The organism is Enterococcus sp. AZ179 (assembly GCF_050498885.1).
Lineage (GTDB): Bacteria > Bacillota > Bacilli > Lactobacillales > Enterococcaceae > Enterococcus_D > Enterococcus_D entomosocium.
Map to the genome: position 1 here is coordinate 115,344 of NZ_JBMHEO010000002.1, position 57,671 is coordinate 173,014.

At 42.0% G+C, this 57,671-nt stretch carries 53 protein-coding genes (2 of these 53 cut by a window edge); 40 read left to right on the plus strand and 13 right to left on the minus strand.

Annotated features, from left to right (window positions below; genetic code table 11):
- The 20 genes from IGI88_RS17260 to IGI88_RS17355 form a co-directional block, all read left to right on the plus strand.
- Positions 1-1,245, plus strand: the end of a protein-coding gene (locus IGI88_RS17260; protein ID WP_429960039.1) for a glycoside hydrolase family 3 C-terminal domain-containing protein. The gene continues 1,827 nt to the left of window position 1, outside the view; only the last 1,245 of its 3,072 coding nucleotides appear in the window; the start codon falls outside the window, past its left edge; its stop codon occupies positions 1,243-1,245.
- Positions 1,245-1,703, plus strand: coding sequence for a hypothetical protein (locus IGI88_RS17265; protein WP_429960038.1), 459 nt, complete (start codon positions 1,245-1,247; stop codon positions 1,701-1,703). Before IGI88_RS17260 ends, IGI88_RS17265 begins: the two co-directional genes overlap by 1 nt.
- Before the next feature lie 197 nt (positions 1,704-1,900).
- The gene (locus tag IGI88_RS17270; protein ID WP_087627605.1) at positions 1,901-2,602 is read left to right on the plus strand and encodes a LytR/AlgR family response regulator transcription factor; all 702 of its coding nucleotides are present in this window, start codon (positions 1,901-1,903) and stop codon (positions 2,600-2,602) included.
- Between the two features lie 27 nt (positions 2,603-2,629).
- Positions 2,630-3,967 carry a GHKL domain-containing protein gene (locus IGI88_RS17275; RefSeq protein ID WP_429960037.1) on the plus strand — a complete coding sequence of 446 codons (1,338 nt, stop codon included), beginning with the start codon at positions 2,630-2,632 and terminating at the stop codon, positions 3,965-3,967.
- A 127-nt stretch (positions 3,968-4,094) separates the two neighbouring features.
- Positions 4,095-5,924 (plus strand): translational GTPase TypA, encoded by a 1,830-nt coding sequence (typA, locus tag IGI88_RS17280; RefSeq protein ID WP_005236363.1) that lies wholly within the window; start codon positions 4,095-4,097, stop codon positions 5,922-5,924.
- 244 nt (positions 5,925-6,168) lie between these two features.
- A complete protein-coding gene (rlmD, locus tag IGI88_RS17285) occupies positions 6,169-7,536 on the plus strand; it encodes a 23S rRNA (uracil(1939)-C(5))-methyltransferase RlmD (protein ID WP_010749606.1) in 1,368 nt (455 codons plus the stop codon).
- Between the two features lie 424 nt (positions 7,537-7,960).
- Positions 7,961-9,622: a phosphoenolpyruvate carboxykinase (ATP) gene (locus tag IGI88_RS17290; protein ID WP_429960036.1), complete on the plus strand. Its 1,662-nt coding sequence runs from the start codon at positions 7,961-7,963 to the stop codon at positions 9,620-9,622.
- 74 nt (positions 9,623-9,696) lie between these two features.
- Complete coding sequence (locus tag IGI88_RS17295; RefSeq protein ID WP_008381416.1) at positions 9,697-10,125, plus strand: VOC family protein; 429 nt, start codon at positions 9,697-9,699, stop codon at positions 10,123-10,125.
- A gap of 331 nt (positions 10,126-10,456) precedes the next feature.
- Complete coding sequence (locus IGI88_RS17300) at positions 10,457-11,287, plus strand: prenyltransferase (protein ID WP_275626148.1); 831 nt, start codon at positions 10,457-10,459, stop codon at positions 11,285-11,287.
- A gap of 107 nt (positions 11,288-11,394) precedes the next feature.
- The gene (locus tag IGI88_RS17305) at positions 11,395-12,087 is read left to right on the plus strand and encodes a response regulator transcription factor (RefSeq protein WP_008381414.1); all 693 of its coding nucleotides are present in this window, start codon (positions 11,395-11,397) and stop codon (positions 12,085-12,087) included.
- The gene (locus tag IGI88_RS17310; protein ID WP_429960035.1) at positions 12,080-13,063 is read left to right on the plus strand and encodes a sensor histidine kinase; all 984 of its coding nucleotides are present in this window, start codon (positions 12,080-12,082) and stop codon (positions 13,061-13,063) included. The genes IGI88_RS17305 and IGI88_RS17310 overlap by 8 nt, the downstream gene beginning before the upstream one ends.
- Positions 13,064-13,156: 93 nt before the next feature.
- Entirely contained in the window at positions 13,157-13,915 is a 759-nt protein-coding gene (locus IGI88_RS17315) for an ABC transporter ATP-binding protein (RefSeq protein WP_086332323.1), read from the plus strand.
- A gap of 3 nt (positions 13,916-13,918) precedes the next feature.
- Positions 13,919-15,892, plus strand: a complete 1,974-nt coding sequence (locus IGI88_RS17320) for an FtsX-like permease family protein (protein ID WP_429960034.1) — start codon at positions 13,919-13,921, stop codon at positions 15,890-15,892.
- Positions 15,893-16,193: 301 nt separating this feature from the next.
- On the plus strand, positions 16,194-16,877 hold the full coding sequence (locus IGI88_RS17325; protein ID WP_275626146.1) for a M23 family metallopeptidase: 684 nt from the start codon (positions 16,194-16,196) through the stop codon (positions 16,875-16,877).
- A gap of 142 nt (positions 16,878-17,019) precedes the next feature.
- Positions 17,020-17,556: a CDP-alcohol phosphatidyltransferase family protein gene (locus IGI88_RS17330; protein ID WP_429960033.1), complete on the plus strand. Its 537-nt coding sequence runs from the start codon at positions 17,020-17,022 to the stop codon at positions 17,554-17,556.
- Between the two features lie 140 nt (positions 17,557-17,696).
- Entirely contained in the window at positions 17,697-18,680 is a 984-nt protein-coding gene (locus IGI88_RS17335) for a serine hydrolase domain-containing protein (protein WP_275626145.1), read from the plus strand.
- 268 nt (positions 18,681-18,948) lie between these two features.
- The gene (locus IGI88_RS17340; RefSeq protein ID WP_429960833.1) at positions 18,949-19,314 is read left to right on the plus strand and encodes a hypothetical protein; all 366 of its coding nucleotides are present in this window, start codon (positions 18,949-18,951) and stop codon (positions 19,312-19,314) included.
- Positions 19,315-19,485: 171 nt separating this feature from the next.
- Complete coding sequence (locus IGI88_RS17345; RefSeq protein WP_429960032.1) at positions 19,486-19,614, plus strand: hypothetical protein; 129 nt, start codon at positions 19,486-19,488, stop codon at positions 19,612-19,614.
- 234 nt (positions 19,615-19,848) lie between these two features.
- The gene (locus IGI88_RS17350; RefSeq protein WP_008381399.1) at positions 19,849-20,313 is read left to right on the plus strand and encodes a hypothetical protein; all 465 of its coding nucleotides are present in this window, start codon (positions 19,849-19,851) and stop codon (positions 20,311-20,313) included.
- 43 nt (positions 20,314-20,356) lie between these two features.
- The gene (locus IGI88_RS17355) at positions 20,357-20,818 is read left to right on the plus strand and encodes a DUF3788 domain-containing protein (protein WP_005236333.1); all 462 of its coding nucleotides are present in this window, start codon (positions 20,357-20,359) and stop codon (positions 20,816-20,818) included.
- A 309-nt stretch (positions 20,819-21,127) separates the two neighbouring features.
- Here the strand turns inward: IGI88_RS17355 and IGI88_RS17360 are convergent, their stop codons facing one another.
- Positions 21,128-22,006: a LysR family transcriptional regulator gene (locus IGI88_RS17360; protein ID WP_016613358.1), complete on the minus strand. Its 879-nt coding sequence runs from the start codon at positions 22,004-22,006 to the stop codon at positions 21,128-21,130.
- A gap of 215 nt (positions 22,007-22,221) precedes the next feature.
- On the opposite strand from IGI88_RS17360, the gene IGI88_RS17365 reads away from it, so the two are divergent.
- The 3 genes from IGI88_RS17365 (at position 22,222) to IGI88_RS17375 (ending at position 24,545) form a co-directional block, all read left to right on the plus strand.
- Complete coding sequence (locus IGI88_RS17365; RefSeq protein WP_008381394.1) at positions 22,222-23,319, plus strand: alpha/beta hydrolase; 1,098 nt, start codon at positions 22,222-22,224, stop codon at positions 23,317-23,319.
- A 124-nt stretch (positions 23,320-23,443) separates the two neighbouring features.
- On the plus strand, positions 23,444-23,953 hold the full coding sequence (locus tag IGI88_RS17370; RefSeq protein ID WP_429960031.1) for a cyclophilin-like fold protein: 510 nt from the start codon (positions 23,444-23,446) through the stop codon (positions 23,951-23,953).
- Positions 23,954-23,975: 22 nt separating this feature from the next.
- Entirely contained in the window at positions 23,976-24,545 is a 570-nt protein-coding gene (locus IGI88_RS17375; RefSeq protein WP_005236324.1) for a sugar O-acetyltransferase, read from the plus strand.
- A 78-nt stretch (positions 24,546-24,623) separates the two neighbouring features.
- On the opposite strand, the gene IGI88_RS17380 is transcribed toward IGI88_RS17375, so the two are convergent.
- Positions 24,624-26,078: a flotillin family protein gene (locus tag IGI88_RS17380; RefSeq protein WP_429960030.1), complete on the minus strand. Its 1,455-nt coding sequence runs from the start codon at positions 26,076-26,078 to the stop codon at positions 24,624-24,626.
- Between the two features lie 25 nt (positions 26,079-26,103).
- Complete coding sequence (locus IGI88_RS17385) at positions 26,104-26,649, minus strand: NfeD family protein (RefSeq protein ID WP_016613363.1); 546 nt, start codon at positions 26,647-26,649, stop codon at positions 26,104-26,106.
- Between the two features lie 411 nt (positions 26,650-27,060).
- On the opposite strand from IGI88_RS17385, the gene IGI88_RS17390 reads away from it, so the two are divergent.
- Positions 27,061-27,189: a hypothetical protein gene (locus IGI88_RS17390; RefSeq protein WP_005236316.1), complete on the plus strand. Its 129-nt coding sequence runs from the start codon at positions 27,061-27,063 to the stop codon at positions 27,187-27,189.
- A gap of 77 nt (positions 27,190-27,266) precedes the next feature.
- Here the strand turns inward: IGI88_RS17390 and spxB are convergent, their stop codons facing one another.
- The 3 genes from spxB to IGI88_RS17405 all read right to left on the minus strand — a co-directional run bounded on the left by spxB (position 27,267) and on the right by IGI88_RS17405 (position 30,481).
- Positions 27,267-29,000, minus strand: a complete 1,734-nt coding sequence (gene spxB, locus IGI88_RS17395) for a pyruvate oxidase (RefSeq protein ID WP_429960029.1) — start codon at positions 28,998-29,000, stop codon at positions 27,267-27,269.
- Positions 29,001-29,127: 127 nt separating this feature from the next.
- The gene (locus tag IGI88_RS17400; protein WP_008381380.1) at positions 29,128-29,820 is read right to left on the minus strand and encodes an N-acetylmannosamine-6-phosphate 2-epimerase; all 693 of its coding nucleotides are present in this window, start codon (positions 29,818-29,820) and stop codon (positions 29,128-29,130) included.
- A gap of 175 nt (positions 29,821-29,995) precedes the next feature.
- Positions 29,996-30,481 carry a MerR family transcriptional regulator gene (locus tag IGI88_RS17405; RefSeq protein ID WP_005236312.1) on the minus strand — a complete coding sequence of 162 codons (486 nt, stop codon included), beginning with the start codon at positions 30,479-30,481 and terminating at the stop codon, positions 29,996-29,998.
- A gap of 137 nt (positions 30,482-30,618) precedes the next feature.
- Here IGI88_RS17405 and IGI88_RS17410 point away from each other — a divergent pair, with 137 nt between their 5' ends.
- Together IGI88_RS17410 and IGI88_RS17415 are read left to right on the plus strand one after the other, a co-directional pair.
- Positions 30,619-32,097, plus strand: coding sequence for an MDR family MFS transporter (locus IGI88_RS17410; protein WP_005236311.1), 1,479 nt, complete (start codon positions 30,619-30,621; stop codon positions 32,095-32,097).
- Positions 32,094-32,801 (plus strand): DUF4811 domain-containing protein, encoded by a 708-nt coding sequence (locus IGI88_RS17415; RefSeq protein WP_400450254.1) that lies wholly within the window; start codon positions 32,094-32,096, stop codon positions 32,799-32,801. The genes IGI88_RS17410 and IGI88_RS17415 overlap by 4 nt, the downstream gene beginning before the upstream one ends.
- 154 nt (positions 32,802-32,955) lie before the next feature.
- Here the strand turns inward: IGI88_RS17415 and IGI88_RS17420 are convergent, their stop codons facing one another.
- Genes IGI88_RS17420 through IGI88_RS17430 form a run of 3 tightly spaced genes read right to left on the minus strand, consistent with a single transcriptional unit; the run spans position 32,956 to position 36,324 of the window.
- Entirely contained in the window at positions 32,956-34,110 is a 1,155-nt protein-coding gene (locus IGI88_RS17420; protein WP_008381374.1) for a pyridoxal phosphate-dependent aminotransferase, read from the minus strand.
- A gap of 17 nt (positions 34,111-34,127) precedes the next feature.
- The gene (locus IGI88_RS17425) at positions 34,128-34,850 is read right to left on the minus strand and encodes an amino acid ABC transporter ATP-binding protein (RefSeq protein WP_005230134.1); all 723 of its coding nucleotides are present in this window, start codon (positions 34,848-34,850) and stop codon (positions 34,128-34,130) included.
- Positions 34,843-36,324 carry an ABC transporter permease subunit gene (locus IGI88_RS17430; protein ID WP_005236308.1) on the minus strand — a complete coding sequence of 494 codons (1,482 nt, stop codon included), beginning with the start codon at positions 36,322-36,324 and terminating at the stop codon, positions 34,843-34,845. The genes IGI88_RS17425 and IGI88_RS17430 overlap by 8 nt, the downstream gene beginning before the upstream one ends.
- Before the next feature lie 393 nt (positions 36,325-36,717).
- On the opposite strand from IGI88_RS17430, the gene IGI88_RS17435 reads away from it, so the two are divergent.
- The 5 genes from IGI88_RS17435 to IGI88_RS17455 all read left to right on the plus strand — a co-directional run bounded on the left by IGI88_RS17435 (position 36,718) and on the right by IGI88_RS17455 (position 41,676).
- Positions 36,718-37,380, plus strand: coding sequence for a 2,3-bisphosphoglycerate-dependent phosphoglycerate mutase (locus IGI88_RS17435; protein ID WP_008381373.1), 663 nt, complete (start codon positions 36,718-36,720; stop codon positions 37,378-37,380).
- A gap of 103 nt (positions 37,381-37,483) precedes the next feature.
- Positions 37,484-37,750 carry an ACT domain-containing protein gene (locus IGI88_RS17440; protein ID WP_005236306.1) on the plus strand — a complete coding sequence of 89 codons (267 nt, stop codon included), beginning with the start codon at positions 37,484-37,486 and terminating at the stop codon, positions 37,748-37,750.
- Between the two features lie 8 nt (positions 37,751-37,758).
- Positions 37,759-39,108 (plus strand): PFL family protein, encoded by a 1,350-nt coding sequence (locus IGI88_RS17445; RefSeq protein ID WP_429960028.1) that lies wholly within the window; start codon positions 37,759-37,761, stop codon positions 39,106-39,108.
- Positions 39,109-39,248: 140 nt separating this feature from the next.
- The gene (locus IGI88_RS17450) at positions 39,249-40,841 is read left to right on the plus strand and encodes a TPM domain-containing protein (protein ID WP_429960027.1); all 1,593 of its coding nucleotides are present in this window, start codon (positions 39,249-39,251) and stop codon (positions 40,839-40,841) included.
- 217 nt (positions 40,842-41,058) lie between these two features.
- The gene (locus IGI88_RS17455) at positions 41,059-41,676 is read left to right on the plus strand and encodes an HAD-IA family hydrolase (protein WP_301389363.1); all 618 of its coding nucleotides are present in this window, start codon (positions 41,059-41,061) and stop codon (positions 41,674-41,676) included.
- A 72-nt stretch (positions 41,677-41,748) separates the two neighbouring features.
- On the opposite strand, the gene IGI88_RS17460 is transcribed toward IGI88_RS17455, so the two are convergent.
- Positions 41,749-43,191 (minus strand): sensor histidine kinase, encoded by a 1,443-nt coding sequence (locus tag IGI88_RS17460; RefSeq protein WP_086317345.1) that lies wholly within the window; start codon positions 43,189-43,191, stop codon positions 41,749-41,751.
- Complete coding sequence (locus IGI88_RS17465; RefSeq protein ID WP_005236299.1) at positions 43,181-43,849, minus strand: response regulator transcription factor; 669 nt, start codon at positions 43,847-43,849, stop codon at positions 43,181-43,183. The genes IGI88_RS17460 and IGI88_RS17465 overlap by 11 nt, the downstream gene beginning before the upstream one ends.
- A gap of 170 nt (positions 43,850-44,019) precedes the next feature.
- Between IGI88_RS17465 and IGI88_RS17470 the strand changes: the two genes are divergently transcribed.
- Both IGI88_RS17470 and IGI88_RS17475 read left to right on the plus strand, forming a co-directional pair.
- Entirely contained in the window at positions 44,020-45,819 is a 1,800-nt protein-coding gene (locus IGI88_RS17470; protein WP_301389364.1) for a penicillin-binding transpeptidase domain-containing protein, read from the plus strand.
- Between the two features lie 196 nt (positions 45,820-46,015).
- Entirely contained in the window at positions 46,016-47,056 is a 1,041-nt protein-coding gene (locus tag IGI88_RS17475; RefSeq protein WP_087664190.1) for a CAP domain-containing protein, read from the plus strand.
- A gap of 118 nt (positions 47,057-47,174) precedes the next feature.
- On the opposite strand, the gene IGI88_RS17480 is transcribed toward IGI88_RS17475, so the two are convergent.
- Positions 47,175-48,200 carry an AraC family transcriptional regulator gene (locus tag IGI88_RS17480; protein WP_301389365.1) on the minus strand — a complete coding sequence of 342 codons (1,026 nt, stop codon included), beginning with the start codon at positions 48,198-48,200 and terminating at the stop codon, positions 47,175-47,177.
- Positions 48,201-48,367: 167 nt separating this feature from the next.
- Between IGI88_RS17480 and IGI88_RS17485 the strand changes: the two genes are divergently transcribed.
- From IGI88_RS17485 to holA, 6 genes are all read left to right on the plus strand, one after another.
- Complete coding sequence (locus IGI88_RS17485) at positions 48,368-49,657, plus strand: PTS sugar transporter subunit IIC (protein WP_016613379.1); 1,290 nt, start codon at positions 48,368-48,370, stop codon at positions 49,655-49,657.
- Positions 49,658-49,676: 19 nt separating this feature from the next.
- A complete protein-coding gene (locus tag IGI88_RS17490; RefSeq protein WP_429960026.1) occupies positions 49,677-52,271 on the plus strand; it encodes a family 78 glycoside hydrolase catalytic domain in 2,595 nt (864 codons plus the stop codon).
- 87 nt (positions 52,272-52,358) lie between these two features.
- Positions 52,359-53,000, plus strand: coding sequence for a helix-hairpin-helix domain-containing protein (locus tag IGI88_RS17495; RefSeq protein WP_008381358.1), 642 nt, complete (start codon positions 52,359-52,361; stop codon positions 52,998-53,000).
- 93 nt (positions 53,001-53,093) lie between these two features.
- Complete coding sequence (locus tag IGI88_RS17500) at positions 53,094-53,591, plus strand: ComE operon protein 2 (protein ID WP_005236270.1); 498 nt, start codon at positions 53,094-53,096, stop codon at positions 53,589-53,591.
- A complete protein-coding gene (locus tag IGI88_RS17505) occupies positions 53,563-55,806 on the plus strand; it encodes a DNA internalization-related competence protein ComEC/Rec2 (protein WP_429960025.1) in 2,244 nt (747 codons plus the stop codon). Before IGI88_RS17500 ends, IGI88_RS17505 begins: the two co-directional genes overlap by 29 nt.
- A gap of 31 nt (positions 55,807-55,837) precedes the next feature.
- Positions 55,838-56,857, plus strand: coding sequence for a DNA polymerase III subunit delta (gene holA / locus IGI88_RS17510; protein WP_034878881.1), 1,020 nt, complete (start codon positions 55,838-55,840; stop codon positions 56,855-56,857).
- Positions 56,858-56,909: 52 nt separating this feature from the next.
- Here holA and rpsT read toward each other — a convergent pair whose 3' ends face one another.
- Positions 56,910-57,164 (minus strand): 30S ribosomal protein S20, encoded by a 255-nt coding sequence (gene rpsT / locus IGI88_RS17515; protein WP_005230162.1) that lies wholly within the window; start codon positions 57,162-57,164, stop codon positions 56,910-56,912.
- A 236-nt stretch (positions 57,165-57,400) separates the two neighbouring features.
- Here rpsT and IGI88_RS17520 point away from each other — a divergent pair, with 236 nt between their 5' ends.
- Positions 57,401-57,671, plus strand: partial view of an inorganic phosphate transporter gene (locus IGI88_RS17520; RefSeq protein ID WP_005236263.1) — the 5' end (the start) only. It continues 785 nt past the right edge of the window; the window shows 271 of its 1,056 coding nt (coding positions 1-271); it begins with the start codon at positions 57,401-57,403; its stop codon lies beyond the right edge, outside the window.

The window sequence follows — 57,671 nt, forward strand, 5'->3', positions numbered from 1 at the left end:
TATCTTACTCGACAAGATTGGGCAGGAACTTTTCCTCGAACCTATGACGATTTGACGATCGACGGTGACAAAGTGGAAGAATGGGTCCAAAACCTTGCGAATGAAAACTATCAATTTACGGAAAATGGGGAAGCCAATGTAGATGGAATCGAAGACCCATTGATGTTTTCTGATATGGCAGGGGTCACTGACATCGATGATATTCGTTGGGATCAGCTAGTCAATCAGATTCCTTTAGACATTTTGATACCGCGAATCGCTAAAGGTGGAAGTACGAGTGATGTCATTGAAGAAATCAATTCGCCACTCGTTTATCAAAATGACGGTCCGAATGGTTTCGGCACAACGCTAAGTGGTCGAGGGTTAAATGAAGAGGATGAAAATGCTGATTACCATCTAGGAACGATGGCAAATGCTACGATCATCGGCAGCACCTTTAGTCATGAGCTGGCAGAAGAATGGGGCAACTTACTTGGTAATGACGGTCTATGGAGTGGAAATTACTTGATTTGGGGGACAGCAGCTAATATTCATCGGACCCCTTACAACGGAAGAAACCATGAATACTATTCGGAAGACCCAATGTTGTCTAATTATATGTCGGCAAATACAGTCAAAGGTGCCTTGGACTACGGAATCATAATCGGTCCAAAACATCTGGCATTTAATGATCAAGAAACACAACGAAGTGGCATCGCGCCTTATATGACGGAGCAAAAAGCCCGTGAAGGCGATTTACGTGCCTTCCAAGGATCATTTGAGGATGCGGGCGCGTTAGGCGCAATGGTGACCTTCAGCCGAATCGGTGCAACGAATGGGAACAATTCTGTTTCAATGCTGATCAACATCTTACGAGAAGAGTGGGGCTTTAACGGACTATTGACGACTGATATGGTCAACAATAACGGCTATTTCCGTCCAGAGTCGATCATTATGGCTGGCGTTACGATGATGGCAGATTTTGCTTCAAATGAGACCATGGCGAATGTTTTAGAGGCCTGGCCTTACTTGACCGTCGATTTGGCGGCACAAGATGCCCAATTTGTTGAGCAAGCGAGAGAAAACATGAAGTATCAATTATACGCCTATGCCCAAAGTGCTGCCCAAAATGTTCAAACGATCCGCATCACCCCATGGTGGGAGACCGCTATGACAGTAGGAATCTATGGGGGTCTTGCATTAGCAGTCATTAGCTTAGGCGGTTATGTCTTTATTTCAGTGAAAAAGAAAGGGGCGGAAAAATAATGGCAATGATAAAAAAACAAAAAATCAGTATCTATATCTATCTACTGGTTTTTCTCCTTACGACGAGTTTGGTCTTCTTGTATATCTCCAACGTTAATAAAGCGTATTATCAAGACATGCAAGTCAATGTTTTGTATTTGTTAGCAGCAGCGCTAGTATTCCTGCTTTTGACGATTGGGCTATCCTTTTATGCAAAAACCAAATCTCTGCTAATGGCAGCTGATATCAGTCGTATCGCAGCTAGTTTATTGATTATCTTAGGTGGAGTGCGCTTCATCAGCATGCGACTTGAATCCTTTGGCTATATTTTCGGCTCTAACCTTGAAATGAACAATGAAGCGGCGTTCGATGCGGGCTCACAAGCCATCATGATCATCGTTATCTTCGTAGCCACTTGGTTGATCTCTGTCATCGCAGCCTTTTTCGATGTTGGACAGAAGAAAACAGTTACTGGTTAAAGCGATAAAAAATAAAGCATAGAGATGACGTGAAAGCGTTCGTTCTCTATGCTTTTCCTGCGTAAAAACAATCGATTCACAAATAACGAACTATGTTAAAATAAAAAAAGAAAAACGACAAAAAAAACGCTTTACTTTTTATGAGGAGGGAGATTGAATACTATGACTATAAAAAAACGCAGCGGGCTGGTGAGCGCATGATCCGTGTTGGAATCGTGGAAGATCAAGAAGAATATCGGCAACAGCTCTTGTCTTATTTACAAACTTTTCAAGAAAAAGAAGGAGTCGTTTTTCAAGTAGAAACCTTTCATGATGGGTATGATTTCGTAGAGCGTTATGACTCGGAATTTGATTTGCTGTTGATGGATATCCATCTACCATTGATCGATGGAATGTCAGCGATCGAGGAAATTCGCAAGCGGGATTCCGATGTCTTCGTCATTTTTATTACCAGTACGGCGCAATATGCAGTCAAAGGCTATGATGTCAATGCAATTGGCTATATCCTTAAACCCTTTAATTATTATTCGTTGTCGGAGTATTTAAAAAAAACAATCAAGCGACTGAAGATGAAAGAAGACAGTTTTCTGCGTATTAAAGCCGGACAGAATTATTATCGCGTCAATCAAGACGCGATTCAGTACGTGGAAAGCCAAGGACATAAATTGATTTTTAAATTAACGGATCAAGAATTAGAATCGATCGGTGTCATGCGGGAATTGGAACAGCAGTTACAACCAGATCGTTTTTTACGGATCCATCGTGGGTTTATTGTCAATCTGAGGCATATCACGGGTATTAATCATTCGACTGTGATCGTTGGAGAAGCAGAGTTGCCTATCAGCCGAGGAAAACGCAAATTGATCATGGATACACTGGCGAAACAATGGCATGTCTAAATGACTATTAGATGAGGTGAAGCAATTTTGTCCCCGTATCAACTATCAGAAACTCCAGGTATGTTTTATGCGATCGCTTATTGGATGAGTACCTTACTTTTCGTATTACTGACGAAAACAGAGAAGCTAACCAAGAAAAAAATTGGGCGGGTCTTTGTATTCCTTTTGATCTTGTATCTGCATATGGAAATCATCAATGCCGATGTCTCACAAGTCTATTTTATTCCGATCATTATCATTTCAGCACTTATAATGTTTCTATTTCTTTTTACCACTGCTGAGATTCCGTGGAAAAATGCCTTGTATTTCACTGCACGGGCATTTATCGTAGGTGAATTTGCTGCATCACTCACGTATCAAATCTACTATTTCCTTGTACTGGATTTCAAAGTTTCCTTCGATTATATCGGGACCTATGCGTTTATTTTTTTGGGATGCAGTATGCTGTTAGGCCTTTTGTACAAATTGGAAAAACGATTTGTGATCGAAAGTGCCGAACAAGTGATCACCTATCGAGAAATCACTTCGGTGATGATTATCGTGATCGTTGTTTTCACCATGAGCAATATCAGCTATGTGTATCAAAATACTCCTTTTAGTGGCAGCATGGCTAGAGATATTTTTAATATTCGAACGATGGTGGATTTTGGGGGAGTGGCGCTGCTGTTTGCCTACCACGTTCAATTGAATGAAATGAAACAAAAATTTGAGGTTCAGAAGTTAGAAAGCTTGCTAAAAAATCAAATAATCAATTATCAAACCTCGGAAAGAAGCATTGAGATCATTAATCAAAAGTATCACGACCTGAAACACTTGATCAATATTTTGAAAAATGATCCTCTCTCACAGGAGACACAGGATTATTTGGCTGTCATGGAAAAAGAAATCAACTCGTATGACTTAAGGATGGACACTGGCAATAGTGTGTTAGATATTGTTTTGACAGGAAAACAAATCTTTTGTCAGAAAGAAAAAATCACCTTCACCGTGATTGCAGATGGGGCAAGCCTTTCTTTTATGAATTCAGTGGATATCAGTACGCTTTTTGGTAATATTATCGACAATGCCATTGAAAGTGTCCGCAAAATCACCAAAGAAGATAATCGCTTGATTCAATTGAAAATCAGCCGTAAAGGGGAGATGCTTTTGATCTGCCTAGAAAATCGCTACGAAGAACCCTTAACGTTTGAAAACGGCTTGCCGATCACTACCAAGAAAGACAAACATTTTCATGGGTATGGATTAAAAAGTGTCCGCGAAACGGTGAATAAATACAAAGGAACGATGGTGATCCAAACAGAAGATGGCTGGTTTGAACTGAAATTGCTGTTTCCCGTAAGGCATTCTATGCCAAAACGAGGATAAATTGGAGCAGATATCGCTAAGATGTCTGCTTTTTCTGTAAAAATGAAAACTTTGCACTATATTTCAGAAAGAAATTCTGGTATAATGGCTTGTCGAGTGCAATGTCACCAAAAAAGGAGTTTATAAATTGAATATTAGAAATGATATCCGCAACGTCGCTATTATTGCCCACGTTGACCACGGAAAAACTACATTAGTTGATGAATTATTGAAACAATCCCAAACGTTAGATAGCCATACCCAATTACAAGAACGGGCGATGGATTCAAATGCGATCGAAAAAGAACGTGGCATCACGATCTTAGCGAAAAATACAGCGGTTGAATACAACGGTACAAAAATCAATATCATGGATACCCCAGGACACGCGGACTTTGGTGGTGAAGTAGAGCGGATCATGAAAATGGTCGATGGTGTTGTTTTGGTTGTTGATGCTTATGAAGGAACGATGCCTCAAACACGTTTCGTATTGAAAAAAGCGTTGGAACAACACTTAGTGCCAATCGTAGTTGTCAACAAAATCGACAAACCATCTGCTCGTCCTGAGCATGTTGTCGATGAAGTCTTAGAACTATTTATCGAATTAGGTGCCGACGATGACCAATTGGACTTCCCAGTGATCTACGCTTCTGCGATTAACGGAACTTCAAGTGAATCAGATGATCCTGCTGATCAACAAAAAACGATGGCACCATTGTTTGATACGATCATCGAACATATTCCAGCGCCAATCGACAACAGCGACGAACCATTGCAATTCCAAGTATCATTGCTTGATTACAATGACTACGTTGGACGTATCGGTATTGGCCGTGTCTTCCGCGGATCAATCAAAGTCGGCGACCAAGTTGCATTGATGAAATTAAACGGAGAAGTTAAAAAATTCCGTGTGACGAAACTTTTCGGTTTCTTCGGTTTGAAACGTTTGGAAATCCAAGAAGCCAAAGCCGGTGATTTGATTGCCGTTTCTGGGATGGAAGATATCTTCGTTGGTGAAACTGTTACACCAATCGATCATCAAGATTCATTACCTGTTTTACACATTGATGAACCAACTTTGCAAATGACCTTTATCGTGAACAATTCACCATTTGCGGGTCGCGAAGGAAAATTCGTAACCGCTCGTAAAATTGAAGAACGCTTAATGGCGCAATTGCAAACAGACGTTTCATTGCGTGTGGATCCAATCGGACCTGACTCATGGATCGTTTCTGGACGTGGCGAACTTCATTTGTCAATTTTGATCGAAAATATGCGTCGTGAAGGCTTTGAATTGCAAGTTTCTCGTCCAGAAGTTATCGAACGCGAAATCGATGGCGTGAAATGCGAACCATTTGAACGGGTGCAAATAGATACCCCAGAAGAATACATGGGATCAGTAATCGAATCATTGGGAATGCGTAAAGCAGAAATGCAAGATATGATCAATACAGGGAATGGACAAGTACGGATCATTTTCTTGGCACCAGCTCGTGGCTTGATCGGTTACACGACAGAATTCCTATCAATGACTCGCGGCTACGGCATCATGCACCACACCTTCGATCAATATTTGCCAATGATCCAAGGACAAATTGGTGGCCGTCATCAAGGCGCACTTGTATCGATCGATACAGGAAAAGCAACGACTTACTCGATCATGAGTATTGAAGAACGTGGAACGGTCTTCGTTGAACCAGGTACCGAAGTGTACGAAGGAATGATCATTGGTGAAAACTCTCGTGACAAAGACTTAACGGTCAATATCACGAAAGCAAAACAAATGACCAACGTCCGTTCTGCAAACAAAGACCAAACCTCAGTTATCAAGAAACCTCGTATTCTTTCTTTGGAAGAATCACTGGAATTCTTGAATGATGATGAATACTGTGAAGTAACACCAGAAAGCATTCGTTTAAGAAAACAAATCTTGAACAAGAGCGAACGGGAAAAATCACAGAAAAAGAAAAATAACTGATAACTAAAACAGTGATCAAAAGTTTTAAACACTTCTGATCTGTTCGATTTTCCGAAGGATGGAAAAGGGATTGCTCCTGTGTTGCAGCGGCTCTTCGCCGCAGGACCCAGAAAAAGCAATCAGCCGATTTCCCTCCTTCGGTTCTTTTTTGCTCGAAGTCAAGTTGAACCGTTAGAATAAACACCGCTTGCAATTTCGGCCATTCCTTTTTAAAATGAAGAAAGCAAGCACAAAGGAGAAATCTATGAAAAATTATCCTGTTAAAAAGAATCAGGAACTTGAAGTTGATATTTTGGATCTTTCCCATGAAGGAAATGGGATCGCCAAAGTCGATGGGTACTTATTATTTATTGAAAACACCCTGCCAAATGAACGTGCCTTAGTCAAAGTGTTGAAAGTCGGCAACAAATTTGGTTTTGCCAAAGTGATGAAATTGTTGCAAGCAAGTCCTGATCGGCAAGAATTGCCGAATGAAGCATTGTTGCGCACCGGGATCGCTCCATTGAGTCATTTGAGCTATGACAAACAATTAGCCTTCAAACAGCAGCAAGTAGAGAATGTTTTGGCTAAAATCGCCAAATTGCCTGAAATCACAGTCAATGCGCCAATCGGAATGGAAAAACCATTTGGTTACCGCAACAAAGCGCAAATCCCTGTGCAAAAAATCCATGGGGAATTAACGACTGGATTTTACCGAAAAAACAGCCATACTCTGGTACCGATCGAAGACTTTTATATTCAAGATCCAAACATCGATCAAGCAATCATCAAAGTCAGAGATATTTTGCAGCGGTTCAATGTCAAAGCCTACAATGAAGAAGCCCATGAAGGGTTCTTACGCCACATTGTCGTTCGTCGTGGGCATCACTCAGGTGAAATGATGGTCGTATTAGTGACACGTAAACCGAAATTCTTCAAAGGAGAAGAAATCGCGGAAGTGATCCACGAAGAGATTCCAGAAGTTGTTTCTGTCATTCAAAACATCAATGAAGAAAAAACCAATGTGATCATGGGGGAATTCGAGCGTGTGTTGTATGGCAAGTCATCGATCGATGATCAATTATTAGGTAAAACCTTCCAAATCTCAGCGAAATCTTTCTACCAAGTCAACACAGCGCAAACAGAAGTCTTGTATCAAACCGCCTTCGAGATGGCGCAACTGTCTGAAAATGATGTCGTTGTGGATGCTTATGCAGGAATCGGAACGATCGGGATTAGTTTGGCTGATCGCGTGAAAGAAGTGTTAGGGATGGAAGTCATTCCTGAAGCAGTGAACGATGCCAAAGCCAATGCCAAAAGAAATGGTGTCGAAAACGTGCATTACTTTATCGGTAAAGCCGAAAAAATCATGCCGCAATGGCTACGCGAAGGCATTCAACCGACAGTCGTCTTCGTTGATCCACCTCGCAAAGGTTTAGATGCTAGCTTTATCGAAACGACTGCTGCGGTTAAACCAGAGCGCATCGTTTACATTTCCTGCAATCCAGCAACCTTGGCTCGTGATCTCGCGTTGTTTGCGGAAGAAGGGTATGTGACAAAAGAAGTTCAACCTGTAGATTTGTTCCCACAAACGACCCATGTGGAGTGTGTCGTGTTGTTAGAACGTGGTTAAGAAACAACAAGTTTTTTTCAGCAATTTTGATTTTGAATTCTTTTTATGGTAAATGTCATAAAATCTTACGATAGCAAAGTTACTAGAGAAAGCAAGTCAATTGAGAAATAAGCAACTAAAACCCATCTGTCTATCTAGTTACGTCGATTGTGACGTTTAGAATGGATGAAATATAAAACCAGAAACTGGAACAGAAAGACATTCTTTTTTGTTCCAGTTTTTTTGTTCTTTCTCACTAATGATGAGCGGGGACAAAATCAATGCAAAAAGCAGTGAAGCTACAAATATGCAGACAGCCAAATCCTTTAACAAAATGGTTTGTCGGCAATTTATAGTTAATGTGTATAAAAATATGGCGTGTGGTGATTAGAAAGTATTATAATAAACGTAGTGAATAGAAAATTTTTGTTAGGAGGGATTACACATGGCAACGATTCGTGCATTTTCACACAAAGAGATTACACCGCAGAATACGCATTTGTCGAGTTTTAAAGTGTTGATAGAGTCAGCTTTTTATGGGAACAATGTCACTTGGATTCATGATCTAGCCACGGCCTATTGCTTAGCAAAAGAATCTTCTGGTGCTATTCTTACGGATATGCGGGTCACACACACCAAGGAGTTAGGACTACCAGAGGATGCTAAAGTCATCGTGTTTAATGACGGAAAAGTTGTTGGACGGACAGCGGCAGCTCGACGCATCATCGGACATCCCGGGATTGATCGAAAATTGTATGAAGGGATTTTAAGAGATGCTTTATTTCAAGGGACACGTAAAAAATTCTATGGCGGTGAAGTTGTTGTAGGGTTAGACGAAGCGTTTATGGTCAAAGCACACCTGTTGCTACCAGAGTACTATGAAACCAATTTTTATTCTTATTTGTTGAATTTTCAAATGCTGACGAAATCATGGCAGGAAAGGTATCAACACTCCAAGAACTATCCAGAGACAGATATATTCTTGTACGCTGATCCGGACTGGACACATCCTGATTTTCCCTATGGGCTATCTCTCTTTGATCCTGAACACAATGTTGCGGCAGTCTTAGGCTTAAACTATTTTGGTGAATTGAAAAAAGCGACATTAACTTTGGCTTGGGCTACCGCGCATCGCAATGGCTTTGTGGCGTGTCATGGAGGAATGAAGCAATATCAGCTACCGAATCGAACATTTACGATGGCTGCTTTTGGTCTTTCAGGATCAGGAAAATCGACCATTACATTGGCAGAACATGATGGCAAATATGATATCAAGGTTCTGCATGACGATGCATTTGTGATTAATCAAACAAATGTTGCGTCCACTGCTCTGGAGCCTTCTTATTTTGATAAAACGCAAGACTATCCATTAACCAACCCAAATGTCCGCTACTTTATCACCTGTCAAAATGTTGGGGTTACTTTAGACGAGGAAGGAAAAAAGGTCATCGTCACCCAAGATATTCGTAACGGGAATGGTCGAACCGTCAAATCACGGTATGTCACACCTAACCGGGTGGATCATTTAGATTCGCCGATCGATGCAGTATTTTGTATCATGAAAGATGACACGCTACCTCCTGTAGTAAAAATTGACGATCCGATTTTAGCCGCTGTTTTTGGTTTGACCTTAGCTACGAAGCGCACGACAGCTGAACATGTTGTCGAGACCACGGATATAGATAAACTGGTCATCGAGCCTTATGCCAATCCATTTAGAGTCTATCCTTTAAAAGAAGATTTTGCCCATTTCATGAACTTATTCAAAGAAAACCAAACGGCTTGTTATATTCTAAATACAGGCTTTTACAAAGACAAGAAGGTCACACCTGAAGTCACGCTGACATCGATTGAAAAAATTGTGGAAGGCGAGGCCAATTTTAAGAGGTTTGGTGAAATCACAGAAATGAGTTACCTGCCAGTAACAGGGTTCGAAGTCGATTTTCAAGATGCCTCCTATGTTGCTCATTTAAGAGAGCGGATGCAAGGACGGCTGGACTTTATTTTGGCTCAAGAAACAGAAAATGATGGCTATAATAAGTTGCCTAAAGAGGTAGCAAAGGCAATGGGAAATGTGATTTCTACATTAAATGAGCTTCCTGGCTAATCCCATTGAATCAAACTTCCGCAAGCGGCTTTTCTTCCTGAAACACTTATTTTGTTAGCCAGTAAGGAGCGATTATGAACATTCAGTTTCACCATATCCAAATCACAGTCAATGATGTAAAAAAAGCAGAAGGTTTTTATGATCAATTATTTGCACTATTAGGTTTCGACCTTCAGAAGAAATATTCTGGGTATTTAGAACATGCCGATATGGAAGTAGTAGAATATATAGGGGATTCATTTGATTTCGGTATTTGTTCCCCACGAAAAGAATGGAAGAAGGAGAAAATCGATTCAAGAAAACCTGGCTCGGTTCAGCACATGGCGTTTAAGGCGGAAAGCCGCGAAGTAGTAGATGCGATCTTTCCCAAAATAAAAGCCTTAGGGGTAAAGATCCTTCACGATCGACCAATGGAGTACAAAGAGCGCATCGCTCCTAACTACTATGCCTTATTCTTTGAAAGCCCAGAAGGCATTCGTTTTGAACTATTTCATTATGCCTGATTCCTTTAACTAGAAGAGTGTGGCATTAAATTATTGCGTGAGCGCGTTCTTATTAAGGTGATCTTTCATTAAGGGGCTAGCATAATCAGGCGAGTTTAGAGAGAAACTTTTTTAGAACCTGTCATCAGGAAAATCTGAACACTCTTGTTTTAAGTACGTCCATCCTGAAAAACTCGTTGGTTCCTAAAATTTATTTGGACAATTCGAATACAAAAATCTAACTCATGTGTTGAAAAACGTCGATTTTATCATTCTAGAAGCTGTTGCATTGTGGGTCAATAAGGGTTGTTGCGTTGATTGCAGGGCACTTAAGAAATGGAGGAGGAACAATATGGATCAGACGGTTCAGCAAGATATCGAAGCGATCATTTCCCGTCAATATGATCATGGCGCCGATTTATGGTCGACGCCAGACCATAAATTACTGAAAGGAGCACCCTTTACAACCTTAGAGTGTCCTCATTATTTGCTTGAACTTGGTATGTCGCCTGAGGAGAACTTATTAAAAGAGACCGCTGCATTGATCTTTCAAGGATGGAGAGAAGATGGCAGATTTAAAATTTCGCCAACAGGGGGGATTTATCCCTGTCATACAGCGCTGGCTTTGCGAACGCTGTGTGCTCTTGGTTACGCAAGGGACCCGCGGCTACAACAGACCTTTCACTATTTTCTTGCTACTCAGGAAACAGATGGCGGCTGGAAGTGCAATAAATACAGTTTTGGTCGCGGCCCGGAGACCCGCTATTCAACCCCGATGACGACGTTAACGGTCCTTGATGCCTTTCGATATACTCATGATCGTGAACAGATGGAAACACTTAATCAAGCAATCGAATGCTTGCTTGCTCATTGGGAGATTCGTCAGCCAATCAGTCCCTGTCATTACGGAATGGGCACATTGTTTATGCAGACAGAATACCCCTTTAGAGGGTACAATCTTTTTTATTATCTGTATGTCTTGTCTTTTTATCCTTCTGCCAGAAAAGACGCACGGTTTCTGGAGGCTTTGCAGCAGTTTGAATCGAAAGTTAAAAATGGCAATGTTATTGTAGAACGGGTTGTACCAAAACTGGGGAAACTGAATTTTTGTAAAAAAGGACAAATTAGTTCCTTCGCCACCCGACGGTACCAAGAAATCCTTGCTCACTTGGCAGAAGATTAAGGAAAAAACAGTCCTTTGGAATGTTCCTCCATCTAGACGATTCTTTTTCTTTTCTGGTACACTGTCTCTAAAGAACCGACCGAATAATCAACAGAGGGGAGAAAGACATGCAAAAAATCTATCTGGTTGAAGATGATGCGACGATCGTCTCTGTTTTAGCCGATTATTTGCAGCAGTGGGGATACGAATGCCATTCGGCCAAGAATTTTGCTGAACTCTTGCAAGAGTTTCACGACATCAAACCTGATCTCGTTCTTTTAGATATCTCCTTGCCTTATTACAATGGGTATCATTGGTGCCAAGAAATTCGCAAGGCGTCAGAAGTACCGATCATTTTTCTTTCGTCGATGGATCAGCAGATGAATCAAATCATGGCGATGAACATGGGGGCGGATGATTATTTAACAAAACCCTTTGATTTAGCCTTCGTTTTGGCAAAAATCCAAGCGTTGCTGCGGCGCAGCTATCAGTATAGCCACCAACAAGCGCTGACCTTTGACATAGGGCAAGTAACCTTTTATCCAACAGAAAATATATTAAAAAATCAGGGGGAACAGTTGCCGCTTTCTCCAAATGAAGCTCGGATTCTTTCCTTGCTTTTGCAGCATCGAGGGAAGATCGTAGCCAAAGAGACCATCATTGAAATGCTCTGGAATAGTGAAGAGTTCATCGATAACAATACATTAGCAGTCAATATGACTCGTTTGCGAAAAAAATTGAGCCAGATCGAACTATCCGATTTGATCCAAACGGTAAAGAATAAAGGCTATTTGATAGAAAAGGAACACGCCTATGACTAATGTGAAAGAATATTTCGTGTTGTATGGAAAGTTTTATCTCGTTTACCTGCTATTTAGTGCGGGTCTACTAGGGTTATTCTTTCTTCACAGCCTTCCATTAGAACCCTTCATTGACTATGCGGTTTTTTCAGGGGTGATTTTAGGAGGTCTTTCCCTTTTTCATTATTTTCGTTACGCACAAAAAAGAAAGCAGCTACAGCATTTATTAAGAAAAGAATGTATGACGGAAGCGGCGTTGGCGTTCTTGCCTGCCACTCGAAATCGTTTAGAAGACGAATACCAAGCCCTTCTAAGGCAGCTGGCAAAAGAAAAAACGCTGTCCGATTACAAAGCAACCATGAAAAATGAAGAAATTTATGAAGATTTCGGTTTGTGGCTTCATCAAATCAAAACACCTCTAGCGGCGCTAGATCTTTTGGTTCAAAGCGATACCCTGTCACCGACGGAGGTCAAAGCGGAATTATTTAAGGTGAACGATTACTTGCAAATGATGTTGAATTACTTGCGACAAAATTTAGCGAATGATGATTTTGTCTTTGAGTCGATTGCTTTAGCGCCCCTTGTTCGTCAAACAATCAAAAAGTATGCCTTGTTTTTCTCGAAAAAGAATCTGCAACTGGATATGGCAGTGGATTTGACGGTGACATCTGATCGAAAGTGGCTCATTTTTATTTTTGAACAGGTTCTTTTCAACAGCTTGAAGTATACCGAAACCGGTGGCATTAATGTTTTCACTAAAGACAATGCCTTGGTGATTCAAGATAGCGGCCTTGGTATTCGTAAGGAAGACTTGCCGCGGGTTTTTGAGAAAGGGTATACGGGACACAATGGTCGGTTTCAGCAACGAGCGAGCGGGCTAGGCTTATATATGAGTCAACAAGCGGCTGAAAAAATCGGCTGCCGTTTATCGATTGATTCTGAAGTTGGACAGGGAACTACCGTCACGCTTCATTTTCCCACCACAAATAGCGAGTAACCGCAAACTTTCAACACTGTAAGTTTGCGGTTTTTATTGTAAGTCGCTTTTTTCTGCTCGTCAGCTTATTCTAAATAGGAGGGAGGGAACAAGATGACACTTTTAAACATTCAACAAGTTAAAAAAATCTATCAAAGCCAACTGAATGGGCAACCCGTCGAAGCGTTGAAGAATATCACCTTTAAGGTAGAAGAAGGGGAATATGTAGCTATCATGGGGGAATCAGGTTCGGGGAAGAGTACGCTACTGAACTTGATGGCGACGTTAGACCAACCGACAGCGGGTGAGATGCAGCTGAATGGCATCGATTTGACCACCATCAAAGAAAAAGATGCAGCAAGTTTTCGACGGGATCACTTAGGCTTTGTCTTTCAAGACTTTAATTTATTGGACACTTTTACGGTAAAGGACAATATTTTATTGCCATTAGTTTTATCGAAAGTTTGCGTCAAACAAATGGAATTGCAGCTTCAGCCTATTGTACAAACTTTAGGGATCGCCGATTTATTGCAGCATTACCCGTATGAATTGTCTGGCGGACAAAAGCAACGTGTTGCCGTCGCACGAGCGATCATCACAAAACCAGAACTGCTATTAGCAGATGAGCCAACCGGAGCGCTGGATTCGAAAACCTCTGATCAACTACTGACATTATTTCAGCAGATCAATCAAAACGGACAGACGATCGTGATGGTCACCCACAGTTCGATCGCAGCCAGTCGCGCACAACGCGTCTTGTTTATCAAAGACGGGTATGTATTTCACCAGTTGTATCGAGGAGAACGGAGTGATACCGCTTTTCTAGAAGCAATCGCCGAAACAATGACTGCTGTTTTTGCGAAGGAGGAGTAACGAATGTTCTTTCAAAAAATCGCCTTCTCCAATTTACGTAAAAATGCCAAAGCCTACACACCCTTTTTAGTATCCATGAGTTTCTTGGTAGCTGTTTTGATGATGACGCAAATCATCGTGAACAATCCGGGGATGAAGGAACTTCCTAGTAGTCAAAGCGCCATTTTCATGTTTCATTTAGGAAATATCATCCTGATGATCTTTGCGGCGATCTTTTCCTTTTACACCAATAACTTTTTGATCAAGCAGCGAAAAAAAGAATTTGGGCTCTACAATGTTTTGGGACTAGGAAAACGCGAGATAGCCTTCGTGGTCTTTTGGGAACTCTTTTACAGTTTTCTTATTAGTCTTGCGGCCGGACTGATCAGTGGCTTATTGTTTGCACGATTAGGATTTTTGATCCTGAAGAAAATCTTAGCCGTAGGCGAATTCTTTGTTTTTAAACTTTCATTTGAGAGCATTGGATTTGTGATCCTCTATTTTATGTGCGTGTTTGGTTGTCTATTTTTAATTGACCTGTTGCAAGTACGCAAAACCAACCCACTTCAACTGCTACAGGGAAGCAAGCGTAATGAAAAAGAGCCTCGTGCGAAAGGCATTTTAGCACTATTAGGTGTCCTTTGTTTAGTAGCCGGCTATACGATCTCTGTGACGATCAAGTCTCCCATCAGTGCCTTAGGCCTGTTCTTTGTCGCAGTGATCCTCGTGATTTTAGCCACCTATCTGTTGTTTATTTCTGGCAGTATCAAAGCGTTGCAGTTTTTAAGAAAACGAACGACCTATTATTATCAAACGACCCATTTTATCAATGTCTCTACCATGCTGTATCGGATGAAACAAAATGCGGCTGGTTTAGCAAGTATTTGTATTTTATCAACGATGGTGTTAGTGACAGTTGCTACGACCGCCAGTCTTTATTTTGGACAAAAGAATGTGATCGAAACCCGTTTTCCTTACGATGTTCAAATTGAGTCAGCGGCTGATTCCCAGCAAATCAACACAGTGATTGATGGACTTGAAGAGAAGCTAACGATCAAAGAGCGCCAGCAAGTCACTACAACAAGACCGTTGCTTTTTACCTTTGAGGAACCAAATTTTGTTCCCTCAACCACTTTTGAAGAAAATAGCGGTAGTTTAGATAAAGCCGTGTATCTTATTTTTCTTACCAGTTCTGAATACCATGAAATCACCGGGAAAACAGGACCCGCTGACGATGAACTATTCGTTTTTCCCGCAACTTGGACCCAACAAGCATTACCAGAAAAGACGACGATCGATGATCGTCAATTTCGCTTGCGGGAATTGAAAGAACTGCCAACATTCACGAAAACAGAAAACCCGGTTCAGCATCTTGTTCTCGTGGTGGATGATCAATGGCTTGCCGAAAAGCTAAGCTCTTGGTATCAAAATAATGATTTTCAACTTTACCAGCAACCAGTGACAACAACAGTCTTTAATTTTCAAACAGCAGAAGCAAGCGATCGCGAAGCGATCGCAAAAGAGATTCGCAGCGAACTTCTGGCAGCAGATGCTCATGCGAGCGTTCAGTCAAAAGATCTTTTTGAAGGTGAGACCAAAACCTTTACCGGCGGCTTCTTCTTCTTAGGCTTGATTTTTGGTGTGGTCTTTATTTTAGCTGCCGCATTGATCATTTATTATAAACAAGTTTCCGAAGGGATGGAGGACAAAGAACGCTTCGAGATCTTGCAAAAAGTTGGGTTAAGCCATAAGGAAGTCAAACAAGTGATCCAGCAGCAAGTCTTGATGATTTTCTCATTTCCATTGGCGGCAGCGATCATCCATCTCGCATTTGCTTTGCCGATGATTCGGAAGTTGTTGCTTCTTTTTGGTCTGACAGATCGCAACTTATTGATTACGGTATCGATGATCTCTGTTCTGCTGTTTACAATGATCTATTTAATGGTGTATTTCATCACTGCAAGAGTCTACTACCGACTTGTGGAGCGAAAACAATAGCCGTTAAAAAAAGTTAGTCGAACGAGTCGTCACCGACAGGACCTACAGTAAAATAGAATGTGAGAACGCCTCATCCATGAAGCGACTTCTAGAAGTTAGAATTTTTGATCTAACTTTTTGGAATCACTATATGATTGAGGTGTTTTTTTTAGCTACTCCTATTAGCCCACTTTTTTAGAGTTGAAAAAAAGGCTTAGGTGACCTATAGTGAAAAGGAGTAAAGCACAGGTATAGATTGCCGCGAGGCTGATAGTCATTTCCAAATAAAAGAGATCATGTGATCCAAAAAGGAGAAAGTCCTATGAAAGAGCAGTCGATAACCATTGAATTTCCCTTAAGAGGTGAGTGGCTTGCGCCGACTACACCAGCCAAGAAGATTCCTAGTCATGGCACCGATCGAATGGGGTTACGTTATGCGTTTGATTTTTTACAAGTCGATTTTGAGGGGAAAACAAAAGCTTTTCACGACCGAAGCTTTCTGCGCTATTTCTTCTTAGGAGTTCCCCTTGAGAACTGTTATTGTTGGGGCAAAGAAATCTATGCGCCCTGTGATGGTGAAGTGATTGTTGTAAGAGAGGGCTATCAGGAACGCAAAGTCGTTCATTGGGTTGTCGATTTTTCGATCGCTTTAAAAAATGGCTTGTTTTTTAATGAACAAAAAGATGAGTATCAACAAATAGCTGGCAACTACATTGTGATAAAAGCTTCTGAGGGCGTATATATGGCATTCGTCCATTTGCAAAAAGGATCCATCAAAGTTTCCGTAGGACAAAAAATCACCAAAGGGATGGTGATTGGCAATGTCGGGCATTCCGGCAATTCGACTTCACCTCATTTGCATTTTCAAGTGATGGACAGTAACGATATCGCCTATGCAAAAGGGCTGCCTTGTCGCTTTGAAGAATACGAGGTTTACCGAGCAGGACGATGGATAAAAGTTCGGAATCAGATACCAGATAGTACAGAACGGATACGATTTTTATAGGAGCATTAGGGACTAGCTGTGAGACTTTGATAGGGGGCATCGCCGAAATGCTTAGAAGAAAGAACATTTTAACGTTTCTGAGCTTCTTTAAAAAACTTGCAACAATCTTAGGTATTCAGAAAATGTATTTCAGGGGGAACAAATGAAGCAATTACCCAATATCATTACTACTTCTCGACTGATTCTAGCACCACTTTTACTATTCCTTCAGCCAATGTCTGGCTGGTTTTGGCTGCTTTATTCCTATTGTTTTTTAAGTGACCTTGTCGATGGGCTACTAGCAAGAAGGATGAACCTCACGAGTGAGGTCGGTGCCTTACTAGATAGTTTCGCAGATGTAAGCTTTTTTCTCGCTGTCTTTCTTTCTTTTCTACCGCAGCTTTTGGAAACCCAAACGATCATGGTTTGGATCTTGGTGATCGCTATCATCCGCTTCGTCAGTTATCTGATTGGCTATGTAAAATTTCAGTCTTTTAGCAGTCTGCATACATGGCTCAACAAAGCAGTCGGATTTCTTTTATGTATTTTTCCATTGCTGCTCATAATATTCCATGAAAGAATTGTTGTCTTGATTTTGGGAGTCATCGGCACTATTTCAGCATTAGAAGAATTGCTGATAAAGATACTCGCAAAAAAACTGGATAGAAATCAAAAATCGATATTCGAAAGTTTTATGTAAGGTACCTCTATCATTGAGGGCCTTTTTTGTTTGTTCCTCTGAAGTAGTCTTTTAAAAGTCCTTTCAAAAACAATTTTAAAAATAACATTGAAAACAATTTTTAATGGTACTATGCTTATCTTTGAAGGGAGGCTTCACAAATGAACAGACAAGAACTGCATGCATGTATCAGTAAAAACCAGCCCAATATTTGCCAAATTTCTGCCTACCAAAATGGAAAGGAAGTTTACTCGGATGAATGGCATGAGTATAAGCCAGACGATACTTGCCACCTTATGTCCGCTACGAAAAGTATCGTTTCTCTACTAATCGGAATAGCGATAGATCAAGGCCTCATCAGGAGTGTCAATGACAAAGTACTCGATTATTTTCCAGACTATTCCGTAAAACGGGGCGAAAAAACGATTCACGATATTACCATCAAACACCTATTAACGATGCGAGCCCCGTATAAATGCAAAGGTGATCCATGGACAAAAGTTTGTTCGAGTGACGACTGGACCAGCGCCTCCCTTGATTTATTGGGAGGAAGAAAAGGAGTGACAAATGAATTCAATTATCAAACCGTTTGTCTGCAGATCCTCACTGGTTTGTTAGAGAAAGCTTCTGGAATGACGACCGTTGATTATGCGAACCATTATTTATTTCGCCCTCTTGGTGTAGCCGAAATAACCAATTATTATGCGAAAACGGCACAAGAACATAAGCACTTTACAATGAGCAAGGCACCAAAAAAACCAGTTTGGTTTTGCGATCCTTTAAATATTGGGGCGGCAGGTTACGGGCTATGCCTTTCAGCAAAAGATTTAGCCAAAATCGGTGAGCTATGCTTGAACCAAGGCATCCATCAAGGGAAACAAGTGATTTCCTCACAATGGCTCACTGAAATGGTCAATCCGCTAGAGACAAACATAGAGAAATTTCAAAACATGAGTTATGGATATTTGTGGTGGATTTTGGATACTGAGAAAAGCACCTATGCCGCCATCGGTAATAGCGGAAATGTCCTTTATATTGATCCCGAATCAGATTGCGTCATTGCTATTACGGCTTATTTTAAGCCAACTGTCTTTGATCGAATCGACTTTATCGAGACAGAGCTAAAACCGTTCTTTTTGCAATAATGAGCGTTAAGAAAAAGCAGTCTACTGTCAAAAGTTGATTGCTTTTTTTGTAGGCGAAAGCTTTATGATCCTTTTAATGACTATGGCGAGCAGGTGACTACGGATAAAGCTTGGCTGCTAGTCTTTTATGAATTTAAAATCTAGCAATTTGATCCCGCATATAGGAGGCCAAATCAATAATAAACGGAAGATAAATGAGAAATGAATAAAATGACCAAACTATCAACGGCGTAAACTTGGTATACTATAATTGAGAAGAAAATCACAAGTGAAAGGAGCGGTCGGAGTGTTTTCAGAAATCAGTATTTATCAAGTAAAACCAAGTGAAGTCGATACCTTTGAAGCAATCATGCAGGAAGCAACAGAGGCAATGAAGGCCATGGAGGGGGCTTTGTTCTTTCGATTAATGAAACGAACCCATTACATTAAAGAAATGAGCACCATCAAGGAAGGACGCCTGCCTGATCCATTGACAAGAGTCATAAAATGTGTGAAATATGCCCACAATTGGGAGTTTGATACCGAAGAAAACTATGGCAAAGCCCAAAAAAGGCTGTATGAAAGCTATTGGAAAGCAATCGAGAAATGTTTGATCGTTCCCCACGACAAGCTTTTAGGGGAAGTGATTGAGTGATCGTTTTAGTATCGGATGCTCTTCAGATGAACGGACTTTTTGTTGCAACTGTTTAGAAATTATAGGGAAAAATACAACGGGATGTTAAAAAGTCATTCGAATGTTGAATCGACGACTATTAGTTGTTTAAATGCTCTGTTTCTTGAGGGAATCGGAAAGGAGGAACACACGATGGGACAGGTTGCATTTCATAACTTATACAAATTAATAAAAGGTGCTTCAACAGCAGAATTTGTTCCAGTCGTTGAACAATTCAACCGTGAATACATTTTCAAACAAAGAGGATACCGTTCTTTTTAATGATTAGTAGATTGAGAAATTTGGGCTGACATCACCAAGTTCGAAACGAAAGAAGATGCGGAAACATTTGACCAATGCGGTATCCCAGATGCCTTTGCACAAATGTTTTTATTCATTCATCAATCGAAACAGTTGCAGCTCTCACCTATACACGATTGAAAAAATGTTCCAATAACCATTCAGTATGGAATGGACAACGCTAAAAAACAATTCATATGAAAAGAGGAACTTCTTATGACAAAAACAGCAGAATGGTATCAAGGAAAAGCTGGGCGGGCAGAACATTTGGTCTATTTAAATAAGGAAGCCAAAGAGCTTGAGAAACTGATTCATGGCGACAAAACAATGATCATTCGGGGGGCAGCTGGCAGAAAATCACCCTTAGGAGGAAGAGCCAAAATCAACGATCTTGTTTATTTTGTGGAGACCGGCGGCGATTTGACCATCACTCATCGGGGCATCATTGCCAATGTGACTGAATCTGAAAAGATGACGAAAGAAGAATCCATAGATTTTGTAGAACGCTATGAAAAAGAGTTGAATCTATCGAAAAAGCAAGTCGATCGTTGGGCAGGGAAAAAGTATCTAGCGGTCTATGAAATCGCTGAATTAGAAGAAATAACGCCATTTCAGTACAATCGTGAAAAAAATATGGACGATTGGGTCATCACTGATGATATCAACAAAATTAAATTGTAACGTAGCAAAAACCTAAAAAAAGCGCAAGGAGTTGAGCGAAAGGATGGAAGGCAAAGAGCAATTGTTTCGAGACAAAAACGTGAAACCAACAGAGCAACTGATTGCGGAATCACTGGGTGAGGGATATGCCATTTATCAACGTTTTGTCGAAACGCTTGAAAACGAGGGCATCTCTCTTATGGATTGGCGCTATTACCAAGATGGAAAAGCGTGGTTGTCCAAAGGTGAATACAAATGGACAACGACTCGTGGGACGAATAAAGTGAAACCAATTTTTTGGCTTTCGATGTGGGAGGGCTTCTTCAAAGTCTCCTTTCACTTTAGCGAGAAAGTCCGAACACAGTTATTGTCTCTACCAATCAGTGATGACACAAAAGAAAGGATTCATAAGGCGCCGACCAATGGCACGAAAATGAAGTTTTTTTCTGTGATTTTTGATGTAGCGAGTGACGTTCCTTTGAGTGATATTTACCAAATCGCTGAGTTTCGAAAGCATTCTATTTAAGCAATTTTCTTTCGAAAAAATAAAATTCTTATATTTGTCGTTCTTAAAAGCTAAGGAAATTTGTATATTTTTACCCATAGCTATCGGAATGCGCAATGGCTTTTTAGGAAGTCTCGTAATAAAGAGTCGTGATTTAAAGGAGATAGGCTATTTTTTCATCTATTTCAGTGGATGGAAAAAGACGTCCAAGTTAAAGAACGGGAATGCCTTAACTGATTTTAGCCAATAAATCATCTCATTTAATAAAGAAAAACGAGGTGTTTCATGTGAAAGATGAAACACTTCGTTTTTTGTTTTTCAATACCTATCCTACGAAAACTGTTCCTTCATCCGCTCCAAGAAAAGTCCAGAAGCTTTTGAAAAAACTTGAGTGTTTTTCCAAATGACGTCAAGGTTTGATTCCAGTGCTGGGCTCAATTTTCTAAAACACAATTGGCTATCTGGGGCGAAGTTGACTAATTTATCTAGAGTCAATCCGTAACCGACACCTTCTTCTACCAGCTTTGATGCATTGTAAACTAGGTTATATGTGGCGACGACCGTCAATTTTTTCAGGTCTTTTTTCAACCATTTAGAAAGTTCACTGCTGACCAAACTTTGTCGCGAAGTAATCAAGGGAACGTCCCAGAGATCTTTTGGGGTAATGACTTCGTTGACAGCTAGAGGACTGTCTTTTCGCATCAACACGCCCCAGGTATCTTTGGCAGGTAAGCGTAAGGAATGGTACTTTTTGACGTCTGCTGGACTGATTACGACACCGAAATCCAACAATCCTTTATCCAATCGTTCTTTGACCTCATCGGCGTTGCCGCTATAAAAGTGAAATTTGATGTTAGGGTATTCAGCTTGGATTTCTTTGATGATTGCTCCTAGCAACTGAATCACATAAGTTTCTCCAGCTCCGATCGATACATTGCCGGCGATCGTATCTCGAGGCGACAAAAATTCTGAGCGGGTCTTTTCTAATAATTCTACGATTTCTTCCGCCCGTTTACGAAACAACAGTCCGTCTTCTGTTAGTGTGATTTTGCGATTGCCTCGGGTGAACAACGTCACGCCTAATTCTTTTTCTAGCTCCATCAATTGTCGGGACAAGGAAGGTTGAGAAAGATGCAGATGTTTTGCGGCAGCCGAAATTGTCTCTTTTTCTGCAACTGCTAAAAAGGTGGTCAGATTTTTTAATTCCATTTAAAATGCTCCTCTTGTTATTCGTATAATGAATAGTTAGGTATTTGATATTGATATTTTACATGGAAAAGACCGCGAAGTACAATAGATTTAATCCGAGAATCACTCTTTTGATCTATGAGTTGCTGGTAACAAACAAAAGATCAAAAGAGAAAAGGAGTTGTATATGTCGCCCTAAGGTACAGGATGATTGACCATGAAAGAAGGCGAATGAAATGAAAAATTGGCAAAAAAAGGCACTTGTATCACTATTGATGCTAGCACCACTTATTTTAGGTGCTTGCAGCAGCAATAACGAGGCGGCAAACGAAGCAACACAAGCCAGTTCAGGAGGAGAAACGATGACAGAAAATGTTTCATTTACAGATGAATGGGACAAAGTTTTCCCAGAAAGTGACACGGTGAATCACCGAAAAGTAACTTTTGAAAATCGCTACGGCATCACTTTAGTTGCTGATCTTTATGAACCAATTGATGCGCAAGGACCACTTCCAGCAATCGCGGTTAGCGGACCCTTTGGGGCAGTCAAAGAACAGACATCTGGTCTATATGCCCAAACGATGGCTGAACGAGGTTTTGTTACGATCGCTTTTGATCCTTCATACACAGGCGAAAGCGGTGGGGAACCACGCTATGTGGCATCACCAGATATCAATACAGAAGACTTTCAGGCAGCAGTCGATTTTTTGTCAGTCCAAGAAAATGTAGATGAAGAAAGAATCGGCTTGATCGGAATTTGCGGTTGGGGCGGGATGGCATTGAATGCCGCAGCCATTGATACCCGTGTGAGAGCGACGGTTTCCGCCACGATGTATGACATGTCGAGAGTCAATGCTCAGGGGTATTTTGATGAGATGGGGGCTGAAGGACGTCATGAATTGCGCCAACAGCTGAACGCCCAGCGGACAGTCGATTTTGCTAACGGTAGCTACGAAAGAGCAGGTGGAGTGCCAGATACACTACCGGAGGATGCACCGGTCTTTATGCAAGATTATTTCGATTACTACAAAACGGAACGCGGCTATCATGAACGTTCGTTAAATTCTAATGACGGTTGGAACGTGACATCATCGCTGTCGTTCTTAAATATGCCGCTCTTGTCGTATATCGATGAGATCCAAAGCGCCGTTTTATTACTACATGGGGAAGAAGCCCACTCTCTTTACTTCAGTCAAGACGCCTTTGAACAATTACAAGGCGATAACAAAGAGTTGACGGTCATTCCTAATGCTTCGCACGTTGATCTATATGATCAAACAGACGTAATTCCTTTTGATCAAATGACCCAATTCTTCCAAGAACATTTGAACTAAATAGCCACAACGATCTTCACGACTGTTCGGTCACTCTGCCTCTGCTGAGCAGTCGTGTTTTTTTGAAAATACGCATTCAGTTGCCCGCTTCTACATAGAATCATCACCAGAAAGGAGCGAAGAGATGCTTATAAAATTGATATCCGCTATTTTGCTGTTCTTATTAAGTGCCTGTGGGACAAGCGAAACAGAGAGAACCAATATGCAATCCGCTAACGAAACTTCATCGGAAGCTAGCCAAGAGAATGTCCAGCAGTTTTCAGCAGCAACAGCTGTCGTCATTACGGTTGGTCAACAGGATTTTCTAGCGAAGTTTTATGAAAATGAGGTGTCTGAGCACCTAATGAATCAAATGCCCTTTACGGTGACAATGAGTGATTTGAACAACAACGAGAAATATCATCGTTTTTCTGAGAATTTGCCAGAAATGACTACAGAACGGCCGGAGATCATTCACGAAGGAGAAATCATGAGCTGGAATAGTCATACGTTGGTGCTGTTTTATCAGACCTTTACCAATTCTTATGGTGGTTATAATCGTATCGGTGTCATTGAAGATCCGACGGGGTTAAAAGAAGTACTTGGGGCGGAAGACGTAGAGGTTATTTTTTCGTTAAGAAATCCTCGTGAATAACAAATGAATAGGAGAAAAACACATGACGATCGATCAATTAAACAAACTCATGGCAAGTGGCGAACCCTTACTTGCCGGTTCGCAAGCTTCCAAACAAATGGTAGCTCTGAGTGCTAAGGCGAGAAAAATCACGATGAAAATCAATACAGTCTACCATGAGTCTGATGAGTTACAAGAACTTTTTGCCCAATTAACAGGAAAACCAGTTGAGCCGACTTTTTCGCTGTTTCCACCCTTTTATACAGATTATGGCAAGAATATCAGCATTGGCAAAGATGTCTTTATCAATGCGGGTTGTCATTTTCAAGACCAAGGAGGGATCACGATCGGTGATGATACCCTAATTGGGCATAACGTTGTTCTAGCTACCTTGAATCATGGCCTTCACCCTGAAGATCGTAGCACGCTTTATCCAGCCCCCATTACGATTGGGAAGAATGTCTGGATTGGCTCAAATGCAACGATCGTTGCCGGTGTGACCATCGGTGACCATGCGATCATTGCTGCTGGGTCGGTGGTGACCAAAGATGTCGCTGAGCGCACGATCGTGGCTGGTGTACCTGCAAAATATGTCAAAGAGGTTACTGAGTAAGCATAATAGCAATGAGTAAGAAAAAAACTGCTGTTCGCCTTGTCGCTTGTAAAGCGATGAAGACTAACAGCAGTTTTCTTATTCTTGAGGCGGCTCGCTCGTAGTGGAACCGGCGAAGTTTTCAATCAACGATTTCACATCAAGACCGAGGGTTTCTTTCAACGTTTCTTGTGTGGTCGATAAGAGATTGGTGGCGTAATTGGTGACACGATTGGCACCGCCACCTTCACCTGATCCTGTATCAACGACTGAAATTTTATCGATATTGCATAATGGTGCGGCTGCTTCTTTGACTAATTGTGGCAGGATCTCGACGATCATGCTCAGAATGGCTGCTTCATCGTATTTCTTGAAGGCTTCAGCGACTTTTTCTTTCGTTTCGGCTTCTGCCGTTCCTTTCGCCAAAGTGGTTTCGGCTTCTGCCAAACCGATCAAACGAATCTTATCGGCTTCGGCTTTTGCCAAGGACTCTGTTCGAAATTGCTCGGCTTCAGTGGTAGCTAAGGCAGATGCTTTTTTGGCTAGCGCTTCTTGTTCAAGCGCATAACGATCCGCATCGGCTTTTTTCTTGATCTCTGAATCAAATTGCTTCTCACGACGCAAGATTTCTTTTTCTTCCAATTCGATTTGTTTTTGTCGTTCAACGACTTCGACTTCAATCTCTTGTTCTCGGACTTTTTGTTTCATGATGGCACTTTGTAGATGATAGGCTTGATCGGCATCGGCTTTGGCGATGTCTTGTTCTTTCTTATAAAGCGCCAGCTTCAATTCTTTTTCCTTCAATGCTTCAGCGATTTCGGTCATGCGTTTTGATTCCGCTGTTTGCGATTCTTGTTCCGATTGGGCTTTTTTGATGCGGGTTTCTTTCAGTGCTTCAGCTTCCGCAATTTCAGCATCCCGTTTGACTTGGGCGATTCTAGGCTTTCCAAGAGAATCCAAATAGCCGTTTTTGTCTCGTACTTCTTTGATCGTAAAGGAGACAATGATCAAGCCCATTTTCGCTAGATCGACAGAGGCTACTTCTTGCACACTTTGGCTGAATTTGTCGCGATTTTGATAAATTTCTTCCACAGTCATCGAACCAAGGATCGAACGCAAATGGCCTTCTAGCACTTCCCGCGCTTCATTTTCTAATTCTTCACGGGTTTTTCCTAGAAATTGTTCCGCTGCCGTTGCAATTTCTTCCACGGATGAGCCGATCTTAATAATGGAAGTTCCGTCACACATCACGGGAACCCCTTGTTCAGTGTAGACTTCCGGCGTTGAGACATCCAGCTTGCTGGAGAGCAAACTGATTCGATTCGATCGTTGAAATACTGGCAAAACAAAGGCTCCGCCACCACGCACGATTTTGATTTTGTTGTTGCTTTCATCGGCGTGTACATTTTTGCTACCTAGATAGCTTCCGCTGATGATCAATGCTTCATCGGGCTTGGCTGTTTGATATTTCGTGACAAAGACGATCAAAAGCATTAATAAAATGAATGCCACGATGGCGATCGGGAAAACGATTGGTGATAATAGAATATCCATAGATACACCTCTTTAGTGATTTAGTTTAGTTATCCAAAAATTTTTTTGTGTAAGGAACGACGTAGCAAACTCGTTCTTTGACTTCAATAATCAAAACCTTCGATCCAGCTGCTAATGGTTCATCGATTGGTTGGAAAGCCGTAGCTGGTCGATTGCTTGAACCAGTGACACTTGTGAGTTGAATTTCGCCCATTCCTTCACAAGGAATCGGCGTCAGCACCGTTGCGATGCGACCTTCAAAATCTTTCTCAGAACTTGACAGTGTCGCTTCCGCATTTCGCATGGGAATCAGCACGTAAAAATTCAAGAGAAAAACGAGCCCTGTAGCAAGGCAGCCGCTAATGACGAAAAGTAGGAGCGAATAGCCAGACAGAAAAGTTTCTCCTAAGTAACCGAAGAGACTTGTAAAGGCAAACCATGGAATAATTAACATCGGATCGACTGGTCCGTCGAAATCGAAGATATCCCCAAACAGAAGCAGCAAAAAGGCTAAAATAGCACAGCCAATCAAAACATACAAATAAATTTGCTCAGGTGCATAAGTGTGCAGCACATATCCACCTCCTTTCAAATAGCGTGATTTGTGAGAACGACGAAAGTTAGGAGACAATCGGAAGAAGAACGAAGGAAGCAAAAGAAAGGAACAGAGATTCTGTTATAATTATACCAATAAATAATAAAAATATTCGATTTAATTAGATAAAATGATCAAATAATATAATAAATGGTGGTTTATTATTTGGGAGAAGGCAACAAAAGCACATGATTTTTTCAAGAGCCATTGACAAACAATCAAAATCAAAGTAGATTAAATCAGGGTAGTAAAAATGTCAAAAGGAACTGCTGACTCTAGACACGTAAATAGGCAGCGTTTGTTTTCTAACCCAATCGAAATAAAGTAGTTGTTCGCAAACATAAAAGAAGTCAGGAACACTTCTTTTCAACCGACAGATCGTATTGCTAAGAAATAGAGGTGGAATCGATGGATCAAAAAGAAAAAATGTTAGAACTAATCAAGAAAAAACAAGGCGGCGGCCGTTCAAAAAAGATGGAATCCCCAAAAAATGATCGGAAAAACATGCGTAAAGGCCCGAAAATTTATAATAAGTAAGGCGATGGATTATTAACACGAAATGAGCGATTAAAAAAAGAGAGAAGGACAGGGTTGCTGTCTTTCTCTCTTTTTTTTTATTCCTCAGAATTCACGTACAACTCACTCAAAGCTGGCAGATCATGGACTTGGTATTTTGCTTTAAACGCTGCGATTTCTTCAGCACTGAAGCGTTTAGGATCCAGTTTCAATTCTTCGACGGGAAGAGGTCGTTCGTTAGCGATCTTGACATCGATCACGACGGGGCCGTGGCTTTCCTTAGCTTGTGTAAAGACGGATGCTAATTCTTCTGCCTTCGTTACCGTGAAGCCTTTCGCACCTAATGCTTCCCCAACTTTACCAAAATCAGCACCGGCTAGTTGCACACCGAACTTGGTTTGCTCGGTATCTTCTTGCTCCGCTTCGATGAAGCCGAATGAGTCATTGGAAAAGACCACGTTGATGATTGGCAAATCATATTTCACTTGAGTAATGATGTCTTGCATTTGCATCGCAAAACCGCCATCCCCACTAAAGGTAAATACTTGGCGATTCGGATAGCTCAATTGAGCGGCGATCCCACCAGGTACACCATTGCCCATTGTCGCAAACCAGCCAGACGTTGTGAAACGCTGTTCACCCGTCATTTCTAAATGTCGGATACTGTGGATCGTCACATTACCAACATCTGTGACAAACAGGGCATCAGGAGCTGCGATACGGTTGATTTCTCGATAGACAGGTTCAGGACGCAAAGGAACTTGCGAATCATGGTCAAAACTATGGCGCCATGCATGCCAATTGCGACAGTTTTCTTGATTGGCTTTTAACCAAGCATCTGCAGGACGAGGGGCTGCCATCTCTGTCCATTTTCTAAGAGCGGTCGCACCATCTCCTAAAACGGAGACATCCGTCTGATGACGACGACCAAATTTCGAGGCGTCGATATCAACTTGGACAAAGTTGGCATCAGGATTGAAAAAGCGGCGGCCAAAAGGGAAGTCACTGCCGACAAAAACGATGAGATCAGCTTCTGCCAAAGCTTCATTGGCTGGTTTTGTCGCAACCCGTCCGGCAAATCCAAGAAAGTTTTCATAAAGATCAGGCACGATGCCTTTGGCTAAGACAGAAGCCGCTACAGGCATTGAGAAATGCTTCGAGAAAGCATCGATGGCATCAAAATGACCAAAGAGACCTTGTCCGATATAAAGGACAGGTTTTTTTGCTTGTTCAAAATAAGAAAGGGCAGCTCGTAAATTGTCTTCATCCGGCTGGAGAACACCCGTCTTATGATTTTTGGCGGTTGCATTCTCGTGTTCGTCGATTTCTGCAAACCCGTAATCGACCGGGATCGTTACTACAGCAACGCCTTTAAATTTATAGGCGGCTTTAATGGCTTCGTCCACCACGTGGGGCAAACTTTCAGGGGACATGACCGTGCGATTGTAAATACTGACATCTGCGAACATCGGATTTTCATTCATTTCTTGAAAATCATTGTAGTTCATCGAGCTCGAAGCTACTTGTCCTAACAAGGCAACGACGGGCACGTTATCCATTTGAGCATCATATAAGCCATTGATCAAATGGGTGGCACCCGGACCAGCAGAACCAAAAACCGCACCGACTTTTCCCGTTAGCTTGGCATCAGCCGCTGCTGCCAGCGCACCTGCTTCTTCATGACGTACTTGAATATACTTGACCGATTGCCGTTCATGGTACAAAGCATCCATCGTTGAGTTGAAAGATCCACCGGGGATTCCATAGATATGGTCGATGCCCCACACTTCAAAAATCTTGATCATTGCTGTGCCAGCATTGATTTTTGTCATTTTCTTCACTCGCTTTCTCTGTTGTCATTCGTTCTCTTTTAAGTATAAACGTTTCTCAAAAAGACAACAAAGAATGCGCCTTCTGTCACAAGGCGCATAGAAAGACTTATTTTAGGAAATGAACGACTCAGTTGCGAAGCTCTTGCACGAATCGACTGGCGATCTCTTTTGGTCGGGTGATGGCACCACCAACCACGATACCGGTCACACCCATATCCTGAATTTTTTTTGCTTGTTCCGGGGTGTGGATCTTGCCTTCGGCTATTACCGGAACCTTCGCCGCAACCAATTGCTGGATCAACTGATAGTCCGGTTCGTCATTGGTAGGACTGTTCGCCGTGTAGCCGGACAAAGTTGTACCAACAAAATCGACACCCGCTTCAAAGGCATTGATGCCTTCCTCATAGGTGGCGATATCTGCCATGAGTAGTTGATGGGGATAAAGAGTTTTGATTTGCTTGATAAAGGCATTGACTGTCAAGCCATCATGACGTTTGCGCAAGGTGCAGTCCAAGGCAATCACCGCAATATGTAAAGCTGCTAATTCGTGTACCTCTTTGATGGTTGCTGTGATAAATGGTTCTTCCGGTGGATAGTCTTTTTTGATGATTCCGATGATCGGCAAATCAACAGCTGCTTGGATCTCGCGAATATCGCGAACGGAATTGGCACGGATGCCAACAGCACCAGCTTCTTGAGCTGCTTTTGCCAATAGGGGCATGACACCGCCGTTTTCGGTATATAGGGGTTCTCCAGGCAATGCTTGACAAGAAACGATCACTCCGTCCTTGATTTGTTGGATAAAAACTTCTTTTTCCATGTATATGACACTTCCCATTCTTGTAAAGGTTCGTTTCTCCCTTCGACTATATCATGAGGCTTTTTCCTTGTAAATGAAACGACACCTTCTTTAAAAGGAAAGCGAACACCAAAAAAGAAGCAAGCACCGTCATCAAGGGTGCTTGCTTCATTAGGAGGTGAGGATAGGGAATCCTTTATTCCGCTTGTTTTGACGTGCATTGCTTGAACTTCTCAAAATCGATCGTTTGATTAGCAGACAGCACTTCGTATTGCAATCGTTCTGTTTCTTCATCGTGAATGATATGGAGGATTTTTCCGTCTTCGTCTACTGGTCCCAGACTGATGATCGTAAACCGTTCATTGATGACTTCTAAATTCTGTAAAACCCCAGAAAACACTTTGCGAATATGATGGGCGGTCTTGATTTTTTTGTCTGCTTTTTCAACAGCCTTGGCTAACGTAAAGCCTTCATCTAAAAACGTTTTGATCATTTCCACTTTGACGACCGTGGGCAGTCGGTATTTTCGTGGGGCATTTTCTTCTTGTGGGACCGATTGAATAAATCCTTTTTGTTCCCAATAACGCAATTGGCGAGGGGAGATATCACACATTTGGCTAAGTTCGCTGATGCCGACCAACAAGTTTTCATTATCAACGAGTTTTCGAAAAAGATGAGACATACGGACTCCATTCTTGTAAAGGTATTTGTTAACATTGTAACTTGTTTTACTTTTATGTCAAGTAGGTTGACAAATGTTAGGGAAAGATTTAAAGTAAAGAAGGTTTTATGAAAAATATACTGAAAAGAGTGTGAAATATGTCAACGAGTCGTCCTTTAGATATCTACGGCAAACCTTACAATCGTTCCTTACTGGTTATGGTTTTGCTGATCGGTACGTTTTGTACTGTTTTGAACCAAACATTGTTAACAACGGCTTTTCCAACCTTGATGGATGCCTTTGACATCTCTGCATCTGATGTCCAATGGCTAACCACCGGTTTCTTGCTGGTCAATGGGATCATGATCCCGATCACCGCATGGCTGATCAACAAGTTCAGCTCAAGAAATCTTTACTTAACGGCAATGAGCATCTTCCTGGCTGGAACGATCGCTTGTTTTGCAGCACCGAACTTTTCTACATTATTGATTGGCCGCTTAGTGCAAGCTGCTGGTGTAGGGATCTCCATGCCGCTTTTGCAAAATATCATGTTGTCGATCTTCCCACCAGAAAAACGCGGTTCAGCTATGGGCATGTCTGGAATCGTTATTGGGTTGGCACCAGCCTTAGGCCCAACGTTATCTGGTTGGATCATTGATCATTATGACTGGCGTTATTTGTTCGGAATGGTCATTCCTATCGTCGTTTTAGTCTTAGTCTTAGCGCTCTTTCTAATGAAGAGTGTGATTGAATTGTCGCATCCGAAAATCGATCTTTTCTCAGCGATTTTATCAACGCTTGGTTTTGGTACATTGCTCTATGGCTTTTCAAGTGTCGGTGACAAAGGGTGGGGCAGTATTGAAGTAATCGGTTTTCTAGCAGCCGGTGTCTTTTTCATTGCTTTCTTTGCATGGCGTCAATTGCACATCGAGCATCCTTTCTTAGAGTTGCGCGTGTTCAAATCAACAACCTTTACCTTGGCATCGATCCTTTCCGGGGTCACGAATATGGCGATGATCGGTGCTGAAATGGTTCTCCCATTGTATATCCAAAACATTCGTGGTGAATCAGCGTTCCATTCAGGATTGATGTTATTACCAGGTGCGTTGATTATGGGGATCATGATGCCGATCACTGGTGCGATCTTTGATAAGTATGGTGCAAAACGTTTAGCTATCACCGGGATGTTTATCTTGACCGCCGCAACCTTACCATTTGCTTTCTTAACAAAAGATACACCGATTTTGCATATCATCATTCTTTATGGGATTCGGATGTTCGGGATCTCAATGGTGATGATGCCAGTAACGACTTCAGGAATGAATGCATTGCCTGGTAATCTGATCAGTCATGGTACCGCAGTAAACAATACGTTCCGTCAAGTAGCCAGCTCAATTGGTACGGCTATCTTGATCAGTGTCTTGACAAACGTCACCAAAGGCAACTTGCCAAGTGATTCTTTGCTGGATGCAACGCCTTTGGCATACAAAGAACAAGCAATCGAAGCGACTTTATCTGGCTACCATGCCGCTTTTTATGTGGCAGCGGTCTTTAGCTTCTTAGGATTCTTGATCGCCTTCTCCTTAAAGAAAAAAGAACCACGATTGACGGTTCTTGAAGGAGGTGCGGACAAATGATCTTGCTTTTGATCGTTCTTAGCGTGTTAGGGTTTGCGGTACTGAATGTTTTTGCCAAAAACAAGCGGCAAACAGGTTTATCATTGGTCTTAGGTCTAGTCTTCGTAGCAAGTGTCGTCGCATTGATGGCCAATTTGACTTACCATTTTGGAATGGAAAAAGAAACGACTGCTAAAACAACAGCACTGGTTTCTAGTGCCGATAACGAGAATTTTGATTTACTATTGTATCAGCCATTAGGAGATGGTACGGAAAAAATCTACCTGTATAAAACGGATACTGATCAAGAGGAACCAAAACAAACCGGTACTGATAAAGTGACCAATGTCGTGGAAACAGGGGCTGATTCAGCTCAATTAGAAACAAAAACGACGCGCTGGGTTTATAAAAGTGACCTATCACGCTTCTTGTTCGGAATCGCTGATAACGATGGCCAATATGTCAGCCGTACCAATACGTTCTCATTACCAGATTCATGGGAAGTCTTGAGTGTGGATCAAGCAAAAAAACTGGCTTCTTTAGCGAAAGAACAAGCGGACACCATGAAAACACAAGGACAAGCGTATGTCCAAGAAAAAATGCAAGCTGCATTAATGGCTGATCCAACTATGGACGAGGCAGCCCAAAAAGCAAAAATCGCTGAATTGACAGAAGCTTATCAAAAAGAAGCGATGGCAAAACTGCTTGAAGAAGCAAAAAAGTAAAAACGAGTAGATAGTCATGGGATGGAAGAATCAAATCGGATTCTTCTGTCCCTTTTTCTACATGAAACTTGTGATTTAGCGAAACAGCTGCTAAATGTTGGTCGTGTCCATCAACAATAAAAATCCCACACACTAGTAGTGAGTGGGATTTTCTTTATTCAAATGAGCACGCGGCAATCCGGTCGAAAGCTTCTTTTAACAAGTCCAACGATTGGGTGGCAGCTAAGCGAACATAGCCATCGCCGGTCGTTTCTCCAAAGGCTTTCCCAGGGATCATCAGCACACTGGTTTCTTTTAATAATTTCTCTACAAAGCTGACAGAGTCCAACCCTGTTTGTTCAATGTTGATGAAGGCATACATGCTTCCTTTGACAGGGGATAAGGAAAGGAATGGGATCTCAGCAACCCGTTGTTCAATGTAAGTCAGTCGTTCCTTAAAGACAGCAACCACTTGCGGCACGAGGGTATCATAGTGATTCAATGCGTAAATACCTGCCCGTTGTGAAGGGGTTGGTGCCGAATAGGCGATCGCCTCATTGATCAGTTTTGCCGTAAGATTGATCGATTCAGGTGCGATCATGTAGCCGATCCGCCAGCCAGTCATGGCAAAGGCTTTTGAGAAACTGCTGAATGTGATGGTGTTCTCAGGTGCGAAGGCTGCCATCGGTACAAAGGTATCATCAAAGCAAAAGGCTTCATAGACTTCATCCGAGAGGACCAGCAAGTCATGGTCAATGGCAACTGCTGCGATTTTTTCAAAAGTTTCTGGAGAAAAAACAGCACCGGTAGGATTGTTTGGTGAATTGATGATGATCGCCCGAGTTTTCTCAGTGATGGCGGATTTTAAGACCTCGACATCGATTTGAAAGCCATCTTTTTCAAAGGTCGGGATAAAGACCGGCACACCACCGACTAGTTCGACTTGTTGTTTATAAGGTGAAAAGTATGGTTCATGAATAATCACTTCATCACCAGGATCAATGATGGCAGCCAAAGCTAAGTACATGCCATGCAATGCACCGACAGTTCCTCGTACTTGGCTAGGAGAAAAAGTAAGCTGGTATTGCTTTTGATAAAAATCAACGACAGTTTGGATAAAATCAGCACTACCGTCTGAAGCGGTGTATTTTGTATGACCCGCTTTGACGTCAGCAAAAGCTGCTTCAATGATCGTCGCATCTGTAATCAAATCAGGATCACCAATCGACAAATCAATCAAATTTGGGGTTTTCTTCGCAAGAGTGGCGATCTCCATTAAAAGATTTTCTTCTGGTTGTAAAAAACGTTCTGCAATCAACGGACGGTTCATTTTGTCATCTCCAATTTCTATAAAACTTTGCTTAAAAAATCCTGTGTCCGCGCATTTTGCGGATGCTCAAAGATTTGTTCGGGTGTTCCTTGTTCTTGAATGATACCGTCAGCCATAAAGATGACACGATCGGCAACTTCTTTAGCGAAGCCCATTTCGTGGGTAACGACCACCATCGTCATGCCTTTTTCTGCTAAAGCTTGCATGACCGTCAACACTTCTCCGACCATTTCTGGGTCCAAAGCCGATGTTGGTTCGTCAAAGAGCATTACATCAGGATCCATTGCCAACGCTCTAGCAATAGCGACCCGTTGCTGCTGCCCGCCAGAAAGGCTAGAGGGGTAACTATCCGCTTTTTCAGCTAAGCCAACTTGCTCCAGCAATCCTTTCGCTGTCTCTTCGGCAGCGGCTTGCTCTTGCTGTTTGACTTTGATCGGGCTGATAGTCAGATTTTCTAACACCGTTTTATGAGGGAATAGATTGAAGCTTTGAAAAACCATTCCCATTTTTTGACGAATCTGATCGATTTTCACACCTTTTGCCAATAAATCATTGCCTTCGAAGGTGATTTTCCCGCCGGTCGGCTGTTCAAGAAGGTTCAAGCAGCGTAAGAAAGTACTTTTTCCACTTCCTGATGGTCCGATGATCACAACGACTTCACCAGGTGTCACTTCAAGATCGATTTCTTTTAAGACGGTATTCTCGCCAAATGTTTTCACTAATTTTTCAACTTTAATCACTAGTTTTCATTCTCCTTTCAGCAACACCCAAGAGACGTGAGAGGGCGAAGGTCAATACAAAGTAGATCAATGATACGATAACGTATGGTAAAAACGGTTTGAAGCTGGCCCCTTGAACGACGCCTGTTTGGAAAATCAGTTCAGACACACCGATCACCGATACGACCGAAGACTCTTTAATGACCGTGACAAATTCATTTCCTAGAGCAGGCAAGATGTTTTTGATGGCTTGCGGGAAAATGATGAAGCGCATCGCTTGGATCTGATTCATTCCTAATGAACGAGCGGCTTCCAGCTGTCCTTTGTTGACGGCATTGATCCCGGCACGAATGATTTCTGCCACATAGGCGGCACTGTTTAGTGCTAAGGCAATACAGCCGGCAGCTAATTTCGAAAGCTCTAAGCCTAACACGCCTGTTCCAAAGTATACAATAAATATTTGTACTAACAAAGGTGTTCCTCGAACATATTCAATATAGACAGCGGCAATGACTTTCAGTGCTTTTGATTTAGAAAGCTTCATAAAGGCTAACAAACTGCCACCGATAGAGCCGAATAATACCCCAACCAAGGCTAGGAAGATGGTATAGCCAGTTCCGGTGATATAAAAAGGCAGATATTTTTCCCAAAAGCTTTGCTCTTCATCGATCGTGCCATCTTCGGTAAACATCAATCGATAGGCATCTTCTTTGTATTGGCTTAAAAGATCATTACTAATGATGGTTTCAATGGAGGAATTGAGTTTTTCCAGTAAAACTGGCGCTTCTTTCGAGATGGCGATGGCGGTCTCCTTCACACCGTTTTCAAACGTGACATTTTCGGCTAATGCCAATGTATCATTCGCCGTCACATATGCTTCGGCAACGGGACCTTCCATCACGATCGCATCGATCTTGCGTGATTTTAGATTGGTGATCAAATCAGGCACCCTTTGCAAAGAGGTGACAGTCGCGCCAGTCAATTCTGTATTTGCCAGCTCTTCTTGGGTGGTTTGTCGTTGTGCACCGACAGCCACACCATCAAAATCAGCCGTCGATTGGAAACGATCCGCGTCTTCCGCTCGAACCAGAACAGTTTGTTGGACTTCCATATAGGTGTCAGTGAAATTGACTTCTTTGCGGCGCTCATCCGTAGCAGCCATCCCAGAGATGACGACATCAATTTTGCCTGTTTTTAACGCCCCTAACAACGCATCAAATCCAAGTTCCTCGATTTTCAGATCGACCCCTAAGTCATCTGCAATCTTTTGGGCAATGGAAATATCGATTCCCACGATTTCATTTTTTCCGTCAACATTGGCACGGAATTCATAAGGTGCATAATCGGCAGATAAACCCACGACTAATACACCATTTTCTTTGACTTTTTCATAGATTGGATCAGTTTCTTCTGCATGTGCTTGTCCGACAAAGAAAAACGGCAGCAATGCTGTGATGATCCCTAATAAAACAGTACCCTTACTAAACCTTTTCATGTAAACGCCCCTTTAAGTTTTTCTGCGCATCTATTAAAAATGCAAATAATAACTAATAAATGTATAAAAATACATATAAGTGATAGAAACTATCATAGCATAACATCAGTTGAAGTCAATAAGTCAGAGAAAAAAAGTCAAAAAATGTTGTAGAGCGTAAAACCATTTATTCAATTTTTTTGCAATCCAACCAAGAGCAATGTGAAGAAGGCACAGCGTCTTTTTTCTAAACATATATATTCGATCTTTCACTTTGAAAAAAACCGATAATAAAGAAATGTGACCACACTGAATGAACAAATGGAAAATGGTCTCAGAAGAAGCCAAAAAAAACGAAACATAAGACATTTTTTTGATTTCTTGCGATAATAAAAGTGAAGAGGAGGCGGTAGGATGAAGGTCGTATTGATTCGACACGGAGAAAGTGAAGCAAATTTCGAAAATTATTGGACAGGATGGCTGGATGTTTCGCTGACCGAGAAAGGCCGGCAACAAGCATGGGTAGCAGGGGAACAGATCAAAGCAATGGGGATTACTTTTGATTTTGCCTTTGCATCTGTGCTTCAACGAACGATCATCACGTGTGATGCCGTTTTGGAAGCTAGCAATCAGCTTTGGGTCCCTGTACACAAAACATGGCGCTTAAACGAGCGTCATTATGGGCAACTGGTTGGGGTCAATAAAGATGTGATGGTGGCACAATATGGAAAAGAACAGGTGCAAAAATGGCGTCGAGGATATGATGAACCGCCTTTATATGTGGAGGAAAATGATTTCGATCGACGCTACGATTCTTTGGATCCTCGCTTGATTCCTAAGGGAGAAAATCTGGGAATGGTCGTGGCCCGAGTGGTTCCATTTTGGCAAGATCAGGTGGTTCCGTTACTTAAAGATCATAAGAATATTCTCATTACTGGTCATGGGAACAGTTTGCGGGCGTTAGTCAAATACTTGGAGGACGTGCCCAAAGATGACATGGATACGATCGATATTCCTAACGCACAGCCGATCATTTATGAGTTTGATAGCCAAGCAAACTTGATTGAACGGGCGTAATAACGAACATTTAAAGAATAAACCACATTTTCGTTTGATGTTACATCGAAAATGTGGTTTTGTTGTGCTATAATAAGAAAAATTTAATGAAAGGCGGGAGAATATGAAAGCCGTATTAACCGTTATTGGAAAAGACAAGGTTGGGATCATCGCCGGTGTCAGCCAGAAATTAGCAGAATTAGAAATCAATATTTTAGATGTGTCCCAAACGATCATGGAAGATTACTTCACGATGATGATGCTTTTAAACATGGATGCCAATCAGGATTTTGACGGTGTTCGTGAGGAGCTTCACCAAATAGGTCAGGCATTAGGTGTGAAAATCAGCATTCAAAATCAAGAGATTTTTGATACCATGCATAAATTATAGGAGGCACTATGGAGACAAATCAAATACTTGAAACCATTCGCATGGTGGAAGAAGAAAACTTAGATATTCGTACGATCACGATGGGGATTTCATTATTGGATTGTATCGACGCCGATATTGATCGTACCTGTGAGAAAATTTTTCAAAAAATCACGACAAGAGCCAAAGACCTCGTCAAAGTTGGTGAAGAAATCGAAAGTGAGTATGGTATTCCGATCATAAACAAGCGGATTTCGGTTACGCCTGTAGCGATCGTAGTAGCAGCTTGCCAGCCGACACCTCGAGACTGTATCAAAGTTGCGAAGACATTGGATCGAGCGGCGCAAGAAGTCGGGGTCAATTTCATCGGCGGCTATAGTGCGCTAGTAGAAAAAGGCTATCAAGGCGGTGACCTTGCATTGATCGAATCGATTCCAGAAGCCTTGGCACAAACCAATTTTGTCTGTTCGTCGGTCAATATTGGATCAACGAAAGCTGGGATCAACATGGATGCAGTGCGTCTGATGGGAAAAACAGTCAAGAAGACTGCCGAAGCATCAGATATGGGCTGTGCGAAGCTGGTCGTTTTTGCCAATGCTGTGGAAGACAATCCCTTTATGGCGGGGGCTTTTCATGGAGTCGGTGAAGCTGATGTGGAAATCAACGTCGGTGTCAGCGGACCTGGTGTCGTCAAACGTGCCTTGGAAAAAGTCAAAGGCGAGTCCTTTGATGTCGTGGCGGAAACAGTTAAAAAAACAGCTTTCAAGATCACGCGGATGGGGCAATTAGTCGGGCGCGTGGCTTCAGAGCGCTTGAGCGTTCCATTTGGGATCGTCGACCTTTCGCTGGCACCAACTCCTGCTGTTGGCGATAGTGTGGCATTGATTTTAGAAGAAATGGGCCTAGAATCTGTCGGTACCCACGGAACGACAGCTGCTTTGGCATTGTTAAATGATGCAGTCAAAAAAGGCGGCGTAATGGCCTGCAACCATGTTGGTGGTCTGTCGGGTGCTTTTATCCCCGTTTCTGAAGATGCAGGGATGATTAAAGCAGTAGAAGCTGGTTTATTGAATTTAGAAAAACTTGAAGCCATGACGGCGATCTGCTCTGTCGGCTTAGATATGATTGCGATTCCGGGAGATACTTCGGCTGAGACGATCGCCGCAATGATCGCGGATGAAGCAGCGATCGGTGTCATCAACCACAAGACGACAGCTGTCCGAATCATTCCAGCGAAAGGCAAAGAAATCGGCGATCGCATCGAGTTTGGTGGTTTATTAGGGACGGCGCCAGTGATGAAAACCAATCCTGCGAAGTCTACTGATTTCATTTTGCGTGGCGGCCGTATTCCCGCACCGATCCATTCATTTAAAAACTAGCTCGTGTTCATTTTGTAAGAAAATATGATAAAGTGACCTTTAAAAGACTAATCAGAATGCTGTCTTTTAAAGGTTTTTTGGTCCTGTTACTATTTTTTTCATTCCTAAGGCGGATGTTTTTTTGTTTGGAATCGAATACAATGAAAGATAACACGATAAAAAGGGGTGGTAAAATGAAGAAAATCTTCCAACTTGGGATGTTGGTTTTTGTTGGTTTGATGGGATTTTTTGTCCTTCAACCATCAATTGCCTTTGGACAGACATTTGTTCGCGATGATGCCGGGGTCCTTTCACAAGAGACGATCGAACAGATCGATGCCTTGAATAAAGAGGGGTTCCAATCATTGACTGGCGCGCCAGAATATGCTGTGATCACGATCCCTTCCTTAGATGGGCAATCGATTGAAGAGCGTAATTTGGAACTGTTCAATGAATATGGTTTAGGAAATCCAGAGGACAATAATGGACTATTGTTTCTCTTTGCCATTGATGATCGTGAGTTTCGTCTGGGTTATGGCGATGGACTATCCTATGTCTTCAGTGAGCTATCGGAAGATGATTTAGTGGATGAAGATGCCAAAGACGCATTACGAGATGAAGATTATGATACAGCGATATTGGCAGCTTCTAATGAAGTCTATCAGCGAATGAAAGAAGCGGATGAAACGATTGGATTAGGGACGATTTATCAAGATGGCAATCAAATGTTAGCAGAAAAACAGGCACAAGAAGCAGAAGCCACTAAGCAAATGTGGTTCACTATTGGAAAAATCGTCAGTGGTGTCGTAGCGGCAGCAGCTGCAGGCCTTGTCGGGTTCATCAGTTTTCGCCATCTTAAAACCAAACGGCGGTTTGAAGAGCACCTGCCGTTGCCGAAACATCTGTTAGAAGATAGTCACTTCCAACAGAAAGATTTCTTGAAATGGGCTAGCAATAGAAAGAACTATCAGCGTTACCATCAGTATCAGACAGCAAAAGATTGTCAACAAGCATTTACGCAGTATGTGACGAGTACTTACGTGCCAGCGAAATTGAGCTCGATCACCGGATTGTCGACTGCGGATAAACTAGTTATCCAACATGCCTTGACGAATCCAGCAATTGGCTCTTATTTTTCAAACTTGCTGATGAAGAAAAAAACCACGGTCAAACATTTCGGTCAGGTGATCCTTACACAACATGACACCTTAAAAACCTATGAAGCCCAATTAGACAGGGAAGTGTCTGAACGGATGGCAGACTATGATTTATCTGATGCGGTGTTACCTGAGAATTTGCCTTTAGCAGATGCGTATCGAGCAGAAATAGCTAAGCAAGCCAAAGAAGAGATCAGAAGACGCAATGAGCAGGGGCGTTATTTAGCTCAACTTGTGACGGAAAAAGCGACCTATCCTGAGATGGTACAAGCCATTCCGAAAGAAGTTTCTAATGTTATAGTGGAAGTGAAAACAGATGCCTTGTTCCAAGTTGACTTGAAACAGGTTTATCAAAATCACCCAGATTTAGCAAACAAATTATCCTCATTTGATGCTTCTGATCGAGCAGCAGTTTTAAATAATGCTCGCCAAGAGTATGACCCGCATGGGATGAATATGGCGTTGTTCTTTGTGATGATGAATAATCACGTGTCCCATCAAGAACAAGTCATTGCCGATACACAAAGTTCTTCGAATGATTTTGGCGGTTTTAGCGGAGGAAGCAGCAGCGGTGGCGGTGTTTCTGGGAGCTGGTAATTTTTTCGTAAGGAGGAACGTTCATTGTTCTGCAATACATTCGCTTGCATGTAGGTTTGTGCAAGCGGAAGGATTGTATGGTCAATGGCGTTTTTTCTTGTGGAGGAAATCCCTTGATAAATAAGACAAACCAAACAAAGTGTGGTAAACTTTTTAGAGTTACAGAAAATGAATGGAACTTTCATTCATTTGAAAAAGGGAGAAAACGAGGGATATCATGTACCAATCTTACATATGGGATTTTGACGGAACACTTTACGACAGCTACCCAATCATGTTAAAAGCTTTTATTAAGACATTGAAGGAGTATGGCTTCGATCCAGATCCAGCGGAGATTTATTATATATTGAAAGATTCATCTTCCAAAAAAGTTGCTGAAAAATACAACTTAGATTTTCAAGAGTTCACTAAAGCATTCAAAGCAAATGAAGCGCTGGATGATCGTTTGCCGCTTTCCTTTGTAGGAACCAAAGAAACATTAGAAGCCGTGGTTGCTGCTGGTGGCAAGAACTACATTTTGACCCACCGCGATGTCGTTTCAACAAAAGAGCTGTTAGAAAAAGAACAGATGGCAGACCTGATCGTTGAGATCGTAGGACCGGAAAACAACTTTCCCCGTAAACCTGATCCAACTTCATTGATTTATCTTGTCGAAAAATATCATTTAGACAAAGATCAGACCGTCATGATCGGCGATCGTACGATGGATGTTTTTGCAGGACAAGGAGCAGGTGTCAAGACGATATTTTATGATATAGAAGATCTCTTAAAAGATGTATCCGCCGACCATACCGTCCAATCCATGGCTGAAATACAAGAAATCATTAAGTCTTGAGAAATCAAGGCTTTTTTTGTGCAAAGAAAGTAAGACATTCATTACTTATGATGAACGGTATAAACGTGGTTCTCATTGGTCTTCTAGTCTCGGCACAACAAACCAAAAAGAAGTCACGCCATTTTTCGACTCAGCGCCATAATCGAAGGCGTGAGAAGTCAAAATGGTTTTCACGATCGCTAAGCCGATGCCGGTTCCTTCTTTATGTCCTGCTTGATGTTGGACGCGTTGGTATCTTTCCCAAATGAGTTCGAGTTGTTCTGGAGGGATATCTTTTCCGGGATTGATGACAGCAACTTTTGTTCTTGTAGATGTATTCGTTAATTTGATCAAAAGACGCTCGTTTTTAGGTGTATGGTTGATGCCATTGTTTATTAAATTACGCAAAACCTGTTCCATTTTGATGCGATCAAAAAGAGCAATTCCATTCTTACTATCTGCTTCAAAATCGACAGTGATGTCATATTGATTGGCGATCCCTCTTGCGTAGGCAACGACGGAGGAAACCACCTCGTATGTATTCCAGATTTCATTTTTAAGTTGTGTGTAGCCTGCTTGCATGATAGAGAAATCCATGATGTCATCAACCATGGCACTCATACGGTGGGCTTCGCTGATAATTAGTTCCATATGTTCTTTTCGAAGGCGTTCGTCACTTCCAGAAACATCACGTACCATCTCCCCATAACCCGTGATTAACGCGAGGGGGGATCGTAGTTCATGAGAAACATTGGCAATCACTTCTTTTCGCAACACGTCTACTCGCTGAAGTTCTGTGCTTAAGTCCGCAACAGATTCAGAAAGTGTACCTAATTCATCGCCACGGTTTAGTTTGGGTACGGAATAAAGCTCTCCGTTGGTTAAGCGGATGATGGCTTCTTTGATGGTTTTGATCGGGCGAATAAAATGCTGTGCTAAAAAAAAGGAGATCGTTGATGCAAAAATTGTTAATATGATGGTGAATAGAAAGAGTTGCTGTCGATTCATGCTTTGAAGCGCTTCGATTTGAGTGATCGTATTGGAGAGCAAAAGGGCAGCTGGGCGTTGGAAAAGAGTCGTAGGAACGCCAATAAGAATGGCAGAAGACTTTTCAAAGTCTTCTACAGCACTAAGGCTCTCACCGTTAAGGACAGTGGGTGCATGAGATAACAACCAGCTGTATTCGTTGCTCAACCCATCTATGTTTAATTGTTGTCCATTGTTAAATGCCGCCAGAATTTCGCCATACTCGTCGACTAAAAAAAGAGTCCCAACGATCGTTTTACTGAGGAAAAGCAATGGATCTTCTGGTAAATCATCTGGATCTACTGCCATTTCTTCAACAGCGGCAGCTGTTTCCTGAACTGTTTCTAAAAGTGATTCTTTTGTTACATTGATATAATTTGGTTCAAAGAGCAAAATTTGAACAGTCCATAAAAAAGCAATGCCAATGACGACCAGCAGCATATTGGCGGACCAAAGCCGCACGAGTAATTTACTTTTGATGTAAGTAAAACCTAACCGACTAGTCTTCATAATCAAATTTATACCCAACGCCCCAAACCGTTTGGATCAACTCTCGGTAATCCCCTAGACGCTCTCGCAAGGACTTGATGTGTGTATCCACTGTTCTGGTATCACCGAAATAATCGAAGCCCCAGACACCTTCTAAAATTGATTCTCGGCTCAAAGCAATATGATTATTTTTTGTCAAATAGACCAGCAGATCGAATTCTTTTGGCGTAAGCGGCAGAGGATTCCCTTTGATCGTTACAGTATGAGAAAAAACATTGACTTCGAGATCGCCATAAACGATCTTTTCGAACTGAAATTGACTACTTCGTTTCAACACAGCTTTGATGCGAGCCATCAGCTCTTTAGGGCTAAATGGCTTGGCGATGTAATCATCGGCACCAAGATTGAAGCCAAAGAGTTTGTCATACTCTTCCTTTCGAGCGGTAATCATGATGACTGGCGTGTTACAGCTACCTCTGATTTCCGAAAGCGTCTGAAAGCCATCTTTTCCCGGCATCATGACATCTAGGAGAATCAAATCGAATGAATGATTGGTTAATTTTTCCAAAGTTTCTTTTCCATCTGATGCTTCAAAACATAGATACCCTTCGATCTCCGCATAAGTTTTCACTAGGGCACGCATATGAGTGTCATCATCGACAATCAATATTTTTTGCAATTTTATTCACATCCTTAAAAATAATTTATATTTTTTAAAGTATATCACAGCATAATCGCTGAATTAATAAGAAAATGACTCTTTGAAAAATAATTGTTCTTTCCCTCACAAGATCATCACAAATACCCAATACTATAGAGGTATATTCGATCGAAAGGGGCGCTTTGGCGATGTATGACTATCATATAGTCAAAAAGAAAAAAGCGAAGAAAAATCGTAAGCTAGTCGGTCATTGGTTATACATAATCAGTCTTGCGCTTTTTATGGGGTTTTCTGCACGTTTGATTTACATTGTTCAAGTCGGCGTGATTGCTGGCGTCTCTTTGTCTGAAAGAATAGAAAATTTGTATTATAGTTCACGATCCATCGAAACAAGTCGAGGGGCAATTTTTGATCGGCAGGGGACAGTGATCGCACAGGATATTCTTTCCTATACTGTTCGAGCGGTTCTTTCTGAGGATTACATTGATAATGGACGACCCATGTATTTAGACAGAGCGCGCTTTGAGGAGACCGCAACGATTCTTTCGGAGTATTTACCTATTTCTAACGAGCAAGTTTTGTCTATCTTGACAGACGGTGCGAATCAAATAGACCCGCCTGTCTTTCAAGTGGAATTTGGTAATGTTGGCAGTGGTCTAAGTGTGACCACTCGAAATCAAATCGAAGCGGCGTTTGATGCAGCTGGAATCAATGGTATCTATTTCGATGCTCGTTCAAGTCGCAGCTATCCGAATGGCATCTTTTCTTCACATTTGATAGGGACAACGTCAGATGATGATGAAATTCGAGTCGGAGTTTCTGGATTAGAATATGTACTGAACGACTTTTTGAAGAATCAAAATGGGCGAGAGTCTTTTCAAGTCAATGCTTCAGGGAATCCTGTTCCTGCAACCAATCAAATGGTAGAAGAAGGCGTAGATGGGAACGATGTTTGGACGACATTAGATGCTCATCTGCAGTTATTCACTGAATCAGTGATGGATGAGGTTATGGAACAAACACGACCAGAGAATCTGACGGCTTTATTGATGGATGCGAAAACTGGGGAGATTTTAACGATGGCTCAAAGACCTAGTTTTCATCCAGAGACCCAAGAAGGAATTGCGGATGAGCACTTTATTTGGCGTAATCTTTTTACGGAAGAGATGTATGAACCAGGTTCGACCTTGAAGCTGGCAACCGTTGCGGCAGCGATTGATGAAGGTGTTTTTGATCCGACGGAACGCTACAATCCTGTGAGTATGCAGATTGAAGATCGAGTCATCAACGACCACGACTCAGGAGGAAATGGTGAGTTGACGATGCGGCAAGCGTTAGCTTGGTCAAGCAACACTGGGATGGTTCGACTTCAGCAACGGATCGGTTTTGATGCATGGGCGCAGTATTTAACTGATTTTGGACTAGGGAAAGTTACCGGAAGTGAGCTTCCCGGTGAGGTGCCTGGTATCTTACCTTCAAGAAATCGGGTGGATTATGCCATGAGTTCTTATGGCCATGCGATTGGGGTCAATCAGATGCAGATGATGCAGTTATTTAGCGCATTTGCCAATGGTGGCGAGATGATTCGTCCGCAATTGATTCGGCAAGTGGGAGAAGAGACCCAAGTTTTTCCAGAAGTCGTTTCTCAGCCTATTTCACAAACAGCGGCTGATGCTGTATTGGAATACATGACCGATGTAGTGACGGATGAACGCTATGGCACCGCTTATGATGTATACCAACTGACGAACCATGAGATTTCTGTCAAAACTGGGACTGCTCAGATCGCCAATGAGAATGGTCAAGGTTACATGACAGGAGAGTTTGATTATATTTATTCGGCGGTCTCGATCTATCCAACGGATGATCCACAGTTTATTCTTTACCTCACTATCAAGCGACCAGAAGAATACGATCGTCATACCTTAGCTAAAATTGCCAATCCATTGATGGAGCGTTCGATGGCGCTGCAAAGTTTTCGTGAGTAAAAAAGTTTCTTAACAGGAGCTTAAAAAGACATAGACCATCTAAGAAGTTTCATGCTGCAGCTGGTCAATTTTCCAAAGGAATGATAGTCTTTAGAAAAGGCAGGACGGGTTATCAGCGATCCAATCTAGGGATGAATGAGTGGATAAACGATCGCGCTACAGCTAACACATAATGATTCATTGACGGAGGTGTCATATGAAAAAAATAAAATTCTTAATCAAAAGCATTTTTCTCATCGGGCTTCTTTATTTTGTAAGCCAGATGATTACATGGCAAGACGGGCGCTTAGCATTTTGGGATGCTCGACTCAACGAGATCACTCAATCTCTCTCGTCCCAATTTTCTCCTTCACAAGACACTTCAGCCAGGCCATCGGCAGAAACACCTGCCCAGACATATTTATATAATGAATCACGACAAGTGATCGAAGAAACCTTTGGAGAAGCGATCAATGAATCAGCGAATCGATATGGACTGAACTGGACTTCCTATCACGATGATTTTCGTAACTTCATGATGGTGATGTACGATGAACATGATATTGCGCAAGGGATCTATACGAATCAAGACACGATTCTTATCGATGACACGCTAGGTATCGGGTCTTCAAAAGCAAGCGTTCGTAATCAGATGGGTACGCGCCAAGAAAGTCTACAACGAGGATCAAGACGGTATCGCATCGATTCCGATGCCGACTATGATCTGTTCTTACAAGACGATCAATTGATTACTTTTTTCTATGATGTTCATGCCGAAGATACAGTGACTGCGATTCAAATCATCAATCGCTCGCTAGAAACACGCCATGCGAATGATTTTCGCCAAAATCAAGCCGCCATTTTAAGCGGCTTACGAACACAGTTATTTGAATTAACGAATGCCACCCGAGTGAAATTTGGTTTGTCGCCCCTTGGATTCAGTGAAGCAACCAGTGAGACTGCCGTGAAGCATAGCCAAGACATGGCAGAACATCGATATTTTGACCATATTGGGTTAGATGGATCGACTCCATTTGATCGGATGCAAGAAGACGGGATCAGCTTCACTGCTGCAGGGGAGAATTTGGCATTTGGCCAAGCCAGCAGTATTTACGCCCATCAAGGTTTAATGAATTCAGAGGGACATCGGGCAACGATTCTAAACGATGAGTATCAATTTCTCGGGATCGGTATTGCGATCGATACCAGCGAACAGCCATATTATACAACGTTGTATCACCGAGGATCGGCGTCGTAAATTCCTGAATTGCTTGAAACTGATTAGTTAAAAAACACTGCTCATTTGAGATTGCTGCGTTAGCAGCATCAAGTGAGCAGTGTTTTTTTGTCGACAAAATGGTGTGCAGCAGTATTGTTTAGTTTTGACGGTAGGCATGAGGAGAGCACTGATACTTCTTTTGAAACAGCTTATAGAAGAATGAGACATTTTTATAGCCGACTTGGTGTGCGATTTGTTCCACAGGTAGGGAAGAGTTTCTCAACAATAAACTGGCTTGATTGAGTTTTAATTCTTGAAGGATCGTCACAAAGGATCGACCAAGCTGCTGACTGATACGGCGACTCAAATAGCTCGGGTTGTATCCAAATGCCTCCGCAACCGAAGCTAGTGTGCAAGTAGCGAAATGTTTCTCCAGATAGTCCAACACTTCTCCGAGGTACAATTGGTCGCTGTTTTGCGACTCGATCCGTTGCTTTTCCTGGAAGTTACGAACGAGTTCGGAAAAAATAATGATCATATAGGAATGGATGACCTCATGAGAACCGAAGGAGGGGATGAAGAACTGGGCCAAGACCCCGAAAATCGCATCAATCAAATAGTCGTTGTTACTCGTTTCAAACACTAGGTATTGATTGTGCTTTTGGCTTTCAGATAACGCATTGATGGCAAAATCGGCGATCATGCTATTGGATGCTAACCGACTGAGCATCTGCGTGGAAAAGTACTCTTTGCTGATCAAAAAGTTAATAACAATGTCGTCTTGATTTGTTTCGATAATTTGGTGGATCACCCCTGTATCTAGTAAGCAAAAGTCACCTGCCTTTAGGATCACTTTTCTCTCATTGATCATAATTGTGACTGTTCCAGAAAAAACATAATTCATTTCGATAAAATCATGCTGATGTAGTGGCGTAGAAGAAAAGCGTGCATGTTTTAAAATCAAGAGCTGGCTTGTCTTAAGAAATCCGCTATCTTGCGGCCGTTTTCGTATGAGACGAGAAAGGTGTTTTTCGAATGTATATTGGTAGATTGGCTCATTTTTTTCAGTGTAGACTTTCTTAAAATCCTCATAATTGTATGGAAGAGATTGCGTCTTTTTAAGGGCTATTTCTTCGGTAGTCGTCAATTGTTGTAACTGCTGCAGAATGTTCTGTTTATCCATCGCTTTCTCCTTAGGTAAAAAATAGTCAATGAAATAGTAGAGTATCGTCATTGAAGACAGGTAGAGATAGTATATAATACTTGTATGATAGCGTTATCAATTATCATAATCCGGATGATAATAATAGTCAATAGTACCAGCAAATTCGAAAGAAATGGGGAATCACCATGAACCACGACAAACCATCATTAGGGGATAAGATCCAAAGTACCCTTGGTCCATTTGCAAGTAAAGTTAATGGGAATATTTATATTACTTCAGTTAGGGATGCAATGTTAGCTTACATGCCATTCACCTTTATTGCGTCGATCTTTTTAATTATTGCTTTTTTTCCGATCCAACAAGTGACCGATTTTATTACTATGGTGTTGCGAACAGAAGATGCTAGTGTCTGGCAAGAGAAATTGCTCTATGTCAACAATGCCACACTCGCAATCGGTGGTTTGCTAGTTGTCATTTCCCTCGCAAAATCACTGGCAGAAAAACTTGAAACAAACGTTTTGCAATGTGTCTTAACTGCTTTTGTTTCCTTTTTACTATTAACACCGTTGGATGCAATGGAAGCAGGGACTTTTTTAGATATCACCCGCGTTAGCGCGCAATCGATGTTTTTAGCGATTATTGTCGGTATTTTTAGTACAGTTCTTTATAAAAAAATTGAGGGTAAAGGAATCAAAATCAAAATGCCAGCAGCGGTACCACCAGCTGTTTCTGGTCCATTCGAATCGGTGATTCCATCTTTTCTTGTCATCACGACGATTTGGGTCATCCGACTCATCATCGAAGCCTTATTTAACAGTGATGCCATGACGTTGATCAATGGGACCCTTGGGATTCCATTAACTATGTTAGGTGGCTCCCTAGTTGGAATGGTCGTTGTGAAAATTTTCGAGCAATTCCTATGGTTTTTTGGCCTTCATGGAACCTCGATCATTCAAGCAGTGATGGACCCAATCCATCAAGTCCTTGAAGACCAAAATCGTGTGGCATCAGTGGCGGGAGAGATTCCAACGAATATTATCAGTATGAGTTTTCGGAATCATTTTGCTTCGATTGGCGTCGTTGGTGCGATCATTGCTATTTTGATCGTAGCAAAAAGTAAACAGTACAAAGAGGTTGGAAAAATTGCTAGTGTTCCTTATATTTTCAATATCGGTGAACCAGCGTTGTTCGGGATACCGTTGATGTTGAATTTCAGTTTTATCATTCCTTTTGTTTTTGCAAATGCCGTCACAACGATCGTCGCTTACTTTGCTTTTTATTTCGGGCTAGTCCCGATCCCAACTGGGCTTGCGCAAATTCCGTGGACGACTCCGCCGATCATTAGCGGCTATTTTGTCACTGGTAGTATCATGGGCGCATTGTTACAAATCGTCTTGATCGTGATCGCAACGATGATTTGGTTGCCATTTATCAAAGTTGCTGATAAGCAGATCTGTGTTGAAGAAGCACAATAACCCACGAAAGGAGCAGCTTATGAAAGAAACGATAACCATCAACGGAATGACAAAGCCATTAACAGTGGATTTAAATGATCCGATCCTTATTGAATGGTCGATGACCAATCACCAAGGCTACCGATTGCAAATTTTCAATGAACAGCAGCAAGCAGTGTATGACGTTTCCAACATAGCCGCTTCTGAGAATAAAATGGCGGTCCACTTGCCACAGCATCTGCAGCGAAAAAAATATCAAGTCAAATTGACCGCCGGAGCAGGAAACGATGTCACCAGTTACAGTAGTGTGTTTTTCACGATAGCAAAGCGTGAGAAACCTAAAGAAACTATGGGCAAGTGGATCACTCGCTTAGATGATCCTATTAAAAAAGAACGTTTTTACTTTTCAGAAGAGAAAAATAGCTGCTTGTCTCGCTCTTTCACACTGGAAAAGTGTCCTTCCTATGCAGTGATTGATTGCTGCGGGCTTGGTTTTTATCGCTTGTCTGTTAATGGAAAAACGGTATCAGATGTTTATTTAAACAGTGATGTAACGAACTATGATCGAGTCGTCTACTATGATACTTATGAGTTAACTGATTTTTTACAGGAGGGAGACAATCGGATCGAAGTTGAACTTGCGAATGGCTGGTACAACCCTGCTCCGATTGAGATTTTAGGTCGGTATAACATCCGCAAACAACTAGCGATCGGCAAACCCTGTTTCTGGGGGGAGCTTCAGTTAAATGATGGAGGAGAGAATCGCTACATTTACTCAGACAATCAGTGGCAAAGTAGTTTTGGGCCTTATTTGCAAAACAATCTTTATATAGGAGAAATCGTTACCGATGTACCTGATCCTCGTCCAGAAGGAAAAACGGTACAAATTGCTGGACCCGCGGGACGTTTTAAGCCAAGCTTTATTCCAAAAATCAAGCGCACACAATCGATCGTTCCCCAAAAAATGACCGAAACTGCAGCGGGACTGCTCATTGACTTCGGTCAAATCATCAGCGGTCAATTTACTTGTACTCTTGAGGAAGATTTCATTGGTCGGATCAGAATCAGCTATGCAGAAACATTAGACGAGCAAGGCAGCCCTGATTATACGTCTACGATCAGTGGAACTTATGGCGTCTACGATCCCTATGAAGGGAAGCAGCCAGATGATCCTATCGTTCAACGAGACATCATTGAGAAAACGGCAGCGAAGACGTTCGTTTTTGAAAACCGTTACACGTATCATTCCTTTCGCTATGCGTTGATCGAGACGAAACCTGCTGACAACCTTCAAGCGATTGTAGGAGCAATCAAAGCCTATCGCTTGCATACGGATGTGAAATCGTTGGTGACACTTGAAACCTCCGATCCTTTCTTGGATCAGTTATGGGCGGTTGGACAAGCCACGCGGTTGAACAACATCCACTCGTATTTTGAGGACTGCACTCGTGAGCGCTTTGGTTATGGTGGGGACATCGTTGCGTTACTACCAACGCAGATGGCAGATCTGGCGATTGAGCCGTTGTTGGAAAAAGTGTTGTGGGATTTTGCCAACGACCAACGACCGGATGGTGCAATGACTGCAACTGCACCATTTGTAGGAATCATGACAAATGGTCCATCAAATGGTGGTGGTGCGTTAGGGTGGCAATTGGTAGTTCCAGAGCTTGCTTTGGCCTTGGTGAAGACCTATGGAAAACAAGCAGCGGTTGCCAAGCTGCGTCCACAGTTGGAACGGCATCTCAACTATTTACTCGCTTTTGATTTTGATTATATCGCCCAGTGCTGTCTCGGCGATTGGGGAGCAATTGATGAAACTCGGCAAAACGAGGTTATTACTTCGCCAGATCAGTCATTTTGCTCTGCCTGCATGTATCTGCTTTTACTACAGCGTTACCAAGAATTGATCGACTTGAGGATCATTGGTAACGAGGACTATTGTCAGCGAGTGACAGCAGCGATCCAGTACACGACACTGCAAATCAAACAGAAGTTTTCTAAAGGAAATGAGCAATACGGTGCGGGCACCTTGTCTAGCATGATCTTTGCAATGAAGACAGGACTCAGTGAGAAAAAACGAATATTGCCAAAACTAGTACAACGGATCAAGCAGCAAGAGGGTATTTTCTCTTTCGGCATCTTCGGGATGGCATGGAGTTATCAGTTGCTGGCTGAAGCTGGCTATAATGATATTATTTTTGATTGGTTAACGAGGAAATCTGCGCCTAGTTATGCAGCAATGCTGGCAAGCGGAAACGGCACTTTGATGGAACATTTTCCAACGCCGCAACATTCAGCCACTTACGAGGGTTCGTTGAATCATGCCATGTTTGCTTCTTATGGGTATTGGTTTGTCCGTCATTTATTAGGCATTCAGATGACAAGCGCTGGGATACTGATACAACCAGCCTTCGATGTACCTATAGCCCATGTCAAAGGCTCCTTACAAAGTACGTTTGGATTAGTAGCTTTAAGCTGGGAAAAGACTGATCGTACCGTTCGCTTAACGGTGGAGTTGCCACGAACATGTGGCTATGAAATCAGTCAGATGAAAGGTTTTAGAATAGTCAGTGAGAAAATAGAAGATGAGGGGGGGCGAAAAAAAGTTTCCTGCCTATATACGATTACTACTTAGCTAGTGAAAAAGTCGACACGTGGAAAGTGTTGACTTTTTTTCTGTCGTTTACTATCTTTTGCGTATTTCATCTATGAGGTGGTGAAAATGGATCGATGGAAGCTGTTCAAAGACTATTGGCGATTTGCAGTTGGTGGTGCTGTTTTGATGGTGTTGCTGATCATCTGGTTTGTACCGTTCTCGCAAAAAAAAGAAACAAACTGGCATTCAATGGCAGATGCAGCAGGTCAATCGTCTGAAATGGGGGAAGGTGGAGCCCTTCAAGAAGATAGTCTTCACGATGAAGAGTATGAGATCGTTATAGATGTCAAAGGGGAAGTGCACCAACCGGGAATTTATCGCTTGAAATCAGGTGCGCGGATGTATGAATTGATCGAACAAGCAGGTGGTCTGACAGAAGAGGCGTTAGAAACAGCCATAAACTTAGCACAAGTGCTGCAAGATCAACAGATGGTGATCGTCCCTCATAAAGAGGATCAAGCGTTTATGGAGATGAATGCTTCAGGAGTAGGTGGCAGCCAAACAGCAGTGACACAAATCAATCTGAATCAAGCCAATGCGCAGCAACTGCAAGAACTGCCGGGTGTGGGTGCCAAAAAAGCAGAAGCAATCATCGCTTACCGAGAAGAATATGGCTTTTTTAAACAGATTGATGACCTAAAAAAGATCACAGGCATCGGAGAGAAGACCTTTGAGTCCTTGAAAGAGATGATTACAGTGGCGGACTGAACCAAATAAATGTAAGAAATACTAAGAAATGACGGTTGAAAATTCAAGAAATTCGATTAGAATAGAACTAATCAATGACAAAGGAGCAAACGAATGAGCAATACGAGAATCCCATGGGACCAGTATTTTATGGCACAAGCTGTATTACTGTCTTTACGCAGTACGTGTTCCCGACTTGAAGTCGGCGCTACATTAGTCAAAGATCGCCGAATCATCGCTGGAGGCTACAACGGGTCCGTCAGTGGCGATGTACACTGCATTGACGATGGCTGTTATGTTGTCGATGACCATTGTATTCGGACGATTCATGCAGAAATGAATGCCTTATTGCAATGTGCAAAATTAGGGGTGTCAACAGACAATGCGGAAATCTATGTGACGCATTTTCCCTGTCTTCCCTGTACGAAAGCAATTTTGCAAGCAGGGGTCAAAAAGATCCATTATTTGAATGACTATCGCAACAATCAGTATGCAATGGAACTGATTCAACAAGTAGGTGCTTCCGTCCACCAAGTTGAACTCGATCCGGTGTATTTTGAAAAACTTTCGTTTGGTGTGCTGAATGATGCACAACCAACAAAAAAGAACTGATTCATTTTTATTTCTTAGTATTATTTTTGCTTGTTCGGTGACTGCTTACTACCGGCAGTCCATCTTACTGGGACTCATTGCACTTTATTATTTCGGGATGCTTGTCTTAAAACGACAAGCATTTTTGTGCATGATTTGTTTTGTCGGACTGTTGCTGTTAAGTGTCCGCGTTTCTCTTTCTCGGACTGGGAACATACAAGAAGGTGAGTATCAAGGGGTAGTCAATGTGCTGCCAGACACGATCAAAATCAATGGCGATCTACTTACATTTGAAGCAAAATCCTCTGCAGGTAAAGTGATTGGCCGTTACACAATTTCTTCAGAGACTGAAAAACAGCAATGGCAGGATCGATCCGATTGGGGGAGAAAGCTGCTGGTGAAAGGATTTTTTTCTCTTCCTGAAAAACCACGAAACCGCCATGGATTTGACTATTCTGCCTATCTGGCTAGTCGATCAATTATTGGCACAGTCCATATCGAGCAAATGGTAGGGATGGAAGAAGCAGATGCAGGCTTTTCACTTGCAAAAGTTCGAGCAGATGTTATTTCTTCTGTTCAACGAATCTTTCCTGAACGCTCAGCTGCCTATATCAATGCGTTGCTCTTTGGTTTTAAAGACCATGGCTTTCAAGAAGTACGTCAAATGTATCATGCTAGTGGCTTATTGCATTTCTTTACGATCTCAGGAATGCATGTCGTCTTATTTTTCAAATGGTTTCGCGGATGCTTCTGCCGATTGGGGTTTACGCAAAAAGAAATGCTGTTGCCAATGGGGGTCTTTTTCTTAGCCGTAATTGGTCTTTGTGGCGGCGGCATTAGTGTCTGGCGTGCTGTCTTGGCATTATCGGTTACTGAAGTAACAACTCTTTATCAACAACGGCTATCGGCAAGTGATCATTATGGGATCGTCTTAACGACTCTTTTATTCATTGATCCCAAAGTATTGCTTCAAACATCGGGGCAACTAAGTCTTTTGATGACCTTCCTGATAGTAATGCAGCGACCGATCAAACTGACGTGGTTTTGGCGTAGTCAGTTCCTCACGGTGCTGGCTGCGCCTGTCATTGCCTCGCTCTTTTATGAATTCCCATTATTTGGGGGCTTTTTGACGTTTGTCTTTTTACCATTTTTTCAATTGGTTTTGCTGCCAGCCTGTTTCTTAATGTTCGTTACTGGGACTCTTTTTCCAACCATCAGTGGGCTGATTGCCCTTTTTGAAGGGCTTTTGCTGCTTATGGAAGTTGTCGTGGGCGCTGTAGGAGGCGTGTCGATAACGGTGGGTGCCGTTCCTGCAGGATTGGCTGCTAGTTGTTGTTTGCTCAGCTTGCTCTGTTACCAAAAGAAACGGTGGCTGCTGGTGATCTGTTTTTCGCTTGTTGTACCAATCGTCTTTCAGAAGAATCGCGTTTTACCCACCATTAGTTATGTCGACGTTGGTCAAGGCGATAGTATCGTTTTACAGGCAGAAAAAAATCGCGAAGTTTATGTGATCGATACTGGAGGTTCTCTGTCTTTTCCGAAAGAAAACTGGCAAGAGCGCAAACGACAAGCTGCTGCGGAATCTACATTGATTCCTTTTTTGAAAGGGGAGGGAGTCAGGAAGATCACCGGTTTGTTTCTAACTCATGGCGACACGGACCATATGGGAGATGCGCTAGCATTGATGAAGGCGATCCCCGTTGAAACGTTATATCTCGTACCAGGAAGTGAACAAGATCACCGCATCGCCAAGCTATTAAACGAACTGCCTAAGCAGACAAACGTTGTTTGGACGACGGTTGGCCAAGTAGTGGGTGATTTCCTTCAGTTGCAAGTATTGGCACCAGAATCAGGTGCAGGACAAAACGAAGATTCGCTGGTGATTAAAACCAAGGTAGGGGATAAAACATTTTTATTTACTGGCGATCTCGAACAAGCAGGGGAAAAAAAGTTGATTCATGATTATCCGAATCTTAAAGTTGATGTATTGAAACTAGGGCATCATGGCAGTCGAACCTCGACGGCACCTGAGTTTGTTGCGGCAATCGATCCCCAATTCGGGATCGTTTCAAGTGGACGGAACAATCGGTACGGGCATCCTCATGAAGAGGTGCTTGAAACGTTGGTAAATCAGACCGTTTTGCGAACCGATCAGCAAGGCATGATCCAATTTATTTGGTCTGAAAAACAACAATCATTTTTGATAAAAACGCTGCTAGACTATCCGATTGACTAATGGTAGGATAAGAATGAAAGCGGGGGGAACGATGGAATTACAAAAAGCGTTGCAAGCAATTCGAACCAAGGAGTTGCAATCGATTTATCTAGTCATCGGCAGTGAAATGTTTTTACAAGAGCAAGTTCGCACGGCCTTTTTGGAGCGTTTTTCCGTTGGGAAAGATGATCTGAATTTTGCTTCCTTTGACATGGAGAAAGATCCCCTTGATATGGTGATCCAAGAAGCTCAATCGTTGCCTTTTTTTGGCGATCAGCGATTACTGTTTGTTGAGCGGCCATTTTTCTTAACGGCTGAAAAAAAGAGCAATGCACCTGAGCATGACCTAGATGATTTTTTGAATTACATCAAAGACCCATTGGAATCATCGGTAATTGTGATTTTTGCAGATGTCGATAAATTAGATGAACGGAAAAAAATTACTAAGCAATTGAAGAAAGCCGCAGTTGTGATTGATGTCGCACCTATGAAAGAAGCCGACGTGCGTCAGTATCTCCAACAGTCGTTGGCCAATGATGGCATCGAAATGAGCCGAGAGGCGTTTGATTTGTTTTTACGGTTAACGGATCTGCAACTATCAAAAGCGATGCAGGAGTTACAGAAACTACGGCTGTATGCAGGAAATGGCAATAAAATTACGAAAGAGATCGTCTTGCAGTTGATCCCTAAGACGTTGGAACACAATGTCTTTGAATTAACCAGCGATGTCTTAAAGGGGAACGTATCGGATGCGTTGCGCTTGTATGACGATCTATTATTGCAAGGGGAAGAGACGATCAAGATCAATGCTATTTTGATCAGCCAAGTCCGTCTACTGTTACAGGCAGCGATTTTGATGAAAATTGGCTACCAGCAAGCCAATATCGCAGAAACGTTGGGGATTCATCCGTACCGAGTGAAGTTAGCGATGCAGCAAGCTCGGGGGTTTGGAGAAAAGCAATTAGCGGCACTATATAGTGAATTGATCGAAAATGATTACTTAGTGAAAAGTGGTCAGATGGACAAAGAGTATTTGTTCCAGCTATTTGTTTTAAAACATGGCAAACAGTAAGTCAAAAAGAAAGGCGCAGCAATCATCGATTGCTGCGCCTTTCTTAATTTGCTTATTTTGCAATTTTTTTACTTAAACGAGATTTGTCGCGACTAGCTTTGTTCTTGTGGATCAATCCTTTAGTCTCAGCCATATCGATTGCTTTAACAGCATCTTTATATAACGCATCTACGTTATCAGCACCAGCTTCAACAGCTTGATCAAATTTTTTGATTGCTGTACGCATTGTGCTTACTTGAGATGAATTCTTAGCATTAGCCGCTTCGCTTGTGCGAACACGTTTGATTGCAGATTCAATGTTTGGCATGTATTTCACCTCCGAAAAAAAAGTTCAATTACGTTTAGAAAACGTATAAATCAACACTAGTCATTATACCTAATGCCAAGAGTGATTGCAATAAAAGTTGTAAAGAAATTTTACTTAACACAAAAATTTGTTTTTCGGCCGTGCTATTTTTTGCTTTATGGTTTTGAAAAATGCTTCTTTACACATTTTTTACTGAATAGTTATAAAAAGTTTACACAGAAAGAGCTTTCTATGCTATGATTACTTCGGAATTTTTAAATGGGGGAATCTATGTGAATATCGCTTTGTTTCTAACGATTGTCTTGTCATTAGGGGTGATTTTCGTCAACGGGTGGACGGATGCGCCGAATGCTATTGCAACCGCTGTCTCCACGAGAGTCTTACGCCCGAATATCGCCATTGGCATGGCAGTCGTCATGAATTTCTTAGGTGTGCTGGTGATGACGTATTTTAATGCGCAAGTTGCAGAAACCATCAGTAATATTGTGACTTTTGACTCAGGCGGGA

Excerpts from the sequence above, each read along its gene's own strand:
- IGI88_RS17315 (WP_086332323.1), top strand. The coding sequence starts at position 13,157 with ATGACACTTTTAAACATTCAACAAGTTAAAAAAATCTATCAAAGCCAA.
- IGI88_RS17355 (WP_005236333.1), top strand. The coding sequence starts at position 20,357 with ATGGAAGGCAAAGAGCAATTGTTTCGAGACAAAAACGTGAAACCAACA.
- IGI88_RS17420 (WP_008381374.1), bottom strand. The coding sequence starts at position 34,110 with ATGAACCGTCCGTTGATTGCAGAACGTTTTTTACAACCAGAAGAAAAT.
- IGI88_RS17335 (WP_275626145.1), top strand. The coding sequence starts at position 17,697 with ATGAACAGACAAGAACTGCATGCATGTATCAGTAAAAACCAGCCCAAT.
- IGI88_RS17475 (WP_087664190.1), top strand. The coding sequence starts at position 46,016 with ATGAAAAAAATAAAATTCTTAATCAAAAGCATTTTTCTCATCGGGCTT.
- IGI88_RS17435 (WP_008381373.1), top strand. The coding sequence starts at position 36,718 with ATGAAGGTCGTATTGATTCGACACGGAGAAAGTGAAGCAAATTTCGAA.
- IGI88_RS17410 (WP_005236311.1), top strand. The coding sequence starts at position 30,619 with ATGTCAACGAGTCGTCCTTTAGATATCTACGGCAAACCTTACAATCGT.
- IGI88_RS17505 (WP_429960025.1), top strand. The coding sequence starts at position 53,563 with ATGATGCACAACCAACAAAAAAGAACTGATTCATTTTTATTTCTTAGT.
- IGI88_RS17405 (WP_005236312.1), bottom strand. The coding sequence starts at position 30,481 with ATGTCTCATCTTTTTCGAAAACTCGTTGATAATGAAAACTTGTTGGTC.
- IGI88_RS17400 (WP_008381380.1), bottom strand. The coding sequence starts at position 29,820 with ATGGAAAAAGAAGTTTTTATCCAACAAATCAAGGACGGAGTGATCGTT.
- IGI88_RS17320 (WP_429960034.1), top strand. The coding sequence starts at position 13,919 with ATGTTCTTTCAAAAAATCGCCTTCTCCAATTTACGTAAAAATGCCAAA.
- IGI88_RS17495 (WP_008381358.1), top strand. The coding sequence starts at position 52,359 with ATGGATCGATGGAAGCTGTTCAAAGACTATTGGCGATTTGCAGTTGGT.
- IGI88_RS17455 (WP_301389363.1), top strand. The coding sequence starts at position 41,059 with ATGTACCAATCTTACATATGGGATTTTGACGGAACACTTTACGACAGC.
- IGI88_RS17310 (WP_429960035.1), top strand. The coding sequence starts at position 12,080 with ATGACTAATGTGAAAGAATATTTCGTGTTGTATGGAAAGTTTTATCTC.
- IGI88_RS17490 (WP_429960026.1), top strand. The coding sequence starts at position 49,677 with ATGAAAGAAACGATAACCATCAACGGAATGACAAAGCCATTAACAGTG.
- IGI88_RS17460 (WP_086317345.1), bottom strand. The coding sequence starts at position 43,191 with ATGAAGACTAGTCGGTTAGGTTTTACTTACATCAAAAGTAAATTACTC.
- IGI88_RS17370 (WP_429960031.1), top strand. The coding sequence starts at position 23,444 with ATGCTTATAAAATTGATATCCGCTATTTTGCTGTTCTTATTAAGTGCC.
- IGI88_RS17500 (WP_005236270.1), top strand. The coding sequence starts at position 53,094 with ATGAGCAATACGAGAATCCCATGGGACCAGTATTTTATGGCACAAGCT.
- rpsT (WP_005230162.1), bottom strand. The coding sequence starts at position 57,164 with ATGCCAAACATTGAATCTGCAATCAAACGTGTTCGCACAAGCGAAGCG.
- IGI88_RS17330 (WP_429960033.1), top strand. The coding sequence starts at position 17,020 with ATGAAGCAATTACCCAATATCATTACTACTTCTCGACTGATTCTAGCA.
- IGI88_RS17265 (WP_429960038.1), top strand. The coding sequence starts at position 1,245 with ATGGCAATGATAAAAAAACAAAAAATCAGTATCTATATCTATCTACTG.
- IGI88_RS17415 (WP_400450254.1), top strand. The coding sequence starts at position 32,094 with ATGATCTTGCTTTTGATCGTTCTTAGCGTGTTAGGGTTTGCGGTACTG.
- IGI88_RS17360 (WP_016613358.1), bottom strand. The coding sequence starts at position 22,006 with ATGGAATTAAAAAATCTGACCACCTTTTTAGCAGTTGCAGAAAAAGAG.
- IGI88_RS17305 (WP_008381414.1), top strand. The coding sequence starts at position 11,395 with ATGCAAAAAATCTATCTGGTTGAAGATGATGCGACGATCGTCTCTGTT.
- IGI88_RS17295 (WP_008381416.1), top strand. The coding sequence starts at position 9,697 with ATGAACATTCAGTTTCACCATATCCAAATCACAGTCAATGATGTAAAA.
- IGI88_RS17380 (WP_429960030.1), bottom strand. The coding sequence starts at position 26,078 with ATGGATATTCTATTATCACCAATCGTTTTCCCGATCGCCATCGTGGCA.
- IGI88_RS17325 (WP_275626146.1), top strand. The coding sequence starts at position 16,194 with ATGAAAGAGCAGTCGATAACCATTGAATTTCCCTTAAGAGGTGAGTGG.
- IGI88_RS17470 (WP_301389364.1), top strand. The coding sequence starts at position 44,020 with ATGTATGACTATCATATAGTCAAAAAGAAAAAAGCGAAGAAAAATCGT.
- spxB (WP_429960029.1), bottom strand. The coding sequence starts at position 29,000 with ATGACAAAAATCAATGCTGGCACAGCAATGATCAAGATTTTTGAAGTG.
- IGI88_RS17430 (WP_005236308.1), bottom strand. The coding sequence starts at position 36,324 with ATGAAAAGGTTTAGTAAGGGTACTGTTTTATTAGGGATCATCACAGCA.
- IGI88_RS17390 (WP_005236316.1), top strand. The coding sequence starts at position 27,061 with ATGGATCAAAAAGAAAAAATGTTAGAACTAATCAAGAAAAAACAAGGC.
- IGI88_RS17350 (WP_008381399.1), top strand. The coding sequence starts at position 19,849 with ATGACAAAAACAGCAGAATGGTATCAAGGAAAAGCTGGGCGGGCAGAA.
- IGI88_RS17345 (WP_429960032.1), top strand. The coding sequence starts at position 19,486 with ATGGGACAGGTTGCATTTCATAACTTATACAAATTAATAAAAGGTGCT.
- IGI88_RS17440 (WP_005236306.1), top strand. The coding sequence starts at position 37,484 with ATGAAAGCCGTATTAACCGTTATTGGAAAAGACAAGGTTGGGATCATC.
- IGI88_RS17375 (WP_005236324.1), top strand. The coding sequence starts at position 23,976 with ATGACGATCGATCAATTAAACAAACTCATGGCAAGTGGCGAACCCTTA.
- rlmD (WP_010749606.1), top strand. The coding sequence starts at position 6,169 with ATGAAAAATTATCCTGTTAAAAAGAATCAGGAACTTGAAGTTGATATT.
- IGI88_RS17480 (WP_301389365.1), bottom strand. The coding sequence starts at position 48,200 with ATGGATAAACAGAACATTCTGCAGCAGTTACAACAATTGACGACTACC.
- IGI88_RS17485 (WP_016613379.1), top strand. The coding sequence starts at position 48,368 with ATGAACCACGACAAACCATCATTAGGGGATAAGATCCAAAGTACCCTT.
- IGI88_RS17445 (WP_429960028.1), top strand. The coding sequence starts at position 37,759 with ATGGAGACAAATCAAATACTTGAAACCATTCGCATGGTGGAAGAAGAA.
- holA (WP_034878881.1), top strand. The coding sequence starts at position 55,838 with ATGGAATTACAAAAAGCGTTGCAAGCAATTCGAACCAAGGAGTTGCAA.
- IGI88_RS17450 (WP_429960027.1), top strand. The coding sequence starts at position 39,249 with ATGAAAGATAACACGATAAAAAGGGGTGGTAAAATGAAGAAAATCTTC.
- IGI88_RS17365 (WP_008381394.1), top strand. The coding sequence starts at position 22,222 with ATGAAAAATTGGCAAAAAAAGGCACTTGTATCACTATTGATGCTAGCA.
- IGI88_RS17270 (WP_087627605.1), top strand. The coding sequence starts at position 1,901 with ATGATCCGTGTTGGAATCGTGGAAGATCAAGAAGAATATCGGCAACAG.
- IGI88_RS17300 (WP_275626148.1), top strand. The coding sequence starts at position 10,457 with ATGGATCAGACGGTTCAGCAAGATATCGAAGCGATCATTTCCCGTCAA.
- IGI88_RS17290 (WP_429960036.1), top strand. The coding sequence starts at position 7,961 with ATGGCAACGATTCGTGCATTTTCACACAAAGAGATTACACCGCAGAAT.